Origin of the sequence: Alteromonas gracilis (genome assembly GCF_043642145.1) — a bacterium.
In the GTDB taxonomy this organism is placed as follows: domain Bacteria; phylum Pseudomonadota; class Gammaproteobacteria; order Enterobacterales; family Alteromonadaceae; genus Alteromonas; species Alteromonas gracilis_B.
This window is the reverse complement of the sequence record NZ_JBHZRZ010000002.1, coordinates 403,701-461,371: the sequence shown is the minus strand read 5'-3', so window position 1 is coordinate 461,371 and position 57,671 is coordinate 403,701. Positions and strand designations below refer to the sequence as shown.

At 45.4% G+C, this 57,671-nt stretch carries 48 protein-coding genes (1 of these 48 only partly in view); 35 read left to right on the top strand and 13 right to left on the bottom strand.

Annotated features, from left to right (window positions below; genetic code table 11):
- Positions 1-54: 54 nt before the first annotated feature.
- From ACHUFN_RS06065 to ACHUFN_RS06055, 3 genes are read left to right on the top strand one after another with little or no spacing between them, the layout of a single operon-like run.
- Positions 55-1,428 carry a TolC family protein gene (locus ACHUFN_RS06065; RefSeq protein ID WP_394221411.1) on the top strand — a complete coding sequence of 458 codons (1,374 nt, stop codon included), beginning with the start codon at positions 55-57 and terminating at the stop codon, positions 1,426-1,428.
- A gap of 5 nt (positions 1,429-1,433) precedes the next feature.
- Positions 1,434-3,092: an efflux RND transporter periplasmic adaptor subunit gene (locus tag ACHUFN_RS06060; protein ID WP_394221410.1), complete on the top strand. Its 1,659-nt coding sequence runs from the start codon at positions 1,434-1,436 to the stop codon at positions 3,090-3,092.
- Entirely contained in the window at positions 3,085-6,339 is a 3,255-nt protein-coding gene (locus ACHUFN_RS06055; protein ID WP_394221409.1) for an efflux RND transporter permease subunit, read from the top strand. The genes ACHUFN_RS06060 and ACHUFN_RS06055 overlap by 8 nt, the downstream gene beginning before the upstream one ends.
- Before the next feature lie 150 nt (positions 6,340-6,489).
- Here the strand turns inward: ACHUFN_RS06055 and ACHUFN_RS06050 are convergent, their stop codons facing one another.
- Complete coding sequence (locus ACHUFN_RS06050) at positions 6,490-7,704, bottom strand: dipeptidase (protein ID WP_394221408.1); 1,215 nt, start codon at positions 7,702-7,704, stop codon at positions 6,490-6,492.
- A 454-nt stretch (positions 7,705-8,158) separates the two neighbouring features.
- Here ACHUFN_RS06050 and ACHUFN_RS06045 point away from each other — a divergent pair, with 454 nt between their 5' ends.
- The 21 genes from ACHUFN_RS06045 to mutT all read left to right on the top strand — a co-directional run bounded on the left by ACHUFN_RS06045 (position 8,159) and on the right by mutT (position 33,106).
- On the top strand, positions 8,159-8,932 hold the full coding sequence (locus ACHUFN_RS06045) for a SapC family protein (RefSeq protein WP_394221407.1): 774 nt from the start codon (positions 8,159-8,161) through the stop codon (positions 8,930-8,932).
- 171 nt (positions 8,933-9,103) lie between these two features.
- Positions 9,104-9,928, top strand: coding sequence for a hypothetical protein (locus ACHUFN_RS06040; protein ID WP_394221406.1), 825 nt, complete (start codon positions 9,104-9,106; stop codon positions 9,926-9,928).
- Positions 9,929-10,399: 471 nt separating this feature from the next.
- Entirely contained in the window at positions 10,400-10,858 is a 459-nt protein-coding gene (mraZ, locus tag ACHUFN_RS06035; RefSeq protein WP_012519465.1) for a division/cell wall cluster transcriptional repressor MraZ, read from the top strand.
- Positions 10,855-11,796, top strand: a complete 942-nt coding sequence (rsmH, locus tag ACHUFN_RS06030) for a 16S rRNA (cytosine(1402)-N(4))-methyltransferase RsmH (RefSeq protein WP_394221405.1) — start codon at positions 10,855-10,857, stop codon at positions 11,794-11,796. The genes mraZ and rsmH overlap by 4 nt, the downstream gene beginning before the upstream one ends.
- A complete protein-coding gene (ftsL, locus tag ACHUFN_RS06025; RefSeq protein WP_394221404.1) occupies positions 11,793-12,128 on the top strand; it encodes a cell division protein FtsL in 336 nt (111 codons plus the stop codon). Before rsmH ends, ftsL begins: the two co-directional genes overlap by 4 nt.
- Complete coding sequence (locus ACHUFN_RS06020; RefSeq protein WP_394221403.1) at positions 12,125-13,900, top strand: peptidoglycan D,D-transpeptidase FtsI family protein; 1,776 nt, start codon at positions 12,125-12,127, stop codon at positions 13,898-13,900. Before ftsL ends, ACHUFN_RS06020 begins: the two co-directional genes overlap by 4 nt.
- Positions 13,890-15,440, top strand: coding sequence for a UDP-N-acetylmuramoyl-L-alanyl-D-glutamate--2,6-diaminopimelate ligase (locus ACHUFN_RS06015; protein ID WP_394221402.1), 1,551 nt, complete (start codon positions 13,890-13,892; stop codon positions 15,438-15,440). Before ACHUFN_RS06020 ends, ACHUFN_RS06015 begins: the two co-directional genes overlap by 11 nt.
- A complete protein-coding gene (locus ACHUFN_RS06010; RefSeq protein ID WP_394221401.1) occupies positions 15,437-16,846 on the top strand; it encodes a UDP-N-acetylmuramoyl-tripeptide--D-alanyl-D-alanine ligase in 1,410 nt (469 codons plus the stop codon). The genes ACHUFN_RS06015 and ACHUFN_RS06010 overlap by 4 nt, the downstream gene beginning before the upstream one ends.
- Complete coding sequence (mraY, locus tag ACHUFN_RS06005) at positions 16,840-17,922, top strand: phospho-N-acetylmuramoyl-pentapeptide-transferase (protein WP_394221400.1); 1,083 nt, start codon at positions 16,840-16,842, stop codon at positions 17,920-17,922. Before ACHUFN_RS06010 ends, mraY begins: the two co-directional genes overlap by 7 nt.
- A 21-nt stretch (positions 17,923-17,943) precedes the next feature.
- A complete protein-coding gene (murD, locus tag ACHUFN_RS06000; protein WP_394221399.1) occupies positions 17,944-19,395 on the top strand; it encodes a UDP-N-acetylmuramoyl-L-alanine--D-glutamate ligase in 1,452 nt (483 codons plus the stop codon).
- Positions 19,392-20,801, top strand: coding sequence for a cell division protein FtsW (gene ftsW / locus ACHUFN_RS05995; protein WP_394221398.1), 1,410 nt, complete (start codon positions 19,392-19,394; stop codon positions 20,799-20,801). The genes murD and ftsW overlap by 4 nt, the downstream gene beginning before the upstream one ends.
- Positions 20,794-21,924, top strand: a complete 1,131-nt coding sequence (gene murG, locus ACHUFN_RS05990) for an undecaprenyldiphospho-muramoylpentapeptide beta-N-acetylglucosaminyltransferase (RefSeq protein ID WP_394221397.1) — start codon at positions 20,794-20,796, stop codon at positions 21,922-21,924. The genes ftsW and murG overlap by 8 nt, the downstream gene beginning before the upstream one ends.
- Positions 21,924-23,369, top strand: a complete 1,446-nt coding sequence (gene murC / locus ACHUFN_RS05985) for a UDP-N-acetylmuramate--L-alanine ligase (RefSeq protein ID WP_394221396.1) — start codon at positions 21,924-21,926, stop codon at positions 23,367-23,369. The genes murG and murC overlap by 1 nt, the downstream gene beginning before the upstream one ends.
- Position 23,370: 1 nt before the next feature.
- On the top strand, positions 23,371-24,354 hold the full coding sequence (locus ACHUFN_RS05980; protein WP_394221395.1) for a D-alanine--D-alanine ligase: 984 nt from the start codon (positions 23,371-23,373) through the stop codon (positions 24,352-24,354).
- A 2-nt stretch (positions 24,355-24,356) separates the two neighbouring features.
- Positions 24,357-25,127, top strand: a complete 771-nt coding sequence (locus tag ACHUFN_RS05975) for a cell division protein FtsQ/DivIB (RefSeq protein WP_394221394.1) — start codon at positions 24,357-24,359, stop codon at positions 25,125-25,127.
- Between the two features lie 7 nt (positions 25,128-25,134).
- On the top strand, positions 25,135-26,364 hold the full coding sequence (gene ftsA / locus ACHUFN_RS05970) for a cell division protein FtsA (protein ID WP_394221393.1): 1,230 nt from the start codon (positions 25,135-25,137) through the stop codon (positions 26,362-26,364).
- A 107-nt stretch (positions 26,365-26,471) separates the two neighbouring features.
- Positions 26,472-27,638: a cell division protein FtsZ gene (gene ftsZ / locus ACHUFN_RS05965; RefSeq protein ID WP_394221392.1), complete on the top strand. Its 1,167-nt coding sequence runs from the start codon at positions 26,472-26,474 to the stop codon at positions 27,636-27,638.
- 221 nt (positions 27,639-27,859) lie between these two features.
- Positions 27,860-28,771 (top strand): UDP-3-O-acyl-N-acetylglucosamine deacetylase, encoded by a 912-nt coding sequence (gene lpxC, locus ACHUFN_RS05960; RefSeq protein WP_394221391.1) that lies wholly within the window; start codon positions 27,860-27,862, stop codon positions 28,769-28,771.
- Between the two features lie 184 nt (positions 28,772-28,955).
- Positions 28,956-29,834, top strand: coding sequence for a M23 family metallopeptidase (locus tag ACHUFN_RS05955; RefSeq protein ID WP_394221390.1), 879 nt, complete (start codon positions 28,956-28,958; stop codon positions 29,832-29,834).
- A 180-nt stretch (positions 29,835-30,014) separates the two neighbouring features.
- Complete coding sequence (gene secA, locus ACHUFN_RS05950) at positions 30,015-32,723, top strand: preprotein translocase subunit SecA (RefSeq protein ID WP_394221389.1); 2,709 nt, start codon at positions 30,015-30,017, stop codon at positions 32,721-32,723.
- Positions 32,723-33,106 carry an 8-oxo-dGTP diphosphatase MutT gene (gene mutT / locus ACHUFN_RS05945; protein WP_394221388.1) on the top strand — a complete coding sequence of 128 codons (384 nt, stop codon included), beginning with the start codon at positions 32,723-32,725 and terminating at the stop codon, positions 33,104-33,106. The genes secA and mutT overlap by 1 nt, the downstream gene beginning before the upstream one ends.
- A 198-nt stretch (positions 33,107-33,304) precedes the next feature.
- Here the strand turns inward: mutT and ACHUFN_RS05940 are convergent, their stop codons facing one another.
- Entirely contained in the window at positions 33,305-34,177 is an 873-nt protein-coding gene (locus tag ACHUFN_RS05940; protein ID WP_394221387.1) for an aspartoacylase, read from the bottom strand.
- Positions 34,178-34,355: 178 nt separating this feature from the next.
- Entirely contained in the window at positions 34,356-35,600 is a 1,245-nt protein-coding gene (locus tag ACHUFN_RS05935) for an NADH:flavin oxidoreductase/NADH oxidase family protein (RefSeq protein ID WP_394221386.1), read from the bottom strand.
- Between the two features lie 89 nt (positions 35,601-35,689).
- Here ACHUFN_RS05935 and ACHUFN_RS05930 point away from each other — a divergent pair, with 89 nt between their 5' ends.
- The gene (locus ACHUFN_RS05930; RefSeq protein WP_394221385.1) at positions 35,690-36,100 is read left to right on the top strand and encodes a MerR family transcriptional regulator; all 411 of its coding nucleotides are present in this window, start codon (positions 35,690-35,692) and stop codon (positions 36,098-36,100) included.
- Positions 36,101-36,124: 24 nt separating this feature from the next.
- Here ACHUFN_RS05930 and ACHUFN_RS05925 read toward each other — a convergent pair whose 3' ends face one another.
- On the bottom strand, positions 36,125-37,042 hold the full coding sequence (locus ACHUFN_RS05925; RefSeq protein ID WP_394221384.1) for a LysR family transcriptional regulator: 918 nt from the start codon (positions 37,040-37,042) through the stop codon (positions 36,125-36,127).
- 154 nt (positions 37,043-37,196) lie between these two features.
- On the opposite strand from ACHUFN_RS05925, the gene ACHUFN_RS05920 reads away from it, so the two are divergent.
- The 3 genes from ACHUFN_RS05920 to ACHUFN_RS05910 all read left to right on the top strand — a co-directional run bounded on the left by ACHUFN_RS05920 (position 37,197) and on the right by ACHUFN_RS05910 (position 40,462).
- Positions 37,197-38,048, top strand: a complete 852-nt coding sequence (locus ACHUFN_RS05920) for an SDR family NAD(P)-dependent oxidoreductase (RefSeq protein ID WP_394221383.1) — start codon at positions 37,197-37,199, stop codon at positions 38,046-38,048.
- Between the two features lie 260 nt (positions 38,049-38,308).
- Positions 38,309-39,091 carry a peptidylprolyl isomerase gene (locus ACHUFN_RS05915; protein ID WP_394221382.1) on the top strand — a complete coding sequence of 261 codons (783 nt, stop codon included), beginning with the start codon at positions 38,309-38,311 and terminating at the stop codon, positions 39,089-39,091.
- Between the two features lie 285 nt (positions 39,092-39,376).
- Complete coding sequence (locus ACHUFN_RS05910) at positions 39,377-40,462, top strand: serine hydrolase domain-containing protein (RefSeq protein WP_394221381.1); 1,086 nt, start codon at positions 39,377-39,379, stop codon at positions 40,460-40,462.
- A 148-nt stretch (positions 40,463-40,610) separates the two neighbouring features.
- Here ACHUFN_RS05910 and yacG read toward each other — a convergent pair whose 3' ends face one another.
- The 8 genes from yacG to ACHUFN_RS05870 all read right to left on the bottom strand — a co-directional run bounded on the left by yacG (position 40,611) and on the right by ACHUFN_RS05870 (position 47,137).
- Complete coding sequence (yacG, locus tag ACHUFN_RS05905) at positions 40,611-40,838, bottom strand: DNA gyrase inhibitor YacG (RefSeq protein WP_394221380.1); 228 nt, start codon at positions 40,836-40,838, stop codon at positions 40,611-40,613.
- An 80-nt stretch (positions 40,839-40,918) separates the two neighbouring features.
- On the bottom strand, positions 40,919-41,671 hold the full coding sequence (gene zapD, locus ACHUFN_RS05900) for a cell division protein ZapD (protein ID WP_394221379.1): 753 nt from the start codon (positions 41,669-41,671) through the stop codon (positions 40,919-40,921).
- Between the two features lie 232 nt (positions 41,672-41,903).
- On the bottom strand, positions 41,904-42,530 hold the full coding sequence (gene coaE, locus ACHUFN_RS05895; protein WP_394221378.1) for a dephospho-CoA kinase: 627 nt from the start codon (positions 42,528-42,530) through the stop codon (positions 41,904-41,906).
- A gap of 20 nt (positions 42,531-42,550) precedes the next feature.
- Positions 42,551-43,450 (bottom strand): prepilin peptidase, encoded by a 900-nt coding sequence (locus ACHUFN_RS05890; RefSeq protein WP_394221377.1) that lies wholly within the window; start codon positions 43,448-43,450, stop codon positions 42,551-42,553.
- Between the two features lie 54 nt (positions 43,451-43,504).
- On the bottom strand, positions 43,505-44,713 hold the full coding sequence (locus tag ACHUFN_RS05885; RefSeq protein ID WP_394221376.1) for a type II secretion system F family protein: 1,209 nt from the start codon (positions 44,711-44,713) through the stop codon (positions 43,505-43,507).
- 72 nt (positions 44,714-44,785) lie between these two features.
- Positions 44,786-45,217, bottom strand: coding sequence for a pilin (locus ACHUFN_RS05880; RefSeq protein ID WP_394221375.1), 432 nt, complete (start codon positions 45,215-45,217; stop codon positions 44,786-44,788).
- A gap of 527 nt (positions 45,218-45,744) precedes the next feature.
- On the bottom strand, positions 45,745-46,599 hold the full coding sequence (nadC, locus tag ACHUFN_RS05875) for a carboxylating nicotinate-nucleotide diphosphorylase (RefSeq protein WP_394221374.1): 855 nt from the start codon (positions 46,597-46,599) through the stop codon (positions 45,745-45,747).
- 19 nt (positions 46,600-46,618) lie between these two features.
- Positions 46,619-47,137 carry a retropepsin-like aspartic protease family protein gene (locus ACHUFN_RS05870; RefSeq protein WP_394221373.1) on the bottom strand — a complete coding sequence of 173 codons (519 nt, stop codon included), beginning with the start codon at positions 47,135-47,137 and terminating at the stop codon, positions 46,619-46,621.
- A gap of 189 nt (positions 47,138-47,326) precedes the next feature.
- Here ACHUFN_RS05870 and ampD point away from each other — a divergent pair, with 189 nt between their 5' ends.
- The 7 genes from ampD to ACHUFN_RS05835 all read left to right on the top strand — a co-directional run bounded on the left by ampD (position 47,327) and on the right by ACHUFN_RS05835 (position 57,324).
- The gene (ampD, locus tag ACHUFN_RS05865; RefSeq protein WP_394221372.1) at positions 47,327-47,866 is read left to right on the top strand and encodes a 1,6-anhydro-N-acetylmuramyl-L-alanine amidase AmpD; all 540 of its coding nucleotides are present in this window, start codon (positions 47,327-47,329) and stop codon (positions 47,864-47,866) included.
- Positions 47,867-47,985: 119 nt separating this feature from the next.
- Positions 47,986-48,855 carry a beta-lactamase regulator AmpE gene (gene ampE, locus ACHUFN_RS05860; RefSeq protein WP_394221371.1) on the top strand — a complete coding sequence of 290 codons (870 nt, stop codon included), beginning with the start codon at positions 47,986-47,988 and terminating at the stop codon, positions 48,853-48,855.
- A 339-nt stretch (positions 48,856-49,194) separates the two neighbouring features.
- The gene (pdhR, locus tag ACHUFN_RS05855; protein WP_394221370.1) at positions 49,195-49,941 is read left to right on the top strand and encodes a pyruvate dehydrogenase complex transcriptional repressor PdhR; all 747 of its coding nucleotides are present in this window, start codon (positions 49,195-49,197) and stop codon (positions 49,939-49,941) included.
- 211 nt (positions 49,942-50,152) lie between these two features.
- Positions 50,153-52,828 carry a pyruvate dehydrogenase (acetyl-transferring), homodimeric type gene (gene aceE, locus ACHUFN_RS05850; protein WP_394221369.1) on the top strand — a complete coding sequence of 892 codons (2,676 nt, stop codon included), beginning with the start codon at positions 50,153-50,155 and terminating at the stop codon, positions 52,826-52,828.
- A 21-nt stretch (positions 52,829-52,849) separates the two neighbouring features.
- Complete coding sequence (gene aceF, locus ACHUFN_RS05845; RefSeq protein WP_394221368.1) at positions 52,850-54,874, top strand: pyruvate dehydrogenase complex dihydrolipoyllysine-residue acetyltransferase; 2,025 nt, start codon at positions 52,850-52,852, stop codon at positions 54,872-54,874.
- Between the two features lie 132 nt (positions 54,875-55,006).
- Complete coding sequence (gene lpdA, locus ACHUFN_RS05840; protein WP_394221367.1) at positions 55,007-56,428, top strand: dihydrolipoyl dehydrogenase; 1,422 nt, start codon at positions 55,007-55,009, stop codon at positions 56,426-56,428.
- A gap of 446 nt (positions 56,429-56,874) precedes the next feature.
- Positions 56,875-57,324 (top strand): hypothetical protein, encoded by a 450-nt coding sequence (locus tag ACHUFN_RS05835; RefSeq protein WP_394221366.1) that lies wholly within the window; start codon positions 56,875-56,877, stop codon positions 57,322-57,324.
- Between the two features lie 56 nt (positions 57,325-57,380).
- Here ACHUFN_RS05835 and ACHUFN_RS05830 read toward each other — a convergent pair whose 3' ends face one another.
- On the bottom strand, positions 57,381-57,671 hold the end of the coding sequence (locus ACHUFN_RS05830; RefSeq protein WP_394221600.1) for a LysR family transcriptional regulator. It continues 798 nt past the right edge of the window; only the last 291 of its 1,089 coding nucleotides appear in the window; the start codon falls outside the window, past its right edge — the gene reads right to left on this strand; it ends in the stop codon at positions 57,381-57,383.

Sequence of the window (57,671 nt, the reverse complement as noted above, 5' to 3'; positions counted from 1 at the left end):
AAAGCGAAAAGCCGACCTTTTATCACGTATCACATCTAAAAAGTGATGTAAGACATGAGTTATTATTTTCTAACGAATAACCCTTTACGGCACGTTAACGCGACTTGCAGAATAAGCGTGTTGCTCTGTTTATTTTCTTTGTTTTTTCTGTATGCCAACTCAGCCAAAGGCCAAACTCTAAGCCTTGAACAAGCGTTTCAATTGGCCATTCAACACGACCCTGTACTTGAAGGGAACGTACACCGCGAGCATGGTTTTGAAGCACAAGCCGAAGCGGCGTTGTCTTGGGCTAATCCTCAAATGTCTGTGTCGGTACAAAATTTACCAACTGATGGTTTTGCCCTTGACCAAGAGCCTATGACTCAGTTCAAAGTGGGCCTTAAACAGCAGCTACCAAGGGGGGATGAAAACCGCTATAACCAGCAAAAATATCAGGTTATGGCAGATAAAATGTCGGTAGAAAACCAAGCTAGAAAAGCGTGGCTAAAGCGCGAGATTACACTTGCTTGGCTGAATTGGTTTTACTCTACACGCCGCATCGCATTGCTAGATAAAGAAAAGGCTTTGCTTTCGCAACTGCTTGATTTTACAAGCTCGAAATATAGCAAAGGCGTTGGCACCACAGCGCAACAGGATGTTTTACAAGTTCGCTTAGCATTACTGACTTTAGATGATAAGTATGTGCAGGCTTACCAGCGCCAAAACGAAGCAAAAGCCGCTTTTTCAAGGTGGTACGGCGCGCCGTTAGATGAATCATTTACTGCGCCTTCGTCAATGGAACTTAACGCTATTTTGCAAAGCAGTGACGTTAGCCTTGCTTCATTTGTAGCGGCGGTTGAGAGCAGTGAGCCATTTTCTGTACTACAGCACCACCCAGAAGCGTTATTGCTGCAATTTCAAACGCAGATAGAAACACAGAATTTAAAAATAGCTCGTGAACAAACCAAATCACAATGGGCATTTGAAGCAAGTTACGGGTACAGGCAAGACGAACCAAATGGAATGAGCCGCGCAGATTTTGTGTCGCTAGGTGTTCAAGTGGACTTACCGTTTTTTACGCAGTCTCGCCAAGATGCAACTATAGCAGCAGCAGCCGCTAAAAAGAGTGCATCTGAAACAGACTTTCGATTAAAGGTGAATGAGCTTGCCGCCAATGCCGATGTACTAAAAACGCGTCTTCTGGGATTAAGTGAAAGAAAGGCCCTTTTTGATACGGAGCTAATTAGTGAAATTGAACAATTATCAGAAGCAGAGCTTACCGCTTATACCAATGACACTGGCGACATCAGCGACGTAGTCAATGCCAACCTTAAGCTAGTTCAGATACAAGACGACGTGCTAAAAATTGACGTAGAGCGTGCTAAAACCTTGGCTGATCTCGTTTATCTATACCTGCCATCGCATGCGTTCAATTCAAACAAAGAGTAGTGACTATGCCATCTTCAATTAATATAAGCCCTACCACCAAAGGTTTAATCGTCGGCGTGCTAGTAGGGGCGCTTCTCGCCTTTGGTTTGACAACGCAGATAGACTATTCGTCTTCAAAAGATTCCAAAAATTCAAGCAGTACCGTTAGCGATGAAAATAAACCTCTTTATTGGGTCGCGCCCATGGATGATAGCTATCGACGGGACAAACCAGGAAAGTCTCCTATGGGCATGGACTTGGTGCCAGTATACCCATCAGATAGTACAAACTCGGGCGTAAGCAACAAGCGCACGCCCGGTACGGTTATGATTCCCCCAAATGTGCAACATAATATGGGAGTTAAGGTTGAACCTGTCCGCATTGGTACCCTACAGCAAACGATAACGACCTTGGGTAACGTTGCTTACGACGAAGACAGCATTGTTCACATTCATCCACGAGTATCGGGTTGGGTCGATACGCTGTTTATTAAGTCGCAAGGCGAGCAAGTTAAAAAAGGGCAGGCGCTGTATACCTTGTATTCTCCTGAGTTGGTTAATGCCCAAGAAGAGTATGTTCTGGCGCTAAGACGAGGAGACGCACGTTTAATAGAGGGTGCTGCCGCGCGCCTTAAAACGTTAGGCTTGTCGAAAGAGGTTATTACAAACCTAGAAAAAAGCAGACGTATCTCTCAAACGGTCACCTTTAATGCGCCACAAGACGGTGTGGTAGAAGCGCTCAACATCCGCGAAGGTTTTTATATTGAGCCAGGCAACACGTTAATGAGCATTGCTCAGTTAGACACGGTGTGGGTTATTGCAGAAGTGCCCGAAAAGTATGCGCAATCGATAACCCTTCACAATAACGCGGTTGTGACATTGGATGAGTTAGCCTATTCCCCTGAGGAAACATGGGAAAGTCACGTCGAATACATTTACCCTTCGTTAACGGAGGTAACGCGAACACTGAAAGTGCGTATTCCACTTAGCAACGAACGTCACGTCTTGAAACCTAATATGTTTACTCATGTTTCACTTAAACCTGAACTGCGCGCAGCGGCTTTACTTGTGTCACGCAGTGCAGTGATACGCACGGCCCAAGGGGCAAAGGTAGTGTTAAGCGACGGCGAAGGAAACTTTAAATCGGTAAATGTAGAGCTTGGACACAGTAATAACGAGTACTTTGAGGTAGTCGATGGCTTATTGCCAGGTGATGAAGTTGTTGTCTCAGCGCAATTCCTAATTGATTCAGAGTCATCGAAAAGCAGTGACTTTAAGCGAATGGCAGCGCCAGATCATCAAGCGACAACTACAGGCGTTATTAAAGCGATTGCGTTACCCGATGACAGCACCCACGATAATGATCATGTCTCTAATAATGGGCACGCCGTTCATAATACACATGCTCTTCAAAACGCTGAAATAACGATTGACCGAGGAGCAATAGAAAAGTGGGGACGTGGTCCTGCGGAGATGACATTTGCTCTGTCGAAACACATCGATGTTTCAACATTTAAAGAAGGGGACAGCATTGTATTTACTTTCGTCACTGGCGATGCATTTACCGTAATTGATATGCGTCACGCAGAAAAGGATGCTGATCACCACACTGAACACCACACATCGGATAACAAGGAAAATGGCCACGAGTCGATGAATCACAAGGAGCACATGCACCATGATTGAATCGGTAATTCGCTGGTCAGTAACCAATAGAGTTATGGTGCTGCTAAGTGCTGTCATGCTTAGTATTGCTGGTATTTGGGCGGTAAAAAATACCCCTGTCGACGCTATTCCCGACCTATCTGATGTGCAAGTTATTGTGAAAGTAAACTACCCCGGTCAGTCACCGCAAGTGGTTGAAGACCAGGTTACGTTTCCACTTACCTCGGCGTTGATGTCGGTGCCAGGTGCACAAACCGTGCGCGGCTATTCATTTTTTGGCGATGCTTATGTGTATATCATTTTCAACGATGATACTGACATGTATTGGGCACGAAGCCGTGTTTTAGAATACTTAAGCCAAGCGGCTACTCAGCTTCCAGAGGGTATAACCCCTCAGTTGGGGCCAGATGCGACAGGCGTGGGCTGGGTGTACATTTATGCGCTAGAAAATGATATTAACCAACCCAACGCGCTTGATGCTGGCGAGCTAAGAGCGTTGCAAGATTGGTTTTTAAAGTATGAGCTTCAGTCGGTTGAAGGTGTGTCTGAGGTGGCTTCTGTGGGAGGCATGGTTAAGCAATACCAAGTTATTGTCGACCCTGAAAAGTTGCGTGCCTACAACATTGTGCCTTCTATGATCGAAGTTGCCCTTAAGCGAGGAAACCGCGCAACGGGCGCATCGGTAATTGAAATGGCCGAGGCTGAATACATGGTTACGGCGCAAAGCTACATTCAAGGCATAGAAGATATAAAAGTGTTGCCCACAGGTGTTATTCAAGATGGTGTGAACATAACCATTAGCGATGTGGCACAAGTAGTAGAAAGCCCCTTAATGCGCAGAGGCGTTGCCGAACTTAACGGTAAAGGTGAAACCGTGGGCGGCATTGTGGTAATGCGTTATGGCGAAAATGCAAAAGCGACCATCGATGCTGTTAAAGAGAAGCTAGACGCCTTAAAAGCAAGTCTGCCTAAAGGTGTAAACATTGTACCGGTTTACGACCGCTCCACGCTTATCGACAATGCGGTAGATACACTTTCTCATAAGTTGGTGGAAGAGCTATTAGTGGTTGGTTTAGTTTGTGCCATTTTCTTGTTTCACCTGCGCTCTTCTATGGTTGCGTTAATCAGTTTGCCAATGGGCATTTTGGCCGCATTCATTGTAATGAAACTACAGGGCCTGAATGCCAATATCATGTCTTTGGGCGGCATTGCTATTGCCATCGGTGCTATGGTGGATGGCGCTATTGTGGTGGTTGAAAACTTGCACAAGCATTTGCATCAGCATGCGGCAACCGCGGCTGAGGGCGAGCCATCTAACATGCCGATAAACAGCGCGAAGCGGTGGGAATTAGTAAAAAAGTCAACCACAGAAGTTGGTCCAGCATTATTTTTCGCACTGCTGATTATTACCGTATCGTTTATACCTGTTTTTGCCTTGGAAGCCCAAGAAGGGCGTCTTTTTGCGCCGCTCGCCTTTACCAAAACCTATGCCATGGCAGCGGCAGCTGCATTAGCAATTACGTTAGTGCCAGTGCTTGCCGGTTATTTCGTTCGCGGTCGAATTCGCTCGGAAAAGGAAAACCCAGTGAACCGCGTGCTGGAAAATATTTACAAGCCAGTGCTTATGCGTTTGCTTAATTACCCGGTAGTAACGTTATTTGGTGCGCTAGGTTTTATCTTGTCGATGTATTGGCCCTTAAGTCAGTTAGGCAGTGAGTTTATGCCTGAATTAGATGAAGGTGACTTGATGTACATGCCTACTACGTATCCTAGTATATCGGTAGGGAAAGCCAGAGAAATTCTTCAGCAAACCGACAAGCTTATTGCGACTGTTCCCGAAGTAAAAACCGTATTTGGCAAGATAGGTCGCGCAGACACAGCTACTGATCCTGCTCCACTCACAATGATTGAGACCTTCATTCAGCTTAAGCCTAAGGCGCAGTGGAGAGATGGGATGACGTTAGGGAAGCTGAAAGAAGAGTTAAATGGCCTAGTGCAGTTTCCAGGGCTTACCAATGCGTGGGTTATGCCCATTAAAACCCGTATCGATATGCTTGCCACGGGTATTAAAACGCCAGTTGGAATTAAAATAGCGGGGCCAGAACTTGCTGGAATTGAAGCCATTGGCAAAGACATTGAGCGGCTTTTAAAAGACGTTCCGAATACGGCGTCGGTATATGCCGAGCGCGTTGTTGGTGGGCGCTATGTTTATGTTGATATAAATAGACAACTTGCGGCGCGCTATGGCATGACCATCGATGATGTACACAGCATTGTTGGAACGGCCATTGGCGGCAAAGTAGTGACCCAGTCGGTGGAAGGGCGAGAGCGCTTTCCCGTCAGCATGCGTGTCTCTCAACATTATCGCGATACACCACAAGCCATTTCCTCTATTCCTTTTGTTACGCCAAGCGGCGCCCACGTTACGCTAGGCGATGTAGCAAAGGTGCGTATTGACGATGGCCCTGCGGCCATTAAAAGTGAAAACGCACGCCTAAACGGTTGGGTGTACATTGATGTGTCGTCTGACTCAGCCGCAGGAATAGACTTAGGTGGTTATGTTGAAAACGCTAAAGCCCATTTGGCGCAGCATCTTGATTTGCCTGCTGGTTACTCAATTTCATGGGCGGGGCAATTTGCTTATTTAGAGCGAGCAAAAGCAAAACTATCGGTTGTAATACCACTTACGTTAGCCATTATCTGCTTACTGCTATACATGGCATTCAAACGTTTGCGCGATGTGGCACTTATACTTGTTACCCTTCCTCTGGCACTTGTGGGCAGTGTTTGGTTGCTTTATTTCTTAAAGTTTAATTTATCAGTTGCGGTTGGCGTGGGTTTTATTGCGCTGGCAGGTGTAGCGGTAGAGATTGGCGTTATCATGCTGGTTTATTTAAACCAGTATGTGTCTGAAGCGCTCACCAAACACAGTGCAAGTACAAATACTAGTAATGAATTAAGCGCTAGCGAAGACAACGTTAATGAACGCGTTACCCAAAGCGAAAACCATTTGATGCAGCAAGATGATTTAATTAAAAGCGCTATTGTTCATGCTGCAACAGCAAGACTTCGCCCTGTCATGATGACATCGCTTTCAATCATTGTTGGCTTGTTGCCCGTGCTATACGCCACGGGAACCGGAAGCGAGGTTATGCAGCGCATTGCTGCGCCTATGGTCGGTGGAATGGCAAGTGCGCTTGTGTTGACATTATTCGTACTACCAAGCGCGTTTTATTTGTTAGCGTGTCGGTCTTACAAAACGTCCTAGACCAAATAGAGCGTGGGGAAGCAATGACATACTTCCCCACGATTCGTTAGAACAATGAGCCTATTACTCACTCTTTAGCCGGTTACTTGAAACAGTTATGTTTAAGAAGCCGCTATTCTTATAAGCCACTATTTTAGAAGCACCGTGCAATTAGTGTGCTGCTGCGTAGTCTTCTACTTGCTGCCATACACGAAGAAGATTACCACTTAAAATCTTTTCAATATCAGCGCGGCTGTAGTCTCTATCCAATAACCCTTGAACCAAGTTAGGAAAACTAGCAACGTCTTTCAGTCCAATTGGCAGCGAATCGCCCACGCCGTCATAGTCTGAACCAATTCCAACATGTTCCACACCAATAAGCTTTACCACATGGTCAATGTGGTCAAGAACTTCATCTAGCGTTGAATAAGGGTAGGGCACTTCTTTGCGATAGTTGTCCTCGAAATCTTCTAGTTTCGGGCTGTCTTCGCCTTCTTTCTTGATTAGCGCTTTGCGGGCGGCGTTCAAACCACGGCGCCATGCTCCAGCTTCTTTTGATACAAAGCTAGAGCCAAAGTTAATCATGATAACACCACCATTCTCTCCAAGCTTTTTGATCATGTCGTCGTCCATGTTGCGCTCGAAGCCGGGCGTAAAACGGCGTAGTGAAGAGTGCGACGCAATAACTGGTGCCTTGGTTAACTCAATAACTTGATAAAAAGCATCGTCAGACACGTGAGAAATATCTAGCATAATGCCAATATTATTCATTTCGCCAACCAGCGTTTTACCAAAGGGGCTTAGGCCCTTCCATTTTCGACGCAGATCATACGACGAGTCTGAAATGTGGTTCGCTTGACTATGAGCAAGCGTAATATAGCGGATGCCTCGTTCGTAGAATGCCGTTAAATTAGCTAGGTCCCCCTGAATTGGCGAGCCGTTTTCCATGCCCATAGGTAAGGAAATAATGCCTTTTTCAAAGTGGGCTTTGACCTCTGACGGGCTTTTTGCAATGGCAAATTTATCAGGCGCACGAGCGACTATCGCTTCAACTGAATCAATGAGTTCGTGGGCAAGCTGTGTAGACTCGGGGGAATTGTCTAAACTTGCTGGAACATAAATACTCATGAAAGGCGCGTTCAAACCGCCGGATACGGCGCGCGGATAATCAAAATCACCATCTTTAGTCGCCTTTGTTACATCAACCCATTTTTCTTTCACACGGTAAGGCACATCAATGTGGCCATCTACAATTATGGTTTCATTGGCGATGCTAATGGCTTCTTCAGACGCTGAATAAGTAGGTGTGTCTGCTGCTACATGGTGTGAAGCAAAAAGCGCAGAGATGATTAATGCGCATGATGAAAGTGGGAAGCGCCCCTTCATAGTAAATCCTTATATTGTTTTTATCGCTAATAAATTGCAGGCACCAGCGTTTTCAGAAATTAGAAAAATGAAATTAAGTAACCGATAACGTTGCCGAATAGCGAATTTTAGTCTCTACGGCATTCCTTTACTGCTGGCAGTTAGGAGACTAATGGATATTTTGCGTCGCTACAATAGGCTCTAATACTACTGGTCAACGCAAAAAATTCGCACAATTGCTCATTTTTAGAGCGCTTGTGCTTCTTTACTTCAAGTTTACATTGCAATAAAAATTTAAAACTTGTTATGGTGAAGACTGCGTGACTTCATTGCGCGAATACGGGATACTCCCAAGCGCTGGGCCAGTAATCGATGGCATAAATACATCAACACGGCCGACGTAAATTTTTTAGTGGCACCCGCTCCTCTCACATAATTAAGCCGGGGCCACAGCTAACAAGTATGAGAAATAAATATGGCTATCAATTTTGTACCGCTAGATAAAGAAAAGCATAAAGACCTTAAGGTTGCGGTAAATACATCTTTCAGCTTTGCAAAGACTACACACCTTGCAGCGGCGTCAATTCGTGAATTCGCTCAGCTAGCAGCAACTATGCCGCTAGTGTTTATTAAAGATCCTAATACCAACCGTCATCACGTTGTAACTATGCTAGGTATGGATCTAGGTCAAAACCTTTTCCTTACGGGTGATAAATGGAAAGGCCCTCACGTGCCAATGAACATCCTTCGCTACCCGTTCGACGTACGCCGTGATGGTGACAATCTAAATGTTTACATTGATGAGAATTCAGATCTTATTTCTGATGAAGGTCAAGCGTTATTTACCGAAGCTGGTGAAGTGACTGAATTTCTTGCAAGTCGCCAAAAGTTCTTAGCTGACTTAGCGAATAGCGAAATGCTAACACAGCGTTTTGTTGCAAAAGTTGTTGATCTAGATTTGCTTGACCAAATTCAGATTCACCTGAACTATCAAGATGGTAAACAGCGCAACGTAACTGGCATGATGAGCATCAACGAGAAGAAACTTCTTGAGTTGCCAGAAGCTGAAGTACTTGACCTTCACAAGCAAGGTTTCCTAGGTGCAATTTACGCTGTAATGATGTCTATTGGCCAGCTTAACCGTCTTGTTGAGCTATCAAACGACACTGAAAACCCAATTCGCAGCATGCAAGTTTCTACTGTAAAAGCAGAAGAGCAAGCGCCAGCTGAAGCAGCGCCAAGCGCGTAATTGCTTTATCTATTTCAGATTCAAAAGCCTGCTTAATTGCAGGCTTTTTTGTATCTGAACATTTTATTCAGCTTTATATTCAGTTTTCGTCATTTTTCGTTCAGAAAGCGTTAAGTTTGAATGCTTTATCTTTCATGTCGTTCCCAACACAATTTTTTAAGGACAAAAGACATGAACAACCGCGCAAAAAAATTAAGCACAACACTAACCGCCCTTTCTTTAGCAACTGCCACTGTTTTTTCAATCTCTGCCGCTCATGCAGCCACACAAAACGAAGTAAAAGTAATGGCTGTCGACTTTGAAGGAATTGATGACAACCTTTATGGTGTTACATACGTTCGTTATCTTGATGAACTCAGCGGTAACAGCGGTGCTTATCTAATTAACCCCTATTTACTGCGCGTATCCAGTTTGTCTGGCGGTTATGCCACAGTAGATGGAATCGACGTATTTAATCTGGGTAGTACGTTTTACTTAGACAATACATGGATGATTGCCGTTGAAGGCGGGCACAGTAAATCTGACGATGAGTTCGGTGACGATGACTACACCAATATTAACTTAAAGGCAGGGTACAACTTATCGCGTGAATGGCAAATTGGTGCAGGTGTAATCTATGAGCATTCAAGCTACGACTACAATGTTAATGGAGAGAGTTTCAGCGGAAGTGAGAATAATACTTCACCTCTTGTATTCACCCGATATACCACCGTTGGGAATGCGGGAACTGGCTGGGACTTTACCGCCCAGTATATAACCGACGATGTTGACGTTTTATCGGGCAGTGCCAGATACTTTTTCACTCCAGGTTTGAGCATCGAAGGGAGCTATAGCTACACAGATGTGCCACGTGGTTTCGACAATGTAAAAAATGCAGGAGTGGCGCTTGATTACTGGGTAAATGAGCAGTTTTCAATATCAGCAAGCTATGAAACAAATATCGACAGCGATGCAGACAATAAGGTGGCTTCACTTTCAGCTTCATATCGTTTCTAAACGCAGACTTTTCCAAATTTCTTCCATGCGTTAACACGTAAAAAATAGAGAGTAGTGAGTTAGCAGTTAAAATTGTTAACTCACTTTTTAACCCCGTGTCACAGTACTCAGCCTATTACATTGTGCGCACCTGAATATGGTATTGTGTACATTTTACAGTCACCATCAATTTACGCTAAAAACAGCAGTTCATCGATTATTTTCATGTTTAATTTATCAAGTCTGAATATTTCTTAATCTTTTTTACACGCCTAATCATAGACTTCCTAAAAACACTGTATATCTAACCAGTTCCAACCCAGTATTTATGCGGCTTTCACGGCTTTTTTCTACTTGACAGTGGGGATCATTGATACCTAAACTGTATCTCAGTGGGTAAATGTGGCGAATTGTGGATCAAATCATCATCACTTTGCAGATTAGTACTCAAAAAACAAGAAAATCAAGAGCAAATAATAAAAGGCTAGGGGAATGTTCCGCGGCGCTAACGCAATCAATCTGGATACAAAAGGCAGACTGGCTATACCGACGAAGTATCGTCAGTCGCTGCTGGATGATTGTCAGGGACAACTAGTCTGCACAGTCGATACACAACAAAGTTGTTTGCTGCTTTACCCACTTCCCGAATGGGAAGAGATTGAGCTTAAACTCTCTAAACTTTCAAGTATGATCCCAGCTGAGCGTCGCTTACAGCGTTTGCTACTTGGGTATGCCTCTGAAGGTGAGATGGACAAAAGCGGACGAATTCTTGTTCCTACTCCACTGCGAAGTTTCGCAAAACTCTCAAAAGAAGTCATGTTAGTTGGTCAGTTAAACAAATTCGAAATTTGGGATGCCGATATTTGGGCACAACAAGTTGAAGCTGATATAGACACCGAACGCAAAGGCGAATTTGAACTTACCGAACGATTACAGGACTTCTCTCTATGACACAGCCTAGCGAATTTAAACATATTTCAGTACTGCTTGACGAATGTATTGAGGCATTGGCGATTAAACCTGATGGTACATACATCGATGCCACGTTTGGTCGTGGTGGGCACTCTGCACACATTTTACAGTCGCTAGGTGACAATGGCCGCCTTATTGCTTTTGACCGCGATCCTCAAGCTATAAAAGCCGCGGAGCGCTTTGCCGATGACAAGCGATTCAGCATTATCCATTCACCTTTCGGTGACATGGCTGAGGAAATTGAAGCGCTAGGACTTACTGGCAAAATTGACGGTGTGCTTATGGACTTGGGCGTTTCTTCTCCTCAGCTAGATGATGCCGAACGTGGCTTCAGCTTTTTGCGTGACGGTCCGCTTGATATGCGCATGGACACGTCTCGCGGTCAAAGCGCCGCTGACTGGTTAGCTAGCGCAGAAGAACAAGACATCACGCAAGTGATTAAAGAGTTCGGTGAAGAGAAGTTTGGCAAGCGTATTGCGCATGCCATTGTAAACACACGTAAAGATACGCCGATTACGCGCACCGCTCAGCTTGCAAAAATCATCGATGAAGCCGTACCTGTAAAAGATAAGTTCAAGCATCCGGCAACCCGTGCATTTCAAGGTATTCGTATTTACATTAATGCAGAGCTTGAACAGCTTCGTGTGGGGCTTAAAGCGGCAACGCAAGTGTTGGCAAAAGAAGGGCGTCTAGCTGTTATTTCATTTCACTCTCTTGAAGACCGCTTAGTTAAGCGGTTCATTAAGGATCAAAGTAAAGGGAAATCAGTACCACACAATTTACCGATAACGCAGGCTGAGATAGATGCAGACAAAGTATTGAAAGCCCTCGGCAAAGCGATAAAACCTTCGGAACAGGAGATTGCGAACAACGTTCGCTCTCGCAGTTCGGTATTACGTGTGGCAGAAAAGCTATGACGAAAGCCACGCCAGACAAGGCCAGCACTAATTTCAAATTACTGCTAATTATTGTTTCAGATTTGACCCGCAACAAGTTGCGGGTTTTGTTGTATTTAATGGTTATCACAAGTGCCATGGCGGTTACGCTTAGCAGTCATCACAATAGACAGCAGGTTATTGCTCTTGAAGACCTCATGCAGGAAAAAGACGAGCTTGACGTAGAATGGCGTAATCTGGTGCTAGAACAGCGTGCGCTAACCGAGCACAATCGAATTGAGAATCTCGTTGAAAAACAATTAGAAATGTACCGTCCAACTGCCGACGATGAAGTTGTAGTGAGGTTGAAATGAGTACGTCAGCACTTTCTCGTCAACGTAAAAAGTCGGGCGCAAAGCACAATGTCACGCCAAGTTTGATGCAATGGCGCTTTGTGGTTGTGCTTGCTGTGATCATGCTTGTATTTAGCGTGCTGGCCGCTCGCGCCGCCTACATTCAAGTCATTGAACCAGACGAACTTATTCAGCAGGGCGATAGTCGCACGTTAAGAACGCGTAATATGCCTACATATCGCGGCCTTATTACCGATAGAAACGGTGTTGAACTGGCGGTGAGTGTGCCGGTTCGAGCTATCTACGCCGACCCCAAAATTATTCACGAGAACAATGGCTTTGAAGAAGCGCGCCGCTGGGAAGCGCTTGCCGATGTACTGCGCCAAGACGTAGATGAGCTAAAAGACAAAGTGGCAAACCCGAAACGCCGCTTTGTGTATTTGCAGCGTCAGGTTTCTCCTGCTATGGCAGAGTATGTTGATAAGCTAGATATTCCAGGCATTTATCTTCGCCGCGAAAGTCGTCGCTACTACCCAACTGGAGAAGTGTCAGCGCAGTTAATCGGTGTTACCGACGTGGATGATACGGGCGTAGAGGGCTTAGAGCGCATGTATAACGAGTGGCTAACAGGCACGCCGGGCTCCCGTAAAATACGCCGCGATGCAAAAGGTCGTCAGGTTGAAATTCTAGAGACCACGTCAGGCGAAAAAGCAGGTGACCTTCAGCTTACTATCGACCAACGTATTCAAGCGCTCGCTTACAAAGAAATTAAAGAAGCCATGATTTATTATCAATCAAGCTCGGCTTCAGCCATTGTTATCGACGTGAAAAGCGGTGACGTTTTAGCGATGGTAAATGCCCCTTCGTTTAATCCGAACGACAGAAGTAACATATCTGCGCACAGAATGCGTAACCGCGTTATTACCGATGCCTTTGAGCCTGGCTCTGCGCTTAAGCCACTTGCTGTGCTTACCGCGCTTGAGTTCGGTGAAGTTGAGCCTGAAGACTCAGTGAACACTTACCCTGGTTGGATGCGATTGGGTGGAAGCTTAGTAAAAGACACGCGCAACTATGGCGAGCTAACGCTAGAAGAGATTATTCAGCATTCTTCGAATATGGGTACGTCAAAACTAGCGCTATCTGTTCCTAAGCAGTTCTTGCTAGATACGTACTATAACATGGGGTTAATGAGCGATACCGGGCTAAATATGGCGGGCGAAAGCAGCGGTATTTTCCACGAGCGTAGCCGGTGGTCAGAATTTGAGTTGGCCACATTGTCATTTGGTTACGGCATCTCAGTAACAACAGCTCAGTTGGGCAGACTATACGCCACCTTGGCAAACGGTGGAGTTAAAACACCACTTAATATTATTAAGTCGCCAGAGCAGCCTTCTTGGCAAGCGCAGTCTGAACGCGTAATAAGCGAAGAAAACGCAAAGGCTATTGTTCAGATGATGGAAAGCGTGACCCAGCGCGGCGGCACAGCAACAAAAGCATCGGTACCCGGTTATCGTGTTGCAGGTAAAACGGGAACTAGCCGTAAAGCCGTTGCTGGAGGCTATGGTGAAGAGTACGTGAATATATTTGCGGGCATTGCGCCAGTGTCAGATCCGCGCCTTGTTACCATTGTTCTTATCAACGAACCCGGCGGCGACTTGTATCACGCAGGAGATACTGCGGCACCTGTCTTTTCATCAATTATGAGCGGCGCATTACACATGCTAAACGTTACGCCAGATGACAAGCAGGTTACATCAAGTCGTTTATTGAAAGGAGGTCAAAGTGGTAGTTAGTGCCTTTATTCAAAGTATTAAAGCGCTTCTAGCGAAATTTGGTGTAGATGCACCTGACATTCGCATTGAAGGGCTTACGCTAGATAGCCGTGAGGTGAATACACGATTAGCGTTTTTGGCAATTAAAGGCCATGAACGCGATGGTCGAGATTTTATTCCACAGGCAATAAGTTTAGGGGCCCGTGTAATTCTGGCGCAAACTGAAGACAGTAGTGCCCATGGTCAAATGGAAATGCGTGACCACAGCGTCATTATATCTCTGTATGAGCTTCCGCAAATGCTGTCTGCGCTAGCCGCTGCATTTTACGATTACCCTGCACAAAAAATGACAACGGTTGCAGTTACAGGGACTAATGGAAAAACCTCGACAGTTCAATTGCTTACCCAGCTTAAAGATGCGTTGGGTACGCGCAGTGCAAGCATTGGAACCTTGGGTAGTAGCGTATTTGAAGGTGATGACACTCAGTGGACAAACACGCCAGCAGCTAACACAACGCCCGACGCCATACGTATGCAATATTTGTTGGCAGACTTTGTGCAAAGCGAAGTACGCCATACCGCCTTTGAAGCCAGTTCTCATGCTTTGGTTCAAGGACGACTTGGCACCGTTAAAACCGATATCGCCGTTTTCACCAACCTCACGCGAGATCACCTTGATTATCACGGCACAATGGAAGCATATGGCAAAGCCAAGCGTTTGCTGCTCCAACAGCCAGGGTTAAAAGCAGTGGTACTAAACGCAAACGATGATGAAAGTAGAAAATGGGATGGGGCAGCAGATACCGCTATTACACGTGTTTGGACCGGAATAGATGACAGCGAGGACGGCGCATTATTGAACGCCTATAACAATCCTCAAAGTCGCCATTGTTTCGCCACAAATGCGTCTTATCATGCAGGTGGATGTAGCTTTGAACTTATTAGTTCATGGGGAAGTGCAGCCATTTCTTTACCGTTATTCGGGAAGTTCAATATTAGCAATGTGCTTAGTGCAATTGGAACGCTGTTGTCCGAAGGCGAGCGCTTTGCAGACGTAGTAAAAGCGGTGAATGCCATTACGCCAGTGCCAGGTCGAATGGAAGTATTTCCAATTGAAGGTGCGGCTAATGTGGTTGTGGACTATGCCCACACACCCGACGCTTTGGAAAAAGTGCTGATGAGCGCAAAGTTTCATACCACTGGAAAAGTGTGGTGTGTGTTTGGATGCGGTGGCGACAGAGACAAAGGAAAGCGCCCGTTAATGGGACAAGCTGCCGAGTCAGGTGCTGATGCCATAGTGATCACTACAGACAACAGCCGAAGCGAAAGCCCAGAGGCTATAGCGAAGGATATTGTCGCGGGCTTGAAGGACAGTAAACTGGCAATTTCAATTCCCGACCGCGAACAAGCTATTCGTCATTGCCTTGAGCATGCAACGCAAAGCGACATCATCATTGTGGCCGGAAAAGGCCATGAAGATTACCAAATTATCGGTGACAAAAAGACTAACTATAACGAACGTGCAGTAGTGGCGCGACTGCAACAGGAGTACAGCAAATGATAACAACAACGCTGTCATGGATAGCCGAAAAGGTTAATGGAAAACTACTCAATGAAGCCTCAGACAAAGAAGTGTCTGCGGTAAGTACAGACACACGCACCCTTGAAGCTGGTGCAGTGTATCTGGCACTAAAAGGGCCAAATTTTAATGGCCACGATTTTATAGCAAACGCTGAAAAAGCAGGCGCAAGCGCAGTTATTGCAAGCGAGGGCGTTTCCACGTCGCTTCCTGTGATTTTGGTTGAAGATACCAAAGACGCCCTGGGGCTTTTAGGTGCTGCAGTGAAAGCACATGTTGCACCGAAGACTATAGCTATAACGGGCAGCAGTGGCAAAACCACAGTGAAGGAAATGTGTTCTGCCATACTAGCGCGCAGAGGCAATGTGCTAGCCACAAAGGGTAATTTCAACAACGATATTGGTGTACCGCTGACACTACTTCGTTTAGAGCCTCATCACGAATACGCAGTGATGGAGCTAGGTGCTAACCACTTAGGTGAAATTGCCTATACCACCAATTTAGTAAAGCCAGATGTTGCAACCGTTGTTAACGCAGCGGCGTCGCACCTAGAAGGGTTTGGCAGCTTGTTGGGTGTAGCGCGTGCAAAAAGCGAAATTTTTAAAGGCTTAGGTAGCGACGGCGTTGCCGTAGTGAATATTGATAGCCAATTTGCTGAGTTTTGGCAAGGCAAGCTTAAGCATACTAAAACGCTGACGTTCGCGCCCCAGCAGAAAAACGACGCCGATTTTAAAGCGCAAGATATCACCATTGGCCTAGACGGATGCGCCGCATTCCACCTCGTTTGCCCTCAAGGCGATATTGCGATTCAGCTAACCATTCCCGGTGTACACAATGTAGGCAACGCGTTAGTCGCTGCAGCGTTAACGCTTCAGGTTGGCGCAACGCTTGAAAACGTACGCGATGGTTTGCTTGCAATGAAGCAGGTTAGCGGACGCTTAAACGTGAAACAGCTGACCGCGCAAGTTCGCCTGTTAGACGACACTTACAACGCTAACGTGGCATCAGTAAATGCGGCCATCGATACGTTAAGTAGTTTCTCGGGTATTCGAGTACTTGTACTTGGCGACATGAAAGAGCTTGGTGAAAAAGCCCGTTACTACCACGAACAGGTGGGAGAGTACGCTAAACAGAAAGGAATAAACTACCTATACACTATGGGGGTGTTGAGTCAGTCAGCCAGTGCTGTGTTTAATAAAAATAGTGGTCATTTCAGCGATGTTGAAAGTTTGTTGGCCGCAATGGAGAGTGATTTGTTAGTGCAGCAGCGCGATATTTCAATTTTAGTTAAAGGTTCACGCAGTTCCAAAATGGAGCGCGTGGTAGAGGCGATCGAGGCCTCTGCGCTGGGAAAGCACGATAGCCGTCGGGAGCGCATAGCATGTTAATTTGGCTTGCCGACTGGCTTACGCAATTCGAGTCAGGGTTTAACGTATTTTCATACCTTACGTTACGTGCAATTTTAAGTACGTTAACGGCCTTGCTAATTGCCATTCTTATTGGCCCTAAAATGATCCGTTATTTGCAGCGCATGCAAATAGGACAAACGGTGAGAGACGATGGCCCGCAAAGCCACTTGTCAAAATCAGGCACGCCAACTATGGGTGGTTTGCTGATACTCGCGGCAATTGTAATAAGTGGCCTGCTATGGGCCGACCTTACAAATCGCTATGTGTTGGTGACCCTTACAGTGGTTGTGGCTTACGGTATTATTGGGTTTGTTGACGACTACCGAAAGGTAATACGCAAAGACTCAAAAGGGCTCATCGCGCGCTGGAAATATTTCTGGCAGTCAGTGGTGGCGTTGGGCGTTGCTTTCTATCTATATAGCAGCGCCACAATCAGCGCTGAAACCTCGCTACTGGTGCCTTTCTTTAAAGAAGTATTTCCGCAGCTAGGTGCCTTTTTCATCATTATTACTTACTTTGCCATTGTAGGTACAAGTAACGCGGTGAACCTAACCGATGGCTTAGATGGCCTAGCAATTGTTCCTACTATTTTGGTAGCTGCGGCGTTCGCTATTTTTGCTTATGTGACGGGGAACGCGAACTTTGCTGAATACCTGAATATTCCGCACATACCACTTACCAGTGAGCTTGTGATTGTGTGCACTGCCATGGTGGGGGCGGGGTTAGGCTTTCTTTGGTTCAACACCTATCCAGCGCAAGTATTTATGGGCGATGTAGGCTCGCTAGCGCTAGGTGGCACCTTGGGTGTGCTTGCTGTTTTAGTGCGCCAAGAGTTGGTGTTAATCATTATGGGTGGTGTTTTTGTAATGGAAACCCTGTCGGTCATTCTTCAGGTGGGCTCTTACAAATTGCGTGGCCAGCGTATTTTCCGCATGGCGCCCATTCACCATCATTATGAATTGAAAGGCTGGCCAGAGCCGCGTGTTATCGTGCGCTTTTGGATCATTTCTATCATTTTGGTTTTAGTGGGTCTCGCTACCCTCAAGCTTAGATAAGCGCTTAAGAGATAAACATTAATGTTGTATAACGTACGTGAGCATAGTTATGTAGTCGGTGGCCTAGGTGTTACAGGTCAGGCTTGCGTGCGCTTTTTGTTGCAAAACCAAGCAACTGTTAAAGCGTTTGATACACGTGCTAATTTTACCGCGCCCGATACGCTTGACTCTAACTTGCAAGCTTTCTTTGCAAATAAAGTTACTTGTAATGCGCTTAGCGCAGACTACTTTGATGGTGTTGACACCTTGGTGCTAAGTCCAGGTCTTGCGCTGAATATTGAACAAGTAGCCCTAGCGCGAAAATGCGGCGTGGAGGTAATTGGCGACGTAGAGTTGTTTGCGCGTTTAAACGCCTCAATGAGCGGTGATACGCCAGCCAAACGTGTAGTAGGCATAACCGGTTCAAACGGTAAAACCACGGTCACTTTGTTAGTGAACCATTTACTTAATGCTTGCGGTGTAAAAAGTATTGAAGCAGGCAATGTAGGCAGGCCTGTACTTGAAGCGTTTGAAAGCAACGCAGAAGTGGTAGTAATGGAGCTATCAAGCTTTCAGCTGGAAACCACTTCAAGCCTTGTGCTTGAAGCCGCCACTGTACTTAATATTTCCGATGATCACTTAGACCGCCACGGCACGCTTGAGGCATATATCGATGCCAAGCATCGCATTTTTGTTAATGCTAAATGCGCTGTGGTATGGCGAGATGGTGAGTTCGTTATGCCAGAAGAACAGCGTATTGCTGAAACTGATGCGTCAATAACGTCTAAATCAAGCTCACAGTCGCTGGCTTCACAAAATATTATTGAGTATGGACTAGGCGAGTCGTCTACCGGTTTTGCGCTTTCGTCTAGCGTAGATGACGGTGGCCAGTGCATAGTGTTTAACGGCCAGAAGCTTATAGCACTTAGCGACATACATTTAGCTGGCATGCATAACGTGCTAAACGTCATGGCTGCGCTTGGTATTTGCTTTAAATTAGGTGTAGCGCCTGATTTGGCGGTTAAGCATCTACACAGTTTTAAAGCCGCGCCTCATCGCTGTGTGGAAATTGCTCGTGTAAACAATGTTCGCTATATCGACGATTCAAAAGCAACCAATATTGGTGCCACCGTAGCAGCCCTTGAAGGATTAGCCCCCACCATAGAAGGAAAGCTTATTCTTATTGCGGGTGGTGACGCCAAAGGTGCTGATATGGCCAGCCTTACACCTTACCTAAATCGATATGTATCGCACTTGTTTGCTTTGGGCAAAGATGCACATCTTTTCGAAAAGAATTTTGCGCATACAACCCGTGTCGCAACCATGAAAGATGCAGTAAAAGCGGCAACAAGGCTCGCGGCCTCTGGTGATACCGTATTACTTTCACCGGCATGTGCAAGCTTAGATATGTTTAAAAACTATATGCATCGCGGTGACGTGTTCAAACAAGATGTATACGATTTTCATAACATAAATGTGGAGGCTGCATCATGATGGCTGCCTCTACAAAGCTAAGCGCGTTATTTGCTGCAAAACACGACGGTCAGCCGTCGACAACGCACCCCTATGATGTAACGCTTATTTTAATTGCGTTGGCGCTTATGAGCATCGGCGTTGTTATTGTAACCTCGGCTTCTATGCCTGTGGCTGATAGGCTGCACGACAATCCTTTCTATTTTGCTATTCGCCATGGTATCTACATAGTCGGGGCAATTATTGCGGCTATGGTTGTCCTTAACTTGCCTATGCAATTTTGGCGTATGACTAACCCTTATCTGCTGCTTGCTGCAATAGCCCTGCTTCTTGCTGTACTGGTAGTGGGGAGGACGGTAAATGGCAGTACCCGCTGGCTGGCAATTGGCCCTATTACCATTCAAGCTGCCGAGCCAGCAAAGCTCTTTTTCTTTGCGTATTTGGCTGGCTATTTGGTTCGCCGTTACGAAGAAGTTACCGAAAACTTGAAGGGTTTTATAAAGCCCCTAGTCGTGTTCTTTGTTCTAGCAATGTTACTCCTACTTCAGCCTGATTTGGGTACAGTGGTCGTGATGTTCGCAACCACCATCGGCTTGCTGTTTTTGGCAGGCGCGCGCCTTTGGCAATTTTTTGCGTTGGTATTTGTTGGCATATTGGCCGTGGTGGCGCTGATCGTTTTCGAAGAATATCGCCTTAAACGGGTAACCTCATTTCTAGACCCGTGGGCCGACCCATTTGGCGCAGGTTATCAGTTAACGCAGTCGTTAATGGCTTATGGTCGTGGTAACTGGTTTGGGCAAGGCCTAGGTAATAGTTTGCAGAAATTGGAATTTTTGCCTGAAGCTCATACCGACTTTGTTATGGCTATCTTGGCTGAAGAGCTTGGCTTTGTTGGTGTACTTGCCGTCTTAGGTCTTATTTTATGGATGGTGTTGCGCGCACTTAGCATTGGAAACAAGGCGCTTGAAAAAGGGCGGGCGTTTGACGGCTATCTGGCCTACAGCATCGGTATTTGGTTTAGTTTCCAAACGGCGGTAAATATTGGCGCAAGCGCTGGTATCTTGCCAACTAAAGGACTAACACTGCCGCTAGTTAGCTACGGCGGTTCGTCGCTTATTATTATGTCTGTTGCTGTGGCCATACTGCTTCGTATCGACTTTGAGCTACGTGTTGATGGTGTGCAGGCCATTGGCCGAGGTGATAGCAAAGACGGTAAGAAAAAACCGCGCCTCAAAAAGCCTATTGCTTCAAGCTCAGGTCAGTCTAATGGCGCAGCTAAACCGCACGAACAGGCCGATGAAGAAGACTTCGCAACAGCCACCGTTGCAGCTAAGCCTGCCGCCAAAACATCAAGTGCAGAAGATGAAGGTAAAGCTGGCATTAAAGCCATACTCGCTCGCGTAGCGCAGGAGGCAGACAATGGCTAAGCGTTGCTTAATTATGGCTGGTGGCACTGGTGGTCACGTATTCCCTGGTCTTGCTGTGGCTAATGCTCTTAGAAGTGAAGGTTGGGACATCCATTGGTTGGGCACTGCCGAGCGAATGGAAGCGCAAGTTGTTCCCAAACACAATATTCCTATTCACTTTATTGAAGTGAAAGGTTTGCGTGGTAAAGGTGTATCGGCACGTCTTCAAGGCGCCGTTGCTTTAGCAAAAAGCTTGTTCTCGGCAAGACGAATTATTAAACGGCTTCAACCCGACATTGTTGTTGGGTTTGGTGGCTATGCGAGCGGCCCAGGTGGCGTTGCAGCAAAAAGCTTAGGTATTCCCGTTATTGTACACGAGCAAAATGCTGCGGCAGGAATGACCAATAAACTTCTTAGCAAAATTGCAAGCCGAATACTGCTTGGCTTCGACGATGCGAAAGAACAATTTTCAGGGGCAGCTGGCAAAGTGCATACTGTTGGTAACCCTGTTCGCGATGATATTTGGCAGGTAAAGCCTAAGTCTATAGACATTAACACAGACGCTAGTGAAAACGCTCTTGAAAATACCACAGAGCATAAGCATGGGCTAAACATGCTTGTGGTAGGTGGCAGCTTAGGGGCACAGATTCTAAATGAAACCGTGCCAGTAACTTGTGGCGTACTGGAAGGTCTATCGATAAAACACCAATGCGGAAAAGGTAACAGTGAAGGTGTTGTTAGGGCTTATGAATCTGTGGGCGCTGACATGTCAAAAATTAACGTTAGTGATTTTATTGATGACATGGCCGCAGCTTATGAATGGGCTGACTTCATTGTATGTAGAGCAGGCGCGCTTACGGTAAGTGAAGTTGCTGCCTCTGGACGTGCGGCAATTTTCGTGCCGCTACCGTTTGCTGTAGACGATCACCAAACTAAAAATGCGCAATCGTTAGTGAAGCAAAATGCAGCGCTAATGATTGCACAGTCAGTATTAAAAGAAAATTTGGGGCAGGCAGTACGTCAGTGGTTACAACACCCTGAAGACTGCTTAAAAATGGGTGTTCTTGCCAAAACATGTGCAAGCACTCATGCCACGGAAAATGTAGTAAGCCACGTGAAAAGCGTGGTAGGAGTAGGGGACTAATGGTTTTTAAAACCCCATTTGAAAGCCCGCAAATGCGCAGGGTGAAAAATATATTCTTTATCGGTATCGGCGGAGCCGGTATGGGCGGCATTGCAGAAGTGCTGCTAAACGAAGGTTATGCAATTGCTGGCTCTGATATTCAAGAAGGGCCAATGACTCAGCGTTTAAGCGAATTAGGTGCTGATGTGAAAATTGGTCATCGCGCCGAAAATGTTGAGGGCATGGACGTTATTGTTGTGTCTAGTGCTATTAACGAGCAAAACCCAGAGATTATTGTTGCCCGTGAAAAACGCATTCCGATTATTCGCCGCGCAGAAATGTTGGCAGAACTAATGCGATTCCGTCACGGCATAGCGGTAGCAGGTACGCACGGCAAAACGACCACAACCAGTTTAATTTCGACCATTTTCGCTGAAGCGGAATACGACCCTACGTTTGTTATCGGTGGCTTGCTAAATAGCGCTGGCACCAACGCTCGTTTGGGAAAAAGCCGCTATCTTATTGCTGAGGCAGATGAGAGCGATGCGTCCTTCCTTCACCTGCAGCCAATGGTGTCGGTGGTGACAAACATTGAAGCCGACCATATGGACACCTACGGTGGTGATTTCTCAAAGGTAAAAGATACCTTTGTCGATTTTCTGTCTAACCTACCTTTTTATGGCCAGGCAATAGTGTGTGGCGACGACGCGAATATTCAAGAAATTCGCCCGCGCATAGGTCGCAGTATTCTTACCTACGGCTTTGAATCTCACAACGACTATCGCGCAGAGAATGTTTCTCTGTCATTCGGTAAAGCGAATTTTACCGTTATTCGCCCAGAGCGAGAGCCGCTAGATATCACGCTGAACCTCACCGGTAACCACAATGTTCTTAATGCGCTTGCTGCTATTGCAGTGGCGACCGACGAAGGCGTAGATGATGATGCCATTATTCGTGCATTAGCCAGCTTTGGTGGTATTGGCCGTCGATTTGAGCAATTAGGTACATTTAACACCAGTAAAGGTGAGGTGTGCTTAGTTGATGATTACGGTCATCACCCTACAGAAGTAAGAGCTACTATTGCCGCTGCGCGCGCAAACTGGCCAGATAAACGTTTGGTTATGGTGTACCAACCTCATCGCTTTACGCGAACTCGCGACCTGTATGAAGACTTCGTTGAAGTGCTTTCCAGCGTTGACGCATTACTGTTACTTGATGTGTACGCAGCCAGTGAGCAACCCATCGAGGGCGCTGACAGTAAATCGCTTTGTCGTTCAATTCGCCAACGTGGACAGCTAGAGCCTGTGTATGTGGGTGATAAAGACGCGCTGCCGGCTATATTGGCGAATATCATGCAAGACGGCGACATTGTGATGACCCAAGGCGCAGGTAATATTGGACAAATTGCCAAACTACTTGCTCGACACGAGTTAGAACCGACCACACTTGCAAAGGAAGGGGAGTAAGATGGATAAACCTTCAGTAAGTATTCACTCACAAAAAACGCATTCTCCTGAAGAATATGGCAAGGTTGCGGTGCTATTGGGCGGTGACTCAGCTGAACGTGAGGTGTCGCTTAACTCTGGTACTGCTGTAATGAATGCATTGATAAGACAAGGCGTAGATGCCTTTGCGTTTGATCCAGCAGAGCGACCACTCACAGACCTTCTTGAGCTAAACGTTGACCGAGCGTTAATTATGCTGCACGGTCGTGGCGGTGAAGATGGCTCTATGCAGGGTGCGCTTCAGCTGTTGAAAATTCCTTATTCAGGAAGCCGTGTTTTAGGTTCAGCACTGGCAATGGACAAAATTCATACTAAGCAAGTGTGGCAAAGTTTGGGTCTACCCACTGCAAAATATGAAATTGCTGATAAAAGGCACTTTGAAGCTGGTAAGTGCAGCGCTATAATGGATAAATTGGGGAATGAAGTCATGGTAAAACCGGCCCGAGAAGGGTCGAGTATTGGCATGGCAAGAGTGACAAGCGCTAAACAGCTCGAAACTGCCATTCAGGACGCCTTTAAATACGATAATCAAGTCCTGTTAGAGCAGTATATAGATGGCCCTGAATTCACTGTTTCTGTATTGCAGGGACAGGCGTTGCCGTCTATTCGCATGTCTACTCCACATACGTTCTACGATTATGCTGCGAAATATCAGGATAATACAACGGAATATTATTGCCCAAGCGGTTTGTCTGAAGAGCAAGAAGCACAGCTAGCAAAACTAGCATCGCGTGCTTTTGACGCTATTTCAGGTAGCGGCTGGGGCAGAATTGACGTTATGCAGGACAACCAAAGGCAATTTTATTTGCTAGAGGCGAACACCGTACCTGGCATGACTGAAAAGAGTTTGGTGCCAAAGGCGGCCAAAGTTGCAGGCTTAACATTTGATGAACTGGTATTGAGTATTCTTTCTACCAGTTTTGACGACGTTGCAAACAAGGCGTAATTGTGGCTGAAACTAATGCTAACCAAAACAACCGCATCTCTAAAGGAGGCGGCAAAAGCAAAGCGGAAGTATGGGGCGGTGTAGCCTTCTTAGTTTTCGTTATTGCTGGGTTAGTGTTCGGCGGGTTTAAAGCAAACCAGTATTTGCAGGACGAACAGCAGATGCCGGTTCAGGTTATCGATTTTTCTGGTGATTATCAGCATGTCGATATTACAAAACTAGAGCGGCTTATACGCAAAGCGCAGCCTGGCAGCTTTTTTGCCCTTGATGTCAACGAAGTGTTTGAGCTTGTTGAAGCGCAACCTTGGGTTTATCGCGCGTCGGTAAGAAAAAAGTGGCCGAATACGTTAAAGATTTATTTGGTTGAGCAACAGCCCGTTGCACAGTGGAATGACGATTTATTGTTAAACCATTATGGGGATACGTTTAACGACGAAGGCATAAAGCTTGATTTACCGCGCTTATACGGCCCGGGCGGCAGCGAAAAAACGGCCCTTGAAGGTTACAACGCTATGCATGCGCTAATGGCTACGACCGACATGAAGCTTAGTGAGTTGTCGTTAAGCGAACGTTTTGCGTGGCAAGTGCAGTTGCAAAACGGCATAAAATTGAATTTAGGACGCCAAGAGTTTATCGATAGGCTACAGCGCTTTATTGATGTATATCCGCTATTGGCGCAACAAGAGAAGGCGGTGAAATACGTCGACCTTCGCTATGACACGGGTGTTGCCGTTGGATGGAAAGACGACAGCACCACAGATGAAGAGAGTTAAGGAAACCATGTCAAAACCTGCTGAACGCAATTTGATTGTAGGGCTAGATATCGGCACCAGCCAAGTGAAGGCGGTTGTGGGTGAATTACTAGAAGATGATCAGATCAGTATTGTTGGCGTGGGCACCCATGCGTCGAAAGGCATGGATAAGGGCGGCGTTAACGATTTGAACTTGGTAGTTAAATCGGTACAAAGTGCAGTGAACGAGATGGAGCTAATGGCAGATTGCCGTGTGTCTTCAGTTTTCATGTCTATCTCGGGACGTCACGTAAAATGCCAAAATGAGAATGGCATGGTGCCGATTAACAACCAAGAAGTAACACAAGAAGACGTAGATAACGTTATTCATGCGGCGCGTAGTGTGCCAATTGCAGCAGAGCGTCGTTTGCTTCATGTGTTACCACAAGAATTTACTATTGATGTGCAAGAGGGAATTAAAAATCCAATTGGCATGTCAGGAGTAAGAATGGAGGCAGACGCTCACATTATTACCTGCGCCGACGATATGGCAAAAAACATGGTGAAGTGTGTAGAGCGTTGCGAACTTAATGCCGATCAACTGATTTTTTCAGCGTTGGCGTCAAGTTATGCGGTGTTAACCGACGACGAGCGAGAGCTTGGTGTATGCGTGGTAGATATTGGTGGCGGCACCATGGATATGGTGATCTTCACGGATGGCGCCATTCGTCATACTGCGGTGATACCGGTTGCGGGTAATCAAATTACCAGTGATATTGCCAAAATATTTAGAACACCTATCAGCAATGCAGAAGAGATTAAGGTGAATTACGCCTGTGCATTGAAAGATATGGTAAGTATGGAAGACAGCATTGAAGTACCTAGCGTGGGTGGACGCCCTGCCAGAGTGATGTCGCGCCATACGTTAGCTGAGGTAATTGAGCCTCGCTATCAAGAGCTTTTTGAGCTGGTACATGATGAAATTCGTGCCAGCGGTCTGGAAGAGCAAATCGCTGCAGGCCTTGTGCTTACAGGTGGAACCGCTAAGATGGAAGGCGCAGTAGAATTTGCCGAAGAACTTTTCCAGATGCCCGTGCGCGTGGGCAAACCCATCAAGGTAAAAGGGTTATCTGAATACGTTGATGACGCCGGATTTGCGACAGTTGTAGGGCTGCTGCAATATGGCAAAGTACAATCTGATAATAAGAAATCCAGTACGCAAAAACCAGGTGAAAGCTTATTTCACCGGGTGCAAAGCTGGTTTAAAGGTGAATTTTAATTTTATTTGGGGGCGCTATAGCTACGGCATTAAGGCTAGCAGGAAGCAATTAGCCTAACAGGATGACCTGGCGTAGTGTTTAAAAGACGTACAACCGGAGAGTAAGTATGTTCGAATTAATGGATAGTCACGGCGAAGAAGCCGTAATCAAAGTCATCGGTGTCGGTGGCGGCGGCGGCAATGCAGTTGAGCACATGGTGTCTCAAAGCATTGAAGGCGTAGAATTTATCGCAGTTAACACTGATGCACAGGTGCTTCGTAGCTCAAGTGCAGACGTTACACTTCAAATTGGCTCAAGTGTAACGAAAGGGTTAGGTGCAGGTGCTGATCCGAATATTGGTCGTGAGGCAGCGCAAGAAGACAGAGAAACCATTCGCCAAGCATTAGACGGTGCTGACATGGTTTTCATCACAGCCGGTATGGGCGGTGGAACAGGTACGGGCGCAGCGCCAGAAGTTGCAAAAATTGCGCGTGAAATGGGTATTCTTACAGTAGCAGTGGTGACTAAGCCATTCCCATTTGAAGGTAAAAAGCGTACCTCTTTTGCTGAACAAGGTATTGTCGAGCTAGCCAACAACGTAGACTCGTTAATTACTATTCCAAACGAAAAACTATTGAAAGTAATGGGCCCAGGCACACCGCTTCTTCAAGCCTTTAGTGCTGCCAACGACGTATTACGCGGCGCAGTGCAGGGGATTGCCGAGCTAATTACTCGCCCTGGTCTTATCAACGTTGACTTTGCAGACGTACGTACCGTTATGTCTGAAATGGGTAAAGCGATGATGGGAAGCGGCGCAGCAAGTGGTCCAGACCGTGCGGAAGAAGCTGCGGAGTCTGCGATTGCTAGCCCGTTACTAGAAGATATCGATCTGTCAGGCGCACGCGGTATTCTTGTGAATATTACAGCAGGCCCAGACTTCGCCATTGATGAGTTTGAAACTGTGGGTAACGCAGTTAAAGCGTTTGCATCAGAAAACGCGACAGTGGTTGTTGGTACGGTTATTGATATGGAAATGACTGATGAGCTTCGCGTGACGGTTGTTGCAACTGGTATTGGCGCAGAGCGTAAGCCTGACATTTCACTAGTAAGCTCTGAAGGTTCTCGTCTGACGCAACCTGCGAAAGAATACGGCAGCACTCAGTCAAGTGAGCCTCGTTCTGCGGTAGGTGGTACAGAAGGCAACCAAGCGCTAAAAGCTGACGACAGTGCACAGCCAGAAAACGATTTGGAATATCTGGATATTCCAGCGTTTCTTCGCAAGCAGGCAGACTAATTTAGCTGCCTGAAATCGAAGGGAATTATTTTGCGTTTGTGATGTCTCACTTTTATCGGAGTAGAAATACTACGTGAAAAATTCGCTCAGAGAGGGAAGCGATAGGTAAAAATGCGTAATCTGACAGAGTAAAATCGGTCAGATAGGGTGTTTTTTGACATGTGAGTAATAACTCACTATAATTCGCGCCCGCTTTTTTTAATAGGTAAAAGCTTAAGCAGATGATTAGACAACGTACAATCAAGCAATCGGTTCAAGAAACCGGAATTGGGCTTCATAAAGGGGAAAAGGTCACAATGACTCTCCGACCTGCGCCAGCAAACACGGGTATCGTGTTTAGGCGTGTTGACCTTGAACCACATGTTGACATACCTTCGCGTGCAAACGCCGTAGGTAATACCATGCTGTGTACGTGCCTAAATAACGAAGACGGTGTAACTATCCAAACGGTAGAACATTTAGCGTCTGCGCTTGCAGGTTTAGGTATCGACAATATTATTGTTGAAGTGGACAGTAACGAGCTGCCAATTATGGACGGAAGTGCTAGCCCGTTCGTATTCTTACTTCAATCAGCCGGTATCGAAGAGCTAAACGCGCCTAAGCAGTTTATTCGTATTAAAAAGCCAGTTCGTGTAGAAGATGGCGACAAGTGGGCCGAGTTAGTGCCTTATGACGGTTTCCGCGTTGACTTCCAAATTGACTTTGAACACCCAGTGATCAGTCAAACGCGTCAGCATATGGTAATGGATTTTGATTCATGTTCGTATGTTAGCGAAGTAAGTCGTGCACGTACCTTCGGTTTTATGCGTGACTTAGAGTACATGAATGCCAATAATTTAGCGTTAGGTGGCAGCATGGAAAACGCCGTTGCGCTTGACGAGTTCCGCGTGCTAAACCCAGAAGGGCTACGTTACGATGACGAATTCCTCAAGCATAAAATTTTGGATGCTATTGGTGATTTATACCTTGGCGGTCACAGTTTAATTGGTGAATTACGCGCCTATAAAACGGGTCATGGCCTTAATAACAAGTTATTAAATGCTGTGTTAGCGCAAAAAGAGTGTTGGGAGTTCGTAACCTACGACTCGCAGGAAACAGCACCTATTCGTTATGCTCAGCCCGCATTAGCGTAAGATTTTCAAAAAGCCGCCTTACGGGCGGCTTTTTTTCGTATGGCAATTACTGAAATAAATGATACAGTAGCCGGATAATTAATATAAATTTCACCCGTGTGACACAAAAACAAACGGCCAAAGGTAATCGCCTCTGGTTTACAACGCATTCGCAATGGCGTGAAAAAGCAACATTCTTCGTGGTATGAAACTAACAATTACACTAGCAGGTAAAAATAAACGCTACAGGCATAGCATTAGTGTCCGTACGCTTGTGAGCGCTACGGTGCTCTCGTCTATTTTTATGTTAGTGTCGAGCCGCTCAACCGAGTCGGTGTCAGAAGATATTGCGCGCGTTCGTCTAGCGCAAACCGAAGTTAATGAACGTCAAAAAGACGTTGAAGCGCTAAAACAACAAACAACAATAAAATTACAAGCCTTACTCTCTCACGTAGCAGAATTGTCAGCGCAAGCGTCGCTACTTGATGAAAAAGGTAAGCAAATCGCAACAGAATTAGGTATGTCAGCGGCTGACCTGGACGCTTTCGTACCGGTATCGATACCGGATAACCTCCAAGACGATCCCATTCTTCATGAAATAGCCAAGCTTGAGCAGTCACTCGATTTGAAGTCTCAACAGCTGTCTATGCTTGAAAGTTTAGTCAGGGGTCACCATATCCACGAACAGAGCCAATTATCTGGTCGTCCGATAGAGTCAGGGTGGTTGTCTTCTTATTATGGTATGCGGGCCGATCCGTTTACTGGCGAACCTACTATGCACAAAGGCCTAGATTTCGCAGGTAAAGCAGGAGAGAACGTAGTGGCAACAGCCGCGGGTATTGTTACCTGGGCAGGTGACCGCTACGGTTATGGCCAACTAGTAGAAATTGATCATGGTGATGGCTTTGTTACCCGCTACGGGCACAACGACACCCTCACTGTTTCAATAGGCGATGTGGTCACGAAAGGAGAGACAATCGCTAAAATGGGCAATACCGGGCGCTCTACGGGTGCTCATGTTCACTACGAAGTAATAAGAAACGGAAGACAAGTCGATCCTCTGCCTTTTGTCTACAGAAAGTAGCAAAGGTAGCAGCCAGGTAATTCGCGTTTAAGGTGCCTTATCAATATAGGGCAATCAAAAGCGCTGAAGCATAATTTTAGAACATCGCAAAACGCAACGTGTTTACGATTGTGTTTTATACGTTTAATTTAGCTGTGCACTTTGTGCGGCGTCTCGACAAGTAGTGGAATAAAAAAGCTAATGTTTTCAAGCATCCTTCGAAAAGTATTCGGAAGTAGAAACGACCGATTATTAAAAAAATTAAGTAAAAACGTAGATGCCATTAATGCACTGGAAGCAGAATTTGAAAAGCTTTCTGATGAGGCGCTAAAGGCTAAAACCGACGAATTCAAAGCGCGTATCGAAAAAGGTGAAACGCTAGACAATATTCTTATTGAAGCGTTCGCTACGGTACGTGAAGCAAGTAAACGCGTATATGGCATGCGTCACTTCGACGTTCAGATGCTTGGTGGGCAAGTACTTCACCAAGGCAAAATTTCTGAAATGCGTACGGGTGAAGGTAAAACTCTTACTGCTACCTTGCCAACTTATCTTAATGCCTTATCAGGCAAAGGTGTTCACGTTGTTACCGTAAACGACTACCTTGCTCGCCGTGACGCAGAGTGGAGTAATCAGTTATTTACTTTCTTAGGCATGCGCGTTGGTTGTAACGTGCCTGGCATGTCGCCGCAGCAGAAACGCGAAGCTTATCAAGCAGACGTAACCTACGGTACCAACAACGAGTTTGGTTTTGACTATCTTCGCGACAACATGGCGTTCAGCCCACAAGATCGCGTTCAACGTCCTCTTAACTATGCGGTGGTGGATGAAGTTGACTCAATTCTTATCGATGAAGCCCGTACACCTCTTATCATCTCTGGCCAAGCTGAAGATAGTTCAGAGCTTTATCGCCGCATTAACACCATTATTCCTAAGCTTGTTCAGCAAGAAAAAGAAGATGAAGAAGGCCAAGAAGGTGACGGCGATTACACTATTGACCTTAAAGCCAAGCAAATTCACTTAACCGAGCGCGGCCAAATTCATGTTGAAGAAATTCTTCAGCAAGAAGGCATGTTGCCAGAAGGTGAGTCGCTGTTTGCTGCGGGCAATATTTCATTACTTCATCACATTAATGCAGCGCTTCGTGCTCACAAGCTGTTTGCTAAAGACGTAGACTACATTGTTAAAGAAGACCAAATTGTTATTGTTGATGAGCATACAGGTCGTACTATGGAAGGCCGTCGCTGGTCTGAAGGTCTACACCAAGCTGTAGAAGCGAAAGAAGGCGTTCGTATTCAAAACGAAAACCAAACCCTAGCGTCTATTACCTTCCAGAATTACTTCCGTCTGTACAATAAACTTGCGGGTATGACAGGTACTGCTGATACAGAAGCCTTTGAATTTAACCACATTTACGGCCTAGAAACGGTAGTTATTCCAACTAACCGTCCTATGCAACGTAAAGACATGGCTGACCTTATCTACCTAACGGCAGAGGAAAAATACGAAGCCATTGTTGAAGACATCAAAGAATGCGTTAAACGCGGTCAGCCTACGCTTGTGGGCACGGTTTCTATCGAGAACTCAGAACTAATTTCTCGTATTCTTAAGAAGTCGAAAATTCCTCATAAAGTGCTTAACGCTAAGTTCCACGAACACGAAGCAGATATCGTTGCTCAGGCAGGTAAGCCAGGAGCGGTAACCATTGCAACTAACATGGCCGGTCGTGGTACCGATATTGTACTAGGTGGTAACTGGCAAGCTGAAGTTGAAAAAGTTGAAAATCCGACAGAAGCACAAATTGAAAAAATTAAAGCCGCATGGAAAGAAAGCCATGACGCTGTGCTTGCATCAGGTGGTCTACATATCATTGGTACTGAGCGTCACGAGTCTCGCCGTATTGATAACCAGCTTCGCGGCCGTTCTGGTCGTCAAGGTGACCCGGGTTCCAGCCGTTTCTATCTGTCGCTAGACGATGCACTTATGCGCATTTTTGCCTCTGAAAAAATGGGCAACATGATGAAGCGTTTGGGGATGGAGCGTGGTGAAGCCATTGAGCATCCATGGGTTACTCGCGCCATTGAAAACGCGCAGCGCAAAGTGGAAGGCCGCAACTTCGACATTCGTAAGCAATTGCTTGAATACGATGATGTAGCTAACGATCAGCGTAAAGTTATTTACGAACAGCGTAACGAGCTTCTAGATGAAGGTGATATTAGCGAAACTATTGCCGCTATTCGTGAAGACGTTATTTCAAGCGTTGTTGACGAATACATTCCGCCACAGTCTCTTGAAGAAATGTGGGACGTTAGTGGTTTAGAGGAGCGTATGCGTGCTGACTTTGCGGTAGACATGCCTATTAAAACGTGGCTTGAAAACGACGACAAACTGTATGAAGAAAAGCTTCGTGAACGAATTCTAAATGAAGTGATCGACGCTTATAAAGCAAAAGAGGCAGTAGTAGGCGAGCAGGTATTACGTCAGTTCGAAAAAGCAGTGATGCTTCAAAACCTGGACAGCCATTGGAAAGAGCACTTGGCGGCAATGGATCACCTACGCCAAGGTATTCACTTACGTGGTTATGCTCAGAAAAACCCTAAGCAAGAGTATAAGCGAGAGTCATTTGCGTTGTTCTCTCAAATGCTTGAAGCCTTAAAGGTTGAAGTAATTACTATTCTTGCACGCGTTAAAGTACAAGCCGAAGAAGATGTTCAAAAAGTAGAAGAGCAGCGTCGTCAAGCCGATGACGTGCCTAAAAACTTTGAACACGAAAAGGCAAATGCAGCGCCAGAAACAGCGAGCGATGCGGTACGCCCACAGGTTCGCGAAGGTGCTAAAGTAGGCCGTAACGACCCATGCCCTTGTGGTTCGGGTAAAAAGTATAAGCAATGCCACGGTAAGCTTAAGTAATGAAAATAGTACATGTAGCTGTGGGTGTTATCGCCCGCGGCAATGAAATTTTCATAACCCTTCGCCCTGATGACGTTCATCAAGGCGGGAAGTGGGAATTTCCAGGTGGGAAGGTTGAAAGCGGTGAAACCGTTCTTCAAGCATTAAAGCGAGAGCTTGCTGAAGAAGTGGGCATTAACGTCAACCATAGTGAGCCTGTGATAGTGATTACTCACGACTATGGCGATAAGCAAGTTAAGCTAGACGTTCATCGCGTGAATGATTTTACTGGCGAACCCCATGGCAAAGAGGGCCAGCAATCTCGCTGGGTAAATGTTGATGCACTTAAAGCGTCAGATTTTCCAGAGGCAAATGTCCCAATTATTAAAGCATTACAGCAATAAAAAATGGCCACATTGAATGTGGCCATTTTTTTTATTTATGCTTTGCCGCGTCATGGGTCTAGCTAAAGCGTCGAATTAAATGCGCTACCTCTAAAGAGCAGCGTCGCGTTTATTCATACTTTTCCCACTTCTCACGATTAGGAGGAGGTGCTTATTTAGACCCTAGGCCGCTCATCAGCAGAGTCTGGTGCCCCCAGGCTACAGTTCAATGCGCTCAGACGTTGCAAATGCCACATCCAGCTTGAAATAGGCAGCTTCATTGATGAAATGAGGGTAAGTCTCTTTCTTCCCTTCCCACAAAATATCTTTACCCTCAAACGTTCTAAAAACAGGCATTCCTGGCAATAGTGGTTTGAAGTCGTTGTCTTGCAATGCGTGGTGAATCATTGCGGTGCGATGACCATTTTCATTTAATGGAAAAGACACATTGTCGCCTAAGCGAAACGCTTCACACTTTGGTAATGTTTCAGCGTCGATTTGACCGTTATTATAGGCCATACAGAAATCCAAAATGGCTTCAGCCATAGTCTGGGTTAACAGATAAACATCTTCTCGCAACACGCCTTGTGGCTGGCCACCCACTTCTATCATCACACCTTTTTTTCCTATTGTGCAAAGATAGCCGTGATCAAGATAAGGCTTCTCATCTTCCACCAAAATATTCGCTTCTGGCATTTGCTGCTTAACGTATCGAGCCAATTGGGTATGAAATTCATCGGCTTCAAGAATGATAAGGGTAGCGCCCATTTCGCTAGTAGTGTTATGGATATCAATGACAAAGTCTGTCTGTGAGTGGCCTTTTGGTCCGAACGTCTCGTTTATTGATTTAGCGAGCACTGCTTCTTTGGAAGACGCTGAACTTTCTAGGCGTTCTAATGTAAACTGTCGGTTTAAGTCTTCTTCAACAAAACGAACATTGGCAGCGAGTGCCGCTTCGTTTGCAATATTTAGCGATACATTTAAAGTGTTAAATCGCGCAGGCATTCCATATTGTTGCCAATTTCTGATTAGCTGAATGCCACTGGTTTCATTACCGTGAGTACCACCAAAAAGCGCGATTGATTCAAACATTGAGTTTCCCTTCGAAGCAGGTGCATATCAATATAGATATGCACTAAAAATAAAATCGCTTATCAAACACATTGCTCATACGTGCAAAGGTATGGTTAATGCGCAGCAGCCATCGAATTATGATGAAATACTACATTAGACGGTGACTGGCGCAAATAGCGACAAAGGGTATTTCACACTATTTGTCAGAAACTTCGCTTGAATATTGCTGGCGGTAACGTTTGGTCAGTTTGGCAGACCTAAATTGCTCTAATACCAACGAGATCATTGGACTGGTGCTAGAAACAGGCTTTTTTCCTCTGCCTATTCTGCGCAGCTGGCGTTTCACCTGCGCCATTGTTGCCAAACCTGCTAGCGTTTTATCTTTCCAACTTACTATGGGAATTATACCTTCTAGAAGTGGCGCGCTTTGCCAAAGGTTGGGAAGGTTTGGTGTTATCGCCAAAGCACTTGCGATACCGACCATTTGCACGCCGCTGTTAATTACACTTTCGGCAATGGGAAGTCGTCGTATGCCGCCTGTTGTCATTATTGGAAGTGTTGTCGCATTTGCTATTTGCGCGGCAAATTCAAGAAAATATGCCTCACGAGAAAGTGTTCTATTGTCTGCGGTTCGCCCCTGCATTGCTGGAGATTCATAGCTTCCTCCAGACAGCTCTATCATATCAATTTGCAGTGTTTCGAGTAACTTAACTACCTGAAGCGCGTCTTGCACATCGAATCCGCCTCGTTGAAAATCAGCCGAATTGAGTTTCACAGCAATATCGAAGTCTTTACCACAGTGTTGTTGTATTTTTTCCGCAATTTCAAGCAGAAGGCGCGCTCTGTTTTCTAACGTGCCGCCCCATTTGTCGTTTCGTTTATTGGTAAGTGGTGATAAAAACTGAGCCAATAAATACCCGTGAGCTGCGTGTATTTGCACGCCATCGTAACCCGCTTTTTTAGCTAACCTGGCAGTTGTTACAAAGCGTGTTATCACATCGTTAATTTCATCGTCGGTCATCGATTTAGGTTGTCCGAATAAGCCTGAGTGTTTACCCATATCCAAAGGAACATCCGACGGCGAAAGTACTTTTCCACCCATTTTTTTAAACACTTGGCGTCCCGGATGGTTTATTTGCATCCATAAGCGAGTGTTGTTCCTTTTAGCCTCTTTCGCTAATTCCGCAAAAGGTGCCAATGGCGTAGATGATTCTAATGCAAGGCCGCCTGGGCCGGTCATGGCCATGTGGTCGACCATCACGTTGCCAGTAATGATTAAACCCACGCCACCTTCAGCCCAAGTGCGATATAGGGTGCGCAATGTCTGCCCTGGCAGCTGGTTAGCTTGCGCCATGTTTTCTTCCATTGCAGCTTTGGCAAGGCGGTTTTTTATAGTATTGCCGTTGGGTAACGTAAACGGAGTAAAGACATTCGATGACATTTTACATTCTCTTGTTGAAGGTGAAGTTGACCTTACTTTAAGCTTTAAGTTAACTTTAAGGTCAAGCATAAATTTTAGGAAAAGTTGATATGAGAATTGGAGAGCTAGCTGAATCGGTCGGTCTTCCAACAAGTACCATTCGGTTTTACGAGCAAAAAGGGCTTATGCCGGCGGCTGATAGAACGGCGAAAGGGTACCGCAAATACGATTCCCAATCAGTAGAGCGCCTGAAGATGATTAAGTTTGCAACAAGCCTTGGCTTTTCACTTGATGATTTGCCTGGTTTGTTTGCCAGTGGCGAAGGGTTAGATCATCAGCAAGTCATGTCTCATTTGCGAGATCGTGCGTCTGAAATCAATCACTTGCTTAAAACATTGTCGCGCCAAAAAGCGCAGATGGAGCATTTAATGCAGCGTCTAGGTGAGCTGTGGGAGCAAGGGCATTGTATGAATGCTTGTGAATTAGATGGTTTACTCTCAGAGCTTTCATTAAAAGCTTAGTAACAGATAAGATTAAACCGCGACTTATTGAAACGACAGTCCCTTAACATCAAGCGCCGCTTTTTTTATGAAATCAATGAATGCCCGCACCCGTGCGGGCTGCATTACTGCCGGGCTCCACAGCGCGTTCATTGGCATAACAGGTTGCTGATAATCGGGCAACAGCTCAATCACGGAACCGCGTTGCAATGCATCGTAAAAGGCCCAGCGCGGTCCCGCGTGAATACCAAATCCATCTTCAACTGCGCGAACCACAGAATTCACAGCATTGATAGTAACGCCTCCATGGCGTTCAATTTGATGAGTGCTGCCATCTGGCCCCGTTAACTGTAATGGCTGCTGGCGATTGGCTGGCGAAAAGAAGATATGCTCGTGTTGCGACAGCTCAGAGGGGCTCATGGGGGCGCCGCGAGAAGCAAGATAGGCCGGTGAGGCTACCAGCACGCGAGGCACATCTGCCAACTTCCTCGCCTTTAAAGCAGAGTCTTTCAATTGCCCCACACGAATTGCTACATCAATGCCTTCTGTAATAAGGTCAACAAATTGACTAGACAGCGTAAGCTGAACATCAACTTTGGGGTAACGTTTGCGAAATTCCAATAACCATTGAGTGACGTACCGCTGGCCAAAGTCGATAGGCGCGTTCACACGCAGTAAGCCCTTAGGTATAGCCGCTTCGCCAGACACCCCCAATTCAACAGCTTCGATTTGCGGCAATAGCAGCCGCATTTGTTGGTAATAACGCTCGCCTGCGTCGGTAGGGTGGCTTTTAGCCTGTGTGCGATCTAAAAGCTGGCTTTTAAGTCGGCGCTCCAGTGCAGCAACTTTACGCGATACGCTAGACGGCTCAATCCCTGCCTCACGAGCAGCGGCGCGAATTGACCCCAGCTCGACTACCCGAAGAAACAATGCGATATCACCGAACGGATTGTGACTACTCATCTTTGCGCCTCTAACCTTAAATATTGATGTTGCTCATCTTGCAACACTAATTGGTTATTTTTACATCTGCATAAAGTTATTTGCAACACATACACTGAATATGAACTTAGCGAAGCAGCGAAGCACGCCGCTTCAGAAACGACATGAGGAAATAATGATGACATATTCAATTCAAGACAAAGTGGTACTGTTAACGGGCGTATCTTCAGGTTTAGGTAAGGTGTTGGCCGAGCGTTTATTAAATGCGGGTGCACGTGTTGCAGGCACATTCAGAAAGCCGCAACAGGCTGCTGACTTTGAAAAAACGTACCCTGGTAAGGCGCTGGGCATTGTGATGGACATTACCAATAATGCCGGAATTCAAACGGGCGTAGATAAAGTGGTAGCAGAGTTTGGCCGTATTGACGTATTGGCAAATAATGCCGGGGTTGGCACAGTTGGCGCCATAGAAGAAACCTCTGACGACGAGGCAAGAAAGGTATTCGACGTAAACTTTTTTGGTGGTTTAAGCCTTATTCGTGCGGTGTTACCACACATGCGAAAACAGCGCTCGGGTCGCATTCTTCAATTCTCAGCCATAGGCGGGTTTATTGGCGTTCCCGGTTTAGGCGTTTACACCGCTGCTAAAGCAGCTACCGACATTTTAGGTGAAACGCTGGCGAAAGAGCTGCAGCCATTTAACATTCACACAACGGTATTAACGATAGGCGTATTTCATACTGAATTTGCAGGCGGCTCGCTAAACTACACAGACGCGATAATTGACGACTATGCGCCAACACCGGCAGGCCAATTTCGTGCGTTTATAGGCAACCTGCAGGGCAAGCAGCCGAATGACCCAGTAAAAGGGGCCGACGCCATTGTGGCACTAATTGAAACTGATACCCCCCCAGTTCATGCAGCATTGGGTGGTGATGCAATGGGAGGCATGCGCAGCAAGATGGCAGAAGTAGAAAAAGAGCTGGCTGCCTGGGAAGCCAACGCATTATCCACGGCAAAAGCGTAACCACGCTATGCCAGTCATGGCCAGCGTGTGTTTACACGCTGGCGTTTAACGCACCTAAAGGCTGGCTTTGTTACATGCCTGGATTACTCTCAATGTAGCGGCTTTAATCTGCTTGAGACAAAAAGCAGGCGTTCCAAGTTCTAGGTGTAATCAGTTAAACCACAATGTAACGCATGTTATTTGTGCAAAGTAACTAGAATTACTATATTTACCACTCTATTATGTTGCGCTTTGTGATTATCAAATAACGAAGTGACACTATGAAATTCCCAATAAAAAAGCTAATAACAATTGCATCATGTACAACACTTTTTTCTTTTTGTGCGCAGGCTACCATCGTCGAGTTTGTTACCTCGCAAGGCAATATACGCGTTAACTTGCATGACACCACTACACCAAAAACAGTCGAAAACTTTCTTAGCTACGTTAACGAGGGTGCGTATACAGACACTATTATTCACCGTCTAGAAACCGACTTTGTTGTGCAAGGTGGTGGCTTCAAATACGAGAACGGTTTTAGCCATATTGCTGTTGAATCAGAGCCAGCGGTAGAAAATGAACCGGAACTGTCAAATGTCAGAGGGACAATTGCCATGGCTAAGGTTGGTGGTAACCCCGATAGTGCTACCAATCAATGGTTTTTCAATATCAACGACAACAGCGCCAATCTCGACGTTCAAAACGGTGGCTTCACTGTTTTTGGGCAAGTGTTTACAGAAGACATGGCTATTTTGGAGGACATGCAAGCGTTGCCGCGCTGTCTAAACGACTTTGGTAGGACGCCCATGGTTAACTTTACCAGCGGGCAGTGCACAAGTGGCGCTGTGCCGGGGTACGAGAACTTTGTTACCGTCTACGCAATCAATATTATTGATAGTAATGAAGTAACAGACAGTGAGCTGAATAAAACACCCAATACCCTGATTGATCAGCAGCCCGGCAACGATAATGGTGGCGATGACGGCAGTAGTGAAAATGGCGGTGGTGGAGCTGCATTCTGGTTGTTGCTTTTGGGTACGGCCGGTTTACTTAGAAAGCGCTAAGGCTCATCAATACCTATTTTTTTATCTAAAACACCCACTGAGCTTAAATTATGCTTAAACTCAGTGGTTTAGTGTTTAGGCTCGCTTACTCTGTGTTTTTTGTTTCAGGAAGCAAAGATGAAAGCCCCAACACGACGAGGTTACGACGTGCTTTGGTGTTAAGGCAAAACCTGTCCGAATCAGACCTAGGTAAACGTATGGTTTTAAATATGTGCTTTATTTGCTAGCTTAAACATTCCACACGAACGGTGTGTTTTGCATCTGATTTCAAAAGGGACTTTAAAGTTGGCTAATATAATTATAAAAATCACGGTCATCCTGACGTTTTTATTTAGTATTTTGGGGTGCGAAAAAGCATCAACATCAAGCACGATAAAGCCCATAGATGCGCTCAAACAACATGTTTCTAATCTTCACAATGATGATAAATTTTCCGGTTCAATCCTTATCGCTAAAAATGAGGAAGTGCTGCTGCATGAAGCTATCGGTTATTTTAATAGAGCCGAGAAGAAGACCTTAGATACAGATGCACAGTTTCGCCTAGGTTCTTTAAACAAGATGTTCACCTCTATAGGTATCTTGATGCTTGTGGAAGAGGGGAGCGTTGATTTAGATGAGACCATTGGTACATACCTTCCCAATTTTAAAAATAAATCGCTCTCTGAATCTGTGACGGTGCATCACCTTCTTACTCACACAGGGGGCACAGGTGATATTTTTGGTCCGATGTTTGATAAAAACAAACTCTCACTGAAAAGCCATGATGATTATGTGCGGCTCTTTGAAGGTCGAGAAGCCACTATGCCACCCGGGAACACTTTCCAATACTCGAACTTCGGCTTTATTTTACTTGGAAAGATAATCGAAAATGTATCGGGCCAAGATTACTATGCCTTCTTGAAGGAAAATCTATTTAAAAAGCTTGGTATGAATGCCACTGGCTTTGAGCCCGAAGTGCGAGTTTCGAAGAACTTAACGAAAGGCTACATGCGTTTAGAGAATAAATGGGTCGATAATAAAGACACACTTCCTTGGCGAGGAACTGCAGCGGGAGGGGCGTATTCGACTACCGCCGATCTTTTCAAGTTTGCAGTTGCTCTACAAAATGAAAAGATAATAAGCAGGGAAACATTGGATTTAGCAACGACCAAACACATCGCCATGGGGGATGCGGGTTATGGCTATGGATTTGGAATTTTTAGGCAAGGTGACGCATTCTTTTATGGCCACAACGGCGGTGCGCCCGGAATGAGTTCATGGTTATCAACATACCCCAATAGTGGCTACATAGTTATTGTGTTAAGTAACTACGACCCACCCATTGCAGATGAGATACAGCGTTTTTATGTTGAACAACTTGGCTTTGAATAAGTAAATGCCCAATCGAACTACCCGTAGTGAAAATTAGTCAAACTTGGCATGAGCGCACTCACCAAGACCCTATGAGAAAATGGCTAAGAAATGAAATTTATGACGTGTTATCCGATAATGGGTAATGAACTGATTAGCAATTGAAGCGCTAGTGCTTAAAAAAGTCATCTGTCTGCTGCGCTAACATGGCCTCAATTTCTTCTACATCTATATGTTTTGGCGTAGCGTCTTCAGCTGGCTTGCCGGCGATTTTTCTATCTTCTGCGGCCCACTCACCTAAGTCGATAAGCTGACATTTCTTGCTGCAAAAAGGGCGAAATTCGCTTGTTGGTGACCAAATAACTTGCTTGGCGCATATTGGACATTTCACTTCCATTGTTTTCTCCAGTGAAATACGTCGAATAAGGTATCACGTTACCCTTATTTCAGACGGGAAATAGAATCTAAGCGCGCAGTTTAGCAGGCGGCTAAACGAAACTGAATACTACATTCAACAGAGCCCGATTGACCTTCTTTGGGCGTGAACTGCATAAACCGGAGCGCGTAGCGGTATTTGTTGCCGCTTAGCGTAGGATAGTAACCTTCATCTACACTACACTTAACGCGAATAAGCTCATTTTTATCTTCGGCCGCGCCTTGATAAAACCCGTTGTCGGCTACAACGTCAACAAATTGCCCACGTTCACGAATAAATGAAAGACTGACCGCGATGGCATCGTCAAGTAGTCCTAGTGTCTCGAGCCACTGTGCTATTTCTTGTTGGCGTTGCTCCAACGGCTGTTGTAACCAGAAATGCAAATTAGGCAAATCAAAACTACATGCGCCGCCAGGAATGGCAAAGCGTTGGCGAATAGCGCTAAGCAATTTGTCGTCTTTTAATGCGCTGCCGAATCGCCGATCGGTCTTAAGCTTTTGCTTTAACGTAAGCACGGTTTTTAAAGCTTGCTCTAAAGCCGTACTATCAATTTTGGGATGCTTCGACCAATACACTAAGTTCTTTTCGTGGGCATCGAGATCTTTGGTTAAGTCAGAGCGAAGATCTAACCGTTCAATAAGGTCAAGAAGTTCAAAGAGTTGTTCAAAGAAAACAAGCTGAAGGTGAGTGTGTTCTGATTTGGCCGTAATTTTAAGTTGCCCAAGCAGCTGCTCTACACGTAAATAATTACGTACTTTTTCCTTAAGTGGAAATTCGAAAACAGCGTTACCCATGGAACCCCTTAAAACACATAGACTTAAAGAAATTGCGCTAGGTCTATTATAGACCAGCGAATGGCAATAAGCCTAAAGCATAGAAGCGTTTAAGCCAAGTATACTTGTTCGACAAATTTACACTTTGACGTTAATTGGTTAAAAAAGTTTCAAAAAACACGTGTAGGGCTCTAAAAGCCGAGGTTTTACAAAGCCTCGGCTTCTAACACAGTAGCCTATACAGAATCTGTTTTTAGGGGGAGGTTGATGCGCTAGACAGTGCTAGCAACTTCTCGTGCAGGGAAGAAATTTGTGAAGACAATGCATCTAAGCTGGTGCTGTTATCCAAAATATCGTCAGCGGCACTTGTGCGCTCCTTACGGGAAGCCTGTGAAGCCATGATACTTTTTATTGTCGTTTCTGTACTGCCATCGCGTTTTAGCGCGCGCTCAAGCTGCAAGCTTTCAGGGCAATCTACTACCACTATGTGATCACACATTTCAGTAAGCTTGTTTTCTACCAAAAGGGGCACAGACAAGATAGTGTATTCACTGGTAGATTTGGCAAGAAGGTTCTGCATGCGCTTGCGAATAAGTGGGTGTAGCAATTCGTTAAGCCAGTTTTTTTCTTCATTATTGGCGAAGACTTTTTCGCGTAAGGCTGCGCGGTTTAAGCTGCCGTCTTCAAGTAAGATGTCGCTTCCAAAGTGCGCTTGTATTTGATTTAGTCCTTCAGACCCAACAGCGACAACATCTCTTGCAACTACATCTGCATCAACAATATCTATTCCATGGCGTTCAAACATTGAAGTGGCAGCAGATTTTCCACTGCCAATACCACCTGTTAAACCTACTACAAACGTTTGTCGTTGCTTATTCATGTTTGCACATTTCTTGTTCATTACAAAACATACCCAAGATAGGTGGCAATAATTTCATCTTTGAAGAGAAGCGTTAGCCACCCTGCTACGGCAAGGTAAGGGCCAAAAGGTATAGCCAGCGACTTCCCTTTGTTTTGAATTACCATAATTAACACGCCAGCTAACGCACCAACGAAAGAGGATAGCAATATAATGATGGGCAGGCCTTGCCATCCTGTGTATGTACCAAGCGCTGCGAGTAGTTTAAAATCGCCATAGCCCATGCCTTCTTTGCCCGTTGCTAGTTTAAATAGCCAGTATACCGACCATAAACTTAAGTATCCTGCCGCTGCGCCAATAATGGCGTCTGTAGTACCTACGAAAACGTGCTGAGTGCTTAACAGCAAACCTAGCCAAAGCAGTGGTAGCGTTAGCTGGTCGGGTAATAACATTTTGTCTAAATCAATAAAAAGCAGGGCAACTAACACATAGGTAAAAAACACAGCCCACAGTGCTTGTGGTGTTACGCCAAATTGATAGGCTGCGAATGTACAGGCAATAGCGGTGAAAAGCTCTACCAGAGGATAGCGAAGTGAAATACCTACTTTACACTTGGCGCACTTACCTTTAAGAAATAGGTAGCTGATAACGGGAATGTTTTCCCAGGCGCGAATTTTGTGACCACAGCTAGGGCAGGTGCTATCTGGTTTTACTAGATTAAACACCTCATTTGTCGCAGCTGAATCGTTGTGAGCTTGCGTGGTTTCGACACTGCTGTCATTAAAATAGCTCTGATACTCCTGCTGCCAGCTGCGCTCCATCATAATAGGTAAACGGTAAATCACAACGTTCAAAAAGCTGCCTATCATCAAGCTAACAAGAAAAACCAGGGAATAAAAAGCAGCGGGGTACAGCTGGCTAAGCGTAATAATAGCGTCCATGAGGTGTGGTTCTTTTAATTTTTATGTAGCGGTTCTTTTTAAGTGATGGGCACGTTATACCACGTTACCCATCTGGAATATAGGCAGATACATAGCCACAATAAGGCCACCAATTACTACACCAAGTACAGCCATGATCATTGGTTCAAGTAGGCTGGTTAGACCGTCTACCATATCGTCAACTTCGGCTTCGTAAATGGTCGCAATTTTACTTAGCATTTCATCAACGGCACCCGACTCTTCACCAATAGCAATCATTTGAGTAACCATGTCAGGAAAGACTTGTGTTGCGCGCATAGCAACGTGCATAGGCATACCGCCCGCCACTTCTTTACGCATATATAAGATAGCATCCCGATACACGGCGTTGCCTGAAGCACCGGCCGCAGATTCAAGTGCACCGATAAGTGGAACGCCCGCTGCAAACGTGGTTGCTAAAGTTCGAGTGAAGCGTGCAATACTGGCTTTTTTTAGAATTTCACCAACCACAGGAATTTTTAATACATTGCGGTCAACATTGTCTCTCAGTTTCTGGCTTCGCTTGTACGTACGCATGAACATAAAGCCTGCAACGCCAACGCCTATCGCAATAAAAATACCGTAATCTTGCACAAACCGCGAAATTGCCAAAACGAACTGAGTGAAAGCAGGTAGCTCTGCGCCAAAGCTACTGAAAATTTCTTCAAACTGGGGTACAACAAATATAAGAAGAATAGTCGTAACAATAAAAGCAACGACCAAAACCGCGATTGGGTAAAACATCGCTTTTTTGATTTTTGATTTTAGTGCTTCGGCCTTTTCTTTGTAGGTCGCTATGCGATCATAAATGGTTTCAAGCGCACCAGACTGTTCGCCGGTGTAAACCAAATCGCAGTATAAATCGTCAAAATAAAGAGGGTGTTTTCTTAAAGCAGATGACAGTGGGTTACCAGCTTTCACTTCATCGGTGATTTCCCCAAGAAGCTTGCGCATGGTTTGTTTGGCATGACCCTGAGCAATCATATCCAGTGACTGGATAAGGGTAACACCTGCAGCGAGCATGGTAGCGATTTGTCGAGAAATAACAGATATATCAGCGGGTGTTATTTTTTGAGCACCACCGAAAAGTGGTTTAGCCAGTTTTTTTACTTTGTTTGCTGAAATACCTTGGCGACGAAGAAGGTTCTTAGCTTCTGAAAGTGAGGTTGCAGAAATTTCGCCTTTTCGAGCTTGGCCATGGCGATCTTTCCCTTGCCAAGTGAATACTGTCGCTGCCTTTGCCATCTATCTGCCTCTAATTTTCTTTGAAAGCAAAAAAGCCCAGACAGAGCTGGGCTTCCATCGCGATTTGTTGACTTAGCAAAGTGTCGAAGGCTTACACGTCGCAGTCCAAGTTACCTTTCCGCCGCTTACGGCTGGAGCTAGCTCGTATGTAGCTGCAGAAGTACCGTCTTTCACACCTGAATCAGTCGATGCTGTAGCGGTAATTTTGCCGTTTAAAGTTGTTAAACCAACTAGTGATGAGTCAGAAGTGCTATCAATATCAGAAGGGATACCATTTTTGCCACCGTCACACTCTGCAAGCGTCGCGTCAACAGTCTGTGCACAAATCTCTACCGCAGTTTTCGCTGCCGCAGTTGCGTTCGTTACTTCCGTGAACTTCGCTTTTTGCGTGTAGTTTTGGTAAGCAGGAAGTGCGATTGCTGCAAGGATACCGATGATTGCAACAACAATCATTAGTTCGATTAGGGTGAAACCTTTTTGGTTTTTAGAATTCATGTTCATCATGGTTTTTCTCCGGGACGTGTATAACACGTAAAGTTTAAATCTAATTCAAATTGACGTTTATACCCGAGTCGTTCGTTTAACGCCCCTGGTACTTGATACTCAGTATAGAATTTTATTTGTTACTGACAAGTATAGGCAGATATACCTATGTCTAGCTTTTTCAGTATGACATGGTTAGCTGAACCTTAGCAGTCTTAGCTATTTAAACTTTCGTATAAAAGTTAAAGACTTAAGTGCGTATTCCTATCTATACACAAGAAGCATTATTGAGAAATGACTGAACAGAAGGGCGAGTAACCGTATTGCAAATCATACATCTACTCTGCGCTTAAGCGTTACTACGCAACCTTAAGAAACAAGGGCGTAGTGCATAAGATTTCTACCTAGGGCTTTATTGATTGTCAATGTAGTTGAACATCAATAAAGCCTTGTAACTTCACCTTAAAAAATAGTGATAACGCAATAGCTAAGAACATCGTTGTGTAGCTATTGTGTAGGTATCACCATTAATTTTTTATTTCGCTTTACTACGACAATGTAATGCGCAATGACAAGTCAATGGCTTGAACGTGTTTGGTTAATGCGCCAGATGAAATGTAATCTACACCCAGTTTCGCAAGCGATGTCAGCCTTTCGTCAGTAATGTTTCCTGATACTTCCAGTTTACATTGCCCTTTATTAAGCGCTACTGCCTGTTGGATCTGTTCGTTGGAAAAATTGTCCAGCATCACAATGTCCGCACCAGCCGAAAGCGCTTGTTCAAGTTCAGATAAGTTTTCTACTTCTACTTCAACAGGTTTACCTGGCATCGTAGATTTAGCTCGACTTACTGCTTTTTCAATGTTGCCGCAGGAAAAGATGTGGTTTTCTTTAATTAGGAAGGCGTCGAAAAGGCCTACGCGGTGATTCTGACCGCCGCCACAACGAACAGCATATTTTTGAGCATAGCGTAAACCGGGCAATGTCTTGCGAGTATCTAGAATTTTGGTGTTCGAGCCGTCTAAAAACTTGGCGTAAAATGCGGTAACTGTTGCCGTTGCTGATAGTGTCTGCAAAAAGTTAAGAGCGGTGCGCTCTGCGGTTAAGATGGCGCGAGCTGAACCTTCTAAACTCACAAGTATAGTGTCAGCGTCAACTTTATCGCCATCTTTTACATGCCACTTTAGCGACACCGACTCGTCGATAAGGGCAAATGCCTGATTCGCCCACGCAATACCGCAAACAACGCAAGGCTCGCGTGTAATTATTGTGGCTTTTGCATTAACGCTTTCATCTATTAGGTTGGCCGTAATATCGTTTGCGGCACTTAATTCGCCGCCAAGATCTTCAATAAGCGCGTTAGATACTTGTTCTCGTATCGCTTGCATATCTGGTGATGTCATCTTCATCGCTATGGTCTATTTAGAGGGTACGCAATATTAACCAATCTCCGCGCTGAGTAAACTCTAATTGACGAAGAACACTCATTCCAAGGAGTATATGGTCATCTTGCATACCGGGGTTTAAGTTTGCTTTCACATTGCGCACGACTATTTCTCCTATGCGCAGAGTGTCAATGGTCGATTCAGCTACTCTAACAACGCCGTTAGCGGTACTGGCTAATCCTGTACGGCCTGCTTTTAGCTGAAGTCTATTTGCAAGGTGCGCTGGAACGGCAACATCGGTGGCGCCCGTGTCTACTAAAAACACAACCTCTTCGCCATTTATATAGCCCGTTGTTACATAATGGCCCTGTCGATTCTGTTTAAGGCGAACTTCGGTTTGTGAGCCAATTCGCTCTGAACTGGGCGCACTGTTTGGATTAATCTGCTTTTCTAGCAAGTCTGAGAAAACAAAAACTAAGAGGCCAAAGCCGCAGATCCATGCGAGTGCAACCATCCATCTACCCGTTGACGTGGTCGGGTCTTGTTGTTCATTCATGCATAAACCTTCTTAATTCTCATAGTGACTCGCTGTCGATTTTTACAACGCGCAAAGCTTTTGCGCTTGCAGTGCCGAAAAATCGGTAACATTGACAGGCAGCTTGATTTTCAAAGTGTTGAAATGTCACACTCAATAACCATTACAATGTAGGCATTTATGCAGAAATCAATTATTTGAGCAAACACCATGGTGCTTTTTAGTCAAGCAAGCTACACCCAAAGTCCGCATTTTGATGCCAGGCCCGTCGGAACAGATGTCAGTCTTTTAGTGATACACAATATATCGCTGCCGCCATCTCAGTTTGGTACGCCTGGAATTCGCCAATTGTTTACTGGAACGCTCGACCCTGATGAACATCCATTTTATAAAGAGATTGCTGGCTTACGCGTGTCTGCCCACTGTGTTATTTATCGAACAGGTGAAATAGAGCAGTTTGTCCCATTTGATCAACGTGCATGGCATGCTGGTTTGTCGGTATTTCAAGGGCAAAGCCGTTGTAACGATTATTCAATTGGTATTGAACTTGAGGGAACTGACACGCTACCTTTTACTGACGCTCAGTACAAAGCACTGGTTGAAGTAACCGATTTTATTACAAAGTGCTATCCTCGGATCACTTTAGGGCGAATTGTAGGTCATAATGATATTGCTCCAGGGCGTAAAACCGATCCTGGGGAAGCGTTTGATTGGGCAAAATATAGAATGAGCATTTCTATTGGGAAATAGTCGGCACGTAGCAAACCCAACAAGTTGCCGCTTACATTTAAGAAGCTGCGGCTCAATAACCCAAGTTTAAACATGGTCGCTAAAGAATTCGCGTCGCTAAATAAGGAAACTCAACACTTATGATGTTAATGAGCTTGTTATTAGTTCTCAGCTTAGAGCGGCTGATCACAAAAGAATCAAATTGGCATATAGAAAAGTATGCCAGCCAATATCTTGGTTTTCTGCGAGAAAAAAAGTGGCTGAACGACGACGCTTCATCGGCAACTCTCTACTTCTATCTTCTGCTGCCCGCCGTATTGCTTGGTTTAATTGAATATTGGTTACTTGGGGCATTCCTGACTTTTATCGAACAGAGTATTGTTCTGTTTATCTGCATTGGTTGTCCTGTATTAAGAGCTACCTATAAAAGCTTTTTGAATGCAGCAGAGCGGGGCGATTTGCAGGCATGCAGTATGTATACCGACCAACTAGGGCACTGTGCAAGCCAAACAGACAGCGATGGCAGTGCGGGTGCAGAAGGTAAAAGCTTCGGTCAGCATCTTACGTGGCTAAATTATCAACATTACGCAGCGGTGATGCTGTGGTTTATTGCATTTGGTGCACCAGGAGCATTGTTTTATAGCATTAGCAGAAGCGCAACTGAAGCGTTATGCGACGCAAATCATCCGCTGCGAGCGGCGGCAGGCAGGCTTATGTTTGCGCTAGATTATATCCCAGTGCGTGTTACTGCTTTTGGCATGTTAATGATGGGACATTTCTCACGTGCGTTGCCAGAATGGATAAAACATGCGCTAAAATTTGATGTATCTGCCTATGACGTACTTACGCGCATTTCTGCAAAAGCAGAAGTTCTTACCCCAGATGAACAGCAAAGACAGACTGAAAATGCGGCAGTTGAGCCTAAGGTGCTTGTAAAGTTAGCAAAACGTAATGTTATTTTTCTGCTTGTTATAACGTCGGCGCTTACCTTAATTGGAAGCTTGGCATAATCATTATTTTTAACATTTTATACAATAGGCGGGTTTGGTTTATATATTAAATGTATATAGATCAGGCATTTCGCCTATTGATTGGCTTATTTCTCTCCTCATCAGACCAGTTTGAAGTTTCTTAGTTTTCTTAACAAATTCAATAATAAAGCTTAACACGAAGCAAATTGCTCTGGCTTTGCTATGCTTGGAAGTATTTACCTCTAAATCGATCTGCCTTAAACTAGATAGGTAAAATGGTATTACCAATTTTGGGTGTGACTAAATTCTCAACGATTATTTTTTACATTCACTGCTGTTATAACGGCACTGGTTTAATTAAAAGGATACGAATCGCGCATGCGTCAGCAGCGAAAAAAACTCTCTGATGTAATTACCGAGCAACTTGAGTCGATGATACTCGACGGTACGTTACTGGCTGGCCAAAAGTTACCGCCAGAACGAGAGCTTGCGCTTGAATTTGACGTGTCACGTCCTTCGCTACGAGAAGCCATTGGTAATTTACAGGCGCGCGGATTGGTAGAGCGTAAGCAGGGGGGCGGCACATTCGTGAACCGTAACCTGAATTCAGCCATGACAGATCCGTTAATGGATTTAGTCAGCCAACGCCCTGAAACCCAGTTTGATTTACTTGAGTTTCGCCATGCCCTTGAAGGAATGGCGGCATACTATGCAGCGCTTCGCGGGCAACCAGAAGACTACGAGGCGTTGAAGCAAGCATTAAATGATGTGCCTACGCCTAAAGCACACGAAAGCAAGCGTGCTCAAGCCGAGGCGCTAGGGCAGTTTTATATCATTATGGCAAGAGCATCGCACAATATGGTGTTACTGCATGTAATGAGCACCATGCAAAGCATGCTGGTGGACAACATTGAACGAAATTTTGACATGTTGGCGGCGCACCCGGAAGCAGTGGAAGACATTGCTAAGCAACGTCGTGAAATAGTAGAGGCGATTGCCGCCCGCGACCCTGAGTCTGCACGCCAAGCATGTAATACGCATTTGGCGTTTATTGAAAAAACGCTTTTAACCATTAATCAACGCGATAGCCGTGTACAGCGCGCTTTGCGACGATTAGAAATTTAGTTACTTGACTAACGCGCATAACGCAAAGGGTAAGTAACTATTCATTCGCAGAGGCCGGTCAGGTTTTTTCCTGTGCCACTGCAAAAGCAGGTGAGCCAGATTGGGTCACTGTGAGTACAACGTAATTTAGTTTTCCTTCTTTTAGCGCCTTTAAGATTAAGGGCAATGCTAAAGGAGGATTTTCTATATAAGCAAAAAATAGGATGGCACCATGTCTGATATGATGCACCAAGATGTAGATCCTCAAGAAACTAAAGAGTGGATTGATGCGCTTGAGTCGGTTTTAGAAGAGGAAGGCGTAGAACGCGCCCACTATTTACTCGAAAAACTTATTGATAAAGCCCGTCGCAGCGGAGCGCATCTACCGTATGACGCAACTACTGCCTACATCAATACTATCCCAGCAGCGCAAGAGCCAAAAATGCCTGGCGACTTGACCATCGAAGCGCGTATCCGTGCCGCTATTCGCTGGAACGCATTGATGATTGTATTGCGTGCATCTAAAAAAGACCTAGAGCTTGGTGGCCACATTGGTAGCTTCGCATCATCGGCTATGCTTTACGATGTGGGCTTTAACCATTTCTTCAAAGCGCCAAATGAAAATCAAGGTGGCGACTTTATTTTCGCGCAGGGCCATATTTCTCCGGGCATTTATGCGCGTTCTTACATGGAAGGCAACTTAACTGAAGAACAGTTAAATAACTTCCGTCAAGAGTGTGCGGGCGACGGTCTATCGTCTTACCCACACCCTCACTTGATGAAAGACTACTGGCAGTTCCCAACGGTATCCATGGGTCTTGGTCCGCTTCAAGCTATCTACACAGCACGTTTCCTTAAATACCTAACTAACCGTGGTATTAAAGACTGTTCAGGTCAGCGCGTTTACTGCTACATGGGTGACGGTGAGTGTGATGAGCCAGAGAGCTTGGGTGCAATTGGTCTAGCATCTCGCGAAGGCCTTGATAACCTAACGTTCGTTATCAACTGTAACCTGCAGCGTCTAGACGGCCCGGTACGTGGTAATGGTAAAATCATCCAAGAACTTGAAGGTACGTTCCGTGGCGCAGGCTGGGAAGTAGTGAAAGTAATCTGGGGTAGCTACTGGGACGAGCTTCTTGCTCGCGATAAATCTGGCAAACTAATCCAGCTTATGGGCGAGACCGTTGACGGTGAATACCAAAACTGTAAAGCCAAAGGCGGTAAGTACACCCGTGAAAACTTCTTTAACAAGTACCCTGAAACAGCGGCACTTGTGGCGAACATGTCTGATGATGACATTTGGCGCTTGAACCGTGGTGGTCACGATCCAGTTAAAGTATTCGCTGCTTATCAAAAAGCCATTGATACCAAAGGTCGTCCAACGGTAATCCTTGCTAAAACGGTTAAAGGTTTCGGTCTAGGTGCATCAGGTGAAGCACAAAACGTAGCGCACAACGTTAAGAAAATGGACGTTGATTCAATTAAAGCGTTCCGCGACCGTTTCAATATTCCAGTAGCAGACGAAAAAATTGCTGACCTGCCTTACTTCAAGTTCGACGAAGACAGCGAAGAAATGAAGTACCTTCGCGAGCGTCGTGAAGCACTCGGTGGTTACCTGCCTTCTCGTCGCGAGCAAGCTGACGAGCAGCTTGAAATTCCTGAGCTAGGTGCCTTTGACGCAATCTTAAAAGGTTCTGGTGACCGTCAAGTATCGTCAACCATGACGTTCGTACGTGTACTTAATGCACTATTGAAAGACAAGAAAATTGGTAAGCGTATTGTGCCAATTATTCCTGATGAAGCCCGTACATTCGGTATGGAAGGCTTGTTCCGTCAGGTAGGTATTTACGCCAACGAAGGCCAGAAATACGTACCTCAAGATGCCGACCAAGTAGCTTACTATCGCGAAGATAAGAAAGGTCAGGTACTACAAGAAGGTATTAACGAACTAGGTGCAATGGCATCGTGGGTAGCATCAGGTACGTCATACTCAACCTGTAACGCTACCACTATTCCGTTCTACATTTACTACTCAATGTTTGGTTTCCAACGTGTTGGCGACCTAGCATGGGCAGCAGGCGACAGCCAAGCACGTGGTTTCCTATTGGGCGCAACAGCAGGTAGAACAACCCTTAACGGTGAAGGCCTACAGCACCAAGACGGTCACTCACATGTTCAGGCGAACCTAATTCCTAACTGTATTACTTACGACCCAACGTATGGTTACGAAGTAGCAGTTATCGTTCAAGACGGTCTACGTCGCATGTACGGTAACAACGAAAACATTTTCTACTACCTAACGTTGATGAACGAGAACTATCAGCACCCGGCTATGCCAGAAGGTGATGATATTGCTGAGCAAATCATTAAAGGTATTTATAAGCTTGAGCGCGTAGAAAACGATAAGTCTAAGCTTAACGTTCAGCTAATGGGCTCAGGTACTATCTTGAATGAAGTACGTAAAGCGGCACAAATTCTGTGTGACGACTACAAAGTGTCTTCTGACGTTTACTCAGTGACCTCGTTCAATGAACTAGCGCGTGAAGGTCAAGACGTAGCACGCTGGAACATGCTAAACCCAGAAGCTGAGCAAAAAGTGCCTTACATTGGTCAGGTTATTACGAAAGACGCAGGCCCTGCGATTTCTGCCACTGACTATGTGAAGAACTACTCAGACCAAGTACGTGCGTTTATCGAAACTGATTATCGCTGTCTTGGTACAGACGGTTTCGGTCGAAGCGATAGTCGTGAAAACTTGCGTACTCACTTTGAAGTTAATGCGTCGTACATTGTGGTTGCATCACTTTACGAATTGGCTCAACGCGGTGACGTTGAGAAGAAAGTGGTAGCAGAAGCCATTAAGCGTTTTGATATTAACGCTGAAAAACTTAACCCACTTTACGCGTAAGCCAGATAAGGTATTTTACATATGTCAGATATTCAAAAGATTATCGTACCCGATGTAGGCGGCGACGAAGTTGAAGTTATCGAGCTATGTGTTGCCGTAGGCGACAACATTGAGGCTGATGAAGGCGTTGTTACTGTTGAAAGTGACAAGGCGTCAATGGACATCCCAGCACCGTTTGAAGGTGAGATTGTGAGCCTGTCTGTATCAGTAGGCGATAAAATCAAAGAAGGCGATGTGATTGGTGAGATGAAGGTTGCAGGCGGTGAAAGTGACGATGATAGCGCTGCTGAAGAATCATCTTCAGACGACGCGTCACAAAAAGAAGCGCCTAAGCAAGAAGAAGCACCAAAAGAAGAAAGCAAGTCAGAGGCAGCGCCAGCTGCGTCTGGCAGCAGCGAAGTCATTGAAGTTGCAGTACCGGACATTGGTTCTGATGACGAAGTAGACGTAATCGACGTTTTGGTTTCAGTGGGCGACACCATTGAAAAAGAAGATGGTCTTATTACCCTTGAAACCGATAAAGCAACCATGGACGTGCCTTCAACGCACGCAGGTACGGTGAAAGAAGTATTCATCAGTACTGGCGATAAAGTGAAAGAAGGTACGGTAGTGATTAAGCTTGAAGTAGCGGGTTCTGGCTCGTCTTCAAGTGAATCGGCTTCTAGCGAATCAAGTGCAAGCGAGTCTTCTTCAAATGCCTCTTCTGAGAAGAAAAGTGCAGAGCAAGAATCAGCGTCTGCAAGCAGCGAAACCATTGAAGTTGCTGTACCTGATATTGGTGAAGACGGTGAAGTTGACGTTATCGACGTGCTTGTATCGGTTGGCGATACCGTTGAAAAAGAAGACGGCCTAATTACGCTAGAAACTGATAAAGCCACAATGGATGTACCTTCAACGCATGCAGGTTCTATCAAAGAAGTCTTTATCAAAACAGGCGATAAAGTTAAGCAAGGCACCTTGGTTGTTAAGCTAGAGACCAGCGGCGGTTCGTCTTCAAGTGCAGCTGAAAAGCCTGCTGAAGCGCCTAAGCAAGAAGAGACTAAACAAGAGTCACAGCAAGAAGCCTCGCAAGGCCGCTCTCCTGTGCCTCCAGCACCAGAATCGAAGGGCACGGGCAAAGCGCACGCTTCACCATCTGTGCGCCGTATTGCTCGTGAGTTTGGTGTAGATCTTACACAGGTTAATGGTTCTGGCCCTAAAAACCGTATCTTGAAAGAAGACGTTCAAGCCTACGTTAAAGCTGAGCTTGCGAAGCCTCGCACAGCAGCAGCCTCTGGCAGCGCGCCAGCAGGAGACAACGTACTTCAAATTGTGCCAGTTAAACCTGTTGATCACAGCAAGTTTGGTGAGATTGAAGAACAGAAGCTTTCTCGTATTCAAAAGATTTCTGGACCCTTCTTACACCGTAACTGGGCAACGATCCCGCACGTTACGCAGTTCGATGAAGCTGATATCACTGAAGTTGAAGAGTTCCGTAAAGAGCAAAACGCCTACCACGCGAAAATTAAGTCTGGTCTTAAGATCACGCCACTAGTTTTCGTAATGAAAGCGGTAGCGAAAGCGCTTGAGAAATACGAAGTATTTAACTCATCACTGTCTGACGACGGCGAGAGCTTGATCATTAAGAAGTTCATCAACATTGGTATTGCGGTTGAAACACCGGGAGGCCTTGTTGTTCCTGTTATTCGTGACGTGAATAAGAAAGGTATTGAGCAGCTATCTCAAGAACTTATCGACACCTCGAAGAAAGCCCGTGAAGGCAAGCTTAAAGCGGCTGACATGCAGGGTGGTACATTTACTATCTCTAGCCTAGGCGGTATTGGTGGCACAGCGTTTACGCCTATTGTAAATGCACCAGAAGTCGCCATATTAGGTGTTTCTAAGTCTGAGATGAAGCCTAAGTGGAATGGTAAAGAGTTTGAGCCGCGCCTAATGGTGCCGCTAAGCTTGTCTTACGACCACCGAGTAATCGATGGTGCGGTAGGTGCAAGATTCTCTACCGAGGTTGCAGCAAACCTTACTGACTTACGCAGGATCATACTTTAAATAAAAGGCCGAAAAAGTTTACAATATTAAAGACTTTTTCGGCGATTTTATAAGTCCATTTGGTGGCATTTAGGTTATGCTATGGCGCAAAATTTTTAGCTAAACCCTACAAGAACAGAATTGAGGTTCACAATGAGCGAAATTAAAACGCAATTGGTGGTACTGGGCGGCGGCCCTGGCGGTTATTCAGCAGCATTCCGCGCTGCTGACTTAGGCATTGAAACAGTTATCGTAGACTCACGCGACACGCTTGGTGGTGTTTGTCTTAACGTTGGCTGTATCCCTTCAAAAGCCCTTCTTCACGTTGCTAAAGTGATGAAAGAAGCGAAGCACCTTGCTAGCCACGGTGTATCGTTTGGCGAGCCTACCATCGATTTAGATAAAATCCGCGAGTACAAAGACGGCGTTGTTAAGCAATTAACAAACGGCCTCAGCGGTATGTCTAAAATGCGTAAAACCAAGCATGTTCAAGGCTTTGGTAAGTTCACAGGCGCAAACACCCTAGAAGTAAAAAATGGTGACGACGTTACTACCATTACTTTCGAAAAAGCGATTATTGCTGCAGGCTCTGAGCCAGTAAGCCTACCGTTCATCCCAGAAGATGACCGCGTAATCGACTCAACTGGCGCGCTGGAAATGAAAGACATTCCAGAGAAAATGCTAGTACTAGGCGGTGGTATCATCGGTCTAGAAATGGGTACTGTGTACGAAGCACTTGGCTCAAAAATTGATGTAGTTGAATTCTTAGACCAGCTTATTCCAGCGGCTGACAAAGACATCATGAAAGTATTCATGAAAGACTACAAAGAAAAATTCAACATCATGCTAGAAACCAAAGTTACTGCAGTTGAAGCAAAAGACGATGGCCTGTATGTAACGTTTGAAGGTAAGAATGCACCTTCAGAGCAAGTACGTTACGACAAAGTACTTGTTGCTGTTGGCCGTAAGCCAAACGGTAAGCTTGTTGGTGCTGACGCCGCTGGCGTTAACGTTGACGACCGTGGCTTCATCAATGTTGACAAACAAATGCGTACTAACGTTGAGCACATCTTCGCAATCGGCGACCTTGTAGGTCAGCCTATGCTTGCGCACAAAGCGGTTCACGAAGGTCACGTTGCAGCAGAAGTGATTGCTGGACAGAAGCATTACTTCGACCCACGCGGTATTCCTTCAGTTGCTTACACTGAGCCAGAAGTTGCTTGGGTTGGTGTTACTGAGAAAGAAGCAAAAGAGCAAGGTCTAAGCTACGAAACCGCTACGTTCCCGTGGGCTGCATCTGGCCGCGCAATTGCGTCTGATGCCACTAACGGTATGACCAAGATGATCTTCGACAAAGAAACAGGTCGAGTAATTGGTGGTGCAATGGTAGGTACCAACGCTGGCGAAATGCTTGGTGAAATTGGTCTAGCATTGGAGATGGGTGCTGACGCAGAGGATGTTGCACTAACTATCCATGCTCACCCAACGCTTAACGAGTCTATTGGCCTAGCGTCTGAAATCTTCGAAGGAAGCATTACTGACCTTCCAAACCCGAAGGCAAAGAAAAAGAAGTAAATTAGCTTCTTTTTATAAATTGAAAACCCGCTCATTGAGCGGGTTTTTTTATGGGTGAAGAATAGTCTGAATATTAATTATTACCCAGCACGTTCACGGCTTTTCACCATGGTGGTTCCTTTACATTGCTAATGCGCGAGCACGGTACTGGAAACGAAAATTCACGGCTATTTACGCCATTAATTGAACTGGTCTACTTTGTAGAGTGTGGTTAGCTAAGCTATAGATAGGATCAAGAATGAAGGAAACGTGAATTTTTATTGAGCACGTATTAAACAGCCACTCACATTAAAGTTATTTTAAACGCCACCAATTGCAGCAAAAAATTATACCAAGAGCCAATATCTGCAAATGCTACAACGATGTAAACTTGCGCTAAATATTCGAGAAAATACCAGTAGCCTTTTCTTAATGCTTTTGCAAGATATCTACACGAGCAATACATTATGACTTCATCATTTAAAAACAATGATACAGCGACTTCAAAAAAAGGTACCCAGTTTAAATTTGGCCATTACTCAATCACATTAATTGATACGATTATTTGTTCCGAATTGTCAGGGCTAGCAACGCCTGAAGCGCTTAGAGAATACGACAAGGAAATCGAAAAAATTATTTTACAACTTGAAGGAAAGCCTTGGGGGTTTCTAGCCAATATTCACGGTACAGGTATTGTTACGCCAGAGGCTGAGGGCATGTTGATAAAAGGCGTGTTGAGAAGAAAGTCTATGGGCATGTATGCAAGCGTTATTGTTGCTGCCGATACTGAAATTCCAGCCTTAGTTCAACAGCAGTTTGCGCGTATTTACAAGGCTAGCGATGTATCTTATGCCTTCTGTAGCACTAAAGAAGAGGGTATAGCATGGCTCAAGGAGCAGGGTAAAGCTAAAGGTTAATGGCGAATAATGGAGCCGTGATTGCCGGCTCCGTGAATGCGTTTTAATACGAAGGGTTAGGCGATCACTTTAGATTTGGCATCATTGACCGCTTGCTCAACGGTAATTTCAGCTTCTTGTTCGCCTTGTTTTAAATGTGCAGGAGTGAACTCTTCACAGTCCATATTACGTTGGTCCATAAATCGTTTTACAGTTTCAGCACAGTAGGCTTTACGGCAACACTGTGACAGCAGCATTTCATGGCGCTGAACGCGTTCACGGATAAACTTAACGACTAGCCCTCTAAGCCATTGCAATCCAGCATCTTGGTCTTGGCGCTTATGCCACATAACAGATAGCGGCGAGCT

What these genes read in the sequence shown, in the direction of transcription:
- murG (WP_394221397.1), top strand. Translation starts at nt 20,794, where the DNA reads ATGGCTAAGCGTTGCTTAATTATGGCTGGTGGCACTGGTGGTCACGTA.
- rsmH (WP_394221405.1), top strand. Translation starts at nt 10,855, where the DNA reads ATGACACAGCCTAGCGAATTTAAACATATTTCAGTACTGCTTGACGAA.
- ACHUFN_RS06055 (WP_394221409.1), top strand. Translation starts at nt 3,085, where the DNA reads ATGATTGAATCGGTAATTCGCTGGTCAGTAACCAATAGAGTTATGGTG.
- mutT (WP_394221388.1), top strand. Translation starts at nt 32,723, where the DNA reads ATGAAAATAGTACATGTAGCTGTGGGTGTTATCGCCCGCGGCAATGAA.
- ACHUFN_RS05880 (WP_394221375.1), bottom strand. Translation starts at nt 45,217, where the DNA reads ATGATGAACATGAATTCTAAAAACCAAAAAGGTTTCACCCTAATCGAA.
- mraZ (WP_012519465.1), top strand. Translation starts at nt 10,400, where the DNA reads ATGTTCCGCGGCGCTAACGCAATCAATCTGGATACAAAAGGCAGACTG.
- lpdA (WP_394221367.1), top strand. Translation starts at nt 55,007, where the DNA reads ATGAGCGAAATTAAAACGCAATTGGTGGTACTGGGCGGCGGCCCTGGC.
- ftsW (WP_394221398.1), top strand. Translation starts at nt 19,392, where the DNA reads ATGATGGCTGCCTCTACAAAGCTAAGCGCGTTATTTGCTGCAAAACAC.
- ACHUFN_RS05920 (WP_394221383.1), top strand. Translation starts at nt 37,197, where the DNA reads ATGATGACATATTCAATTCAAGACAAAGTGGTACTGTTAACGGGCGTA.
- ACHUFN_RS05955 (WP_394221390.1), top strand. Translation starts at nt 28,956, where the DNA reads ATGAAACTAACAATTACACTAGCAGGTAAAAATAAACGCTACAGGCAT.
- mraY (WP_394221400.1), top strand. Translation starts at nt 16,840, where the DNA reads ATGTTAATTTGGCTTGCCGACTGGCTTACGCAATTCGAGTCAGGGTTT.
- ACHUFN_RS06040 (WP_394221406.1), top strand. Translation starts at nt 9,104, where the DNA reads ATGAACAACCGCGCAAAAAAATTAAGCACAACACTAACCGCCCTTTCT.
- murC (WP_394221396.1), top strand. Translation starts at nt 21,924, where the DNA reads ATGGTTTTTAAAACCCCATTTGAAAGCCCGCAAATGCGCAGGGTGAAA.
- ACHUFN_RS06060 (WP_394221410.1), top strand. Translation starts at nt 1,434, where the DNA reads ATGCCATCTTCAATTAATATAAGCCCTACCACCAAAGGTTTAATCGTC.
- ACHUFN_RS05915 (WP_394221382.1), top strand. Translation starts at nt 38,309, where the DNA reads ATGAAATTCCCAATAAAAAAGCTAATAACAATTGCATCATGTACAACA.
- ftsZ (WP_394221392.1), top strand. Translation starts at nt 26,472, where the DNA reads ATGTTCGAATTAATGGATAGTCACGGCGAAGAAGCCGTAATCAAAGTC.
- ampD (WP_394221372.1), top strand. Translation starts at nt 47,327, where the DNA reads ATGGTGCTTTTTAGTCAAGCAAGCTACACCCAAAGTCCGCATTTTGAT.
- ACHUFN_RS05885 (WP_394221376.1), bottom strand. Translation starts at nt 44,713, where the DNA reads ATGGCAAAGGCAGCGACAGTATTCACTTGGCAAGGGAAAGATCGCCAT.
- ftsA (WP_394221393.1), top strand. Translation starts at nt 25,135, where the DNA reads ATGTCAAAACCTGCTGAACGCAATTTGATTGTAGGGCTAGATATCGGC.
- ACHUFN_RS06045 (WP_394221407.1), top strand. Translation starts at nt 8,159, where the DNA reads ATGGCTATCAATTTTGTACCGCTAGATAAAGAAAAGCATAAAGACCTT.
- ACHUFN_RS06065 (WP_394221411.1), top strand. Translation starts at nt 55, where the DNA reads ATGAGTTATTATTTTCTAACGAATAACCCTTTACGGCACGTTAACGCG.
- ampE (WP_394221371.1), top strand. Translation starts at nt 47,986, where the DNA reads ATGATGTTAATGAGCTTGTTATTAGTTCTCAGCTTAGAGCGGCTGATC.
- aceF (WP_394221368.1), top strand. Translation starts at nt 52,850, where the DNA reads ATGTCAGATATTCAAAAGATTATCGTACCCGATGTAGGCGGCGACGAA.
- yacG (WP_394221380.1), bottom strand. Translation starts at nt 40,838, where the DNA reads ATGGAAGTGAAATGTCCAATATGCGCCAAGCAAGTTATTTGGTCACCA.
- aceE (WP_394221369.1), top strand. Translation starts at nt 50,153, where the DNA reads ATGTCTGATATGATGCACCAAGATGTAGATCCTCAAGAAACTAAAGAG.
- ACHUFN_RS06020 (WP_394221403.1), top strand. Translation starts at nt 12,125, where the DNA reads ATGAGTACGTCAGCACTTTCTCGTCAACGTAAAAAGTCGGGCGCAAAG.
- ACHUFN_RS05890 (WP_394221377.1), bottom strand. Translation starts at nt 43,450, where the DNA reads ATGGACGCTATTATTACGCTTAGCCAGCTGTACCCCGCTGCTTTTTAT.
- ACHUFN_RS06050 (WP_394221408.1), bottom strand. Translation starts at nt 7,704, where the DNA reads ATGAAGGGGCGCTTCCCACTTTCATCATGCGCATTAATCATCTCTGCG.
- ACHUFN_RS06010 (WP_394221401.1), top strand. Translation starts at nt 15,437, where the DNA reads ATGATAACAACAACGCTGTCATGGATAGCCGAAAAGGTTAATGGAAAA.
- ACHUFN_RS05870 (WP_394221373.1), bottom strand. Translation starts at nt 47,137, where the DNA reads ATGAATGAACAACAAGACCCGACCACGTCAACGGGTAGATGGATGGTT.
- ACHUFN_RS05925 (WP_394221384.1), bottom strand. Translation starts at nt 37,042, where the DNA reads ATGAGTAGTCACAATCCGTTCGGTGATATCGCATTGTTTCTTCGGGTA.
- secA (WP_394221389.1), top strand. Translation starts at nt 30,015, where the DNA reads ATGTTTTCAAGCATCCTTCGAAAAGTATTCGGAAGTAGAAACGACCGA.
- murD (WP_394221399.1), top strand. Translation starts at nt 17,944, where the DNA reads ATGTTGTATAACGTACGTGAGCATAGTTATGTAGTCGGTGGCCTAGGT.
- ACHUFN_RS05940 (WP_394221387.1), bottom strand. Translation starts at nt 34,177, where the DNA reads ATGTTTGAATCAATCGCGCTTTTTGGTGGTACTCACGGTAATGAAACC.
- lpxC (WP_394221391.1), top strand. Translation starts at nt 27,860, where the DNA reads ATGATTAGACAACGTACAATCAAGCAATCGGTTCAAGAAACCGGAATT.
- ACHUFN_RS05930 (WP_394221385.1), top strand. Translation starts at nt 35,690, where the DNA reads ATGAGAATTGGAGAGCTAGCTGAATCGGTCGGTCTTCCAACAAGTACC.
- ACHUFN_RS05935 (WP_394221386.1), bottom strand. Translation starts at nt 35,600, where the DNA reads ATGTCATCGAATGTCTTTACTCCGTTTACGTTACCCAACGGCAATACT.
- coaE (WP_394221378.1), bottom strand. Translation starts at nt 42,530, where the DNA reads ATGAATAAGCAACGACAAACGTTTGTAGTAGGTTTAACAGGTGGTATT.
- pdhR (WP_394221370.1), top strand. Translation starts at nt 49,195, where the DNA reads ATGCGTCAGCAGCGAAAAAAACTCTCTGATGTAATTACCGAGCAACTT.
- nadC (WP_394221374.1), bottom strand. Translation starts at nt 46,599, where the DNA reads ATGACATCACCAGATATGCAAGCGATACGAGAACAAGTATCTAACGCG.
- ACHUFN_RS05835 (WP_394221366.1), top strand. Translation starts at nt 56,875, where the DNA reads ATGACTTCATCATTTAAAAACAATGATACAGCGACTTCAAAAAAAGGT.
- zapD (WP_394221379.1), bottom strand. Translation starts at nt 41,671, where the DNA reads ATGGGTAACGCTGTTTTCGAATTTCCACTTAAGGAAAAAGTACGTAAT.
- ACHUFN_RS05980 (WP_394221395.1), top strand. Translation starts at nt 23,371, where the DNA reads ATGGATAAACCTTCAGTAAGTATTCACTCACAAAAAACGCATTCTCCT.
- ftsL (WP_394221404.1), top strand. Translation starts at nt 11,793, where the DNA reads ATGACGAAAGCCACGCCAGACAAGGCCAGCACTAATTTCAAATTACTG.